Source organism: Streptomyces sp. L500 (assembly GCF_054551825.1).
Window position 1 is genome coordinate 1 of the sequence record NZ_JBTOLC010000030.1, and the last position, 56074, is coordinate 56074.

The window sequence follows — 56074 nt, forward strand, 5'->3', positions numbered from 1 at the left end:
GCCACAGAACCCCCACGCGTCGCGAAGGGCGGCGGCACCCCACCCCGGGGCGCCGCCGCCCTTCCCGTATACGCCCGCACGCTCCCTTGGCCCGCCCGCTGGGATGTGGCACCCTCACCAGCCATGGCGGATTCCCTGTCCCACAGCGATCCCACCCTCTACCGCACCCCTGCCGAAGCCGTCGCCGCGCCACCGGAGAAGCTCGCCTACGTCGTGGGTTTCGACCGCACGGCCCGGCAGCCCGACGCGCTGATGACCGTGGACACCGACCCCGGCTCGCCCTCCTACGGGCGCGTCGTGAACACGGCACGGTTACCCAACCTGGGAGACGAGCTCCACCACTTCGGCTGGAACGCGTGCTCCAGCGCGCTCGCCCACGCCTGCCACAGCGACCCCCAGCGACGCTTCCTGATCCTCCCCGGGCTGCGCTCCTCCCGGCTGCACGTCTTCGACACCCGCCCCGACCCGGCCCGCCCGCGCCTGGTGAAGGTGATCGAGCCCGACGAACTGGCCGCCAAGGCGGGGTACTCACGCCCCCACACCCTCCACTGCGGCCCCGGCGGGGTCTTCCTCTCCTGCCTGGGCGGCGCCTACGGGGCCGAGGGGCCCGGCGGCGTCGCCCTGCTCGACCACGAGACCTTCGACGTGCTGCGCCCCTGGGAGACCGACCGGGGGCCGCAGCACCTGGCGTACGACGTCTGGTGGCACCTGGGCCACGACATCGCGGTGACCAGCGAGTGGGGCACCCCGTCGATGGTCGAGAACGGGCTCGACGCGGAGCTCCTCCTCCGGCGCGGGTACGGCCACGCGCTGCACTTCTGGGAGCTCGGCACCGGTCGTCACCTCCAGCGGGTGGACCTGGGCGACGAGCACCAGATGGTGCTGGAGCTGCGGCCCGCGCACGACCCCGAGGCGACGTGGGGCTTCGCCGGGGTGGTCGTCAGCGTGGCGGACCTGTCCGCGTCCGTCTGGCTCTGGCACCGGGACGGTCCGGACTTCGCCGTCCGCAAGGTGATCACGATCCCGGCCGAGCCCGCCGCGCCCGAGGACCTGCCCCCGGCGCTCAAGCCGTTCGGGGCGGTGCCACCGCTGGTCACGGACATCAACCTGTCCGTCGACGACCGGTGGCTGTACGTGTCCGCGTGGGGGACCGGCGAGCTCCTCCAGTTCGACGTGAGCGACCCGTTCCACCCCCGGCGGACCGCCTCCGTCCGGCTGGGCGGCATCGCGGGCCGCGAGCCCCACCCCGCAGCCCCGGGCGTTCCGCTCACCGGCGGGCCGCAGATGCTGGAGCTCAGCCGCGACGGGCGGCGCGTCTACGTCACGAACTCGCTGTACGGCGCGTGGGACGACCAGTTCCACCCCCAGGGCATCCGGCCCTGGATGGCGAAGCTCGACGCGGACACCGGCCACGGCGGCCTGGCGGCCGACCCGCGCTTCTTCCCGCACGGCGACGACTTCCATGGCCTGCGCGTCCACCAGACGCGGCTGCAGGGCGGCGACGCCTCGTCCGACTCGTACTGCTTCCGCTGACCCGGCCGCACGGCCGGCCCCCGGACGCCCCGCAGGTCACTCCGCATGCTGTGGGGCGTCCGGCAGCCACTCCCCGGACGCCCCCGGGGCATCGGCCGCGTCGTCGACGGTGGTGGTGCGGCGGGCCCAGGGGTAGTAGACGGCCGAGGTGACGGCCAGGCCGACGATCCAGGAGACATCCGCGCCGCCGAGCAGGGAAGTCAGCGGTCCGGTGTACAGCTTCGTCGCCAGGAACGGCACCTGGGAGAGGATCCCGAGGGCGTAACAGCTCAGCGCCGGAACGTTCCAGCGGCCGTAGCGGCCGTCCGGGTCGTACAGCGCCGGGACGTCGACGCGCTCGCGCGAGACGAGGTAGTAGTCCACCAGGTTGATGGCGCTCCACGGCGTGAACACCGTGAGCAGCAGCAGGATGAAGTTCTTGAAGTTGTCGAGGAAGTCCGCGCTGGCCGCCATCGCGATGACCGTGGCCACCGCCGAGAACCCCGTGATGTACGCGACGCGCGCGACCGGTGTGATCCGCGAGCGGCCGTCGAAGGCCGTCACCGTCGTGAGGACCGACATGAAACCGCCGTACGCGTTGAGGCAGTTGGCCGTGACCTTGCCGACCAGCACCACCAGGTACATGACGTACCCCAGGGCCGCCGGCCCGGCCAGCTCGCCGACGAAGCCGACCTGGTCGGACAGGAACCGGTCCCCGGCGACGGCCGCGATCAGGGCACCCAGCGACATGGCCCACACGGAGCCGGTGACGGTGCCCGCGAAGGTCGCCCGGAACGTCGCGCGTTCGCCGGCCGACCGGGGCAGGTAGCGGGAGTAGTCGGCCACGTACGGGCCGAACGTCAGCTGCCAGCCGGCGCCGAGCGAGACGGCGAGCAGGAACGTCGCGGCGTCGAACGGCTTGACGCCGACGTGCGCGGGAACGTCGTAGCGGGTGAACACGGCGACCACGAGATAGCCCAGCCCCACGATGCCCGTCACGGTCGCCACCCGGCCCGCGAGGTGGATGAGGCGGTATCCGGCGACCGCGACCACGGCGGTCAGCGCCCCGAACAACGGAATCCCGAGCGTGGCGTCGGGCAGGTGGAGGATCCTGCGGACGGCCTGACCGGCCAGCACACTGCCCGTGGCGGCGAACCCCAGGTACATGAGGATCACCAGCACGAGCGGGACCACGGCGCCCAGCACGCCGAACTGCGCCCGGCTGGAGATCATCTGAGGCACCCCCAGCCGCGGCCCCTGGGCGGAGTGGAGGGCCATGACGACGCCGCCGAGCACATTGCCGATCAGCAGGGCCGGGATCGCCCACAGCGCGTCGGCGCCGAAGACCACCGCCAGCGCGCCGTCGACGACCGCCGTGATCTGCATGCTCGCGCCGAACCACAGGGTGAACAGGCCGGCCGGCGAACCGTGCCGCTCCTCCTCGGGTATCGGGTCGATCGTCCGGCGCTCCATGGCGAGCGGGGACGGGGACGGGGAGGGGGACGGCAAGGGGGACGGGGGCGGTCGCTCCGGCGTCGTCGTCATGGGTGCCACACTCCTGGCTCGCGCGATGTCGCCCAGAATCTGGCACGGCGGGAAATCCCACGTCAACGCTGGGGAGCCCGGAGAGGGTTACGGTGTTCGCGGGCCGTCCTCAGACTTCCGCGCGGTGGGTGATGGGCGCCTCGGAGCGGTCGCCCAGGAACTCGTACCAGCGGCGCTGCAAGCAGACGTAGCGCGTGTCGGCCTCGACGAGTTTGAGGAACGCCTCCACCGTCTCGGTGAGGCGCTGCTGGTGCCCGGGGTCGGCCAGCGACCCGTCCTCCGCGAAGCTGTCGTACGAGCGGGCGAGGCTGAACATGTCCGGGTAGACGCGGGTGCCGAGGTGCTCCAGGGGCACCCGCAGCGCCCACAGTCCACGGTTGCCGCCGACGAGCGACGGGGAGGCGGAGACCAGCAGCGCGTGCTTGGTCTTGAACGCCTGCGGCTGCACACGGGAGACCCAGTCGATGGCGTTCTTGAGGATGCCGGGCACGGAGGCGTTGTACTCGGGGGAGGAGATGACGAGGGCGTCGGCGCCCTCCATCCGTTCGTGCAGCGCGAGCGCGCCGGCCGGGATGCCGTCGGCCTCCTCCGCGTCCCCGTCGTACAGCGGCATGTCGAATTCGCGCATGGTGGCGAGGTCGGCGTCGGCCCCGGCCTCGGTGATTAGCCGGGCCACCAGGGAGGCGAGGCGGGCGTTGGTCGATCCGGCCCGCAGCGCGGCGCCGAAGACGAGGACGCGCAGGGGGCCGGGGCGGACGTCCGTGGCCATGAATCCGTCCTTCCGGCGGGTGCGGCACGCGCCCGGCTGGGCGCCGTCCGGACCAGTCTGCTCCCGGGGCGGGCGGCACGCTACGGGGCTGGGCCTTCCGGGCGAGGCACCGATTTGGTGGAAGGGCAGGGGGGCCGTGTAATGTTCTCCGTGTCGCCAGGGAGACCGCGAGGGAAACCGGGCGGATAACAGAACAAGGGGCTATAGCTCAGTTGGTAGAGCGCCTGCATGGCATGCAGGAGGTCAGGAGTTCAATTCTCCTTAGCTCCACAGTGGACCGAGAGGCCGCCCGTTACGGGCGGCCTCTCGGTCGTTTCACGCAGTGGGCGCGTCAGCGCTTCCGGCGCTTCGCGATCGTCGTCATCACCACGGGGAGCAGCAGCTCCAGGGCCTTGGCGACGGTGGCGGGCGGCAGCCCCGTCCGCTTCGCGACGGCCTCGGCCACCGGTCGTGTGATCTTGCTGAGGACGCCGGACATCAGTCCGCCGCCCAGGCCGCCCGCCAGTCCGCCGCCGAGCCCGCCGAGGCCGAGCGCCCCGCCGGGCGGCCCGCCCCCGGTCAGTTCGGCGGGGAGCTCGTCGACCGTGGCCGCCACGACCTGTTTGGCGCCCTCGGTGTCGGTGCCGAGTTCCTGGGCCAGTTCCTCGATCCGGTCGTCCCCCAGCTCGTCGAGCACGTCGGCTCGCAGCGAGTCATCTGCCATGCCGTCGACACTACGCCGACGCGTCGGCCTCGGTACCCAACGCGCTACCCGCCATGCCGGTGACGCCCGAGCGGGTCGGCGACCGCCGGTCAGGCGCCCGTCGTCGCCCGCCTGCCGCGCCCGAGCGTCAGCAGCACATGCGTGGCGACGCCGAGGACCAGCCCCCAGAAGGCCGAGCCGATGCCGAGGAGGGTGACGCCGGAGGCGGTGGCCAGGAAGGTGACCAGCGCGGCCTCCCGGTCCCGCTCCTCCTTGACCGCGCCCGCCAGGCCGCCCGCCAGCGCCCCGAAGAGGGCGACCCCGGCGATCGCGGCGACGAGCTCCTTCGGCAGGCCGGCGAAGAACGCCACGAGGGTCGTGCCGAAGGACCCGACGAGGAGGTAGAACGCGCCGCACGCGACCCCGGCGACATAGCGGCGGCGCGGGTCGCGATGGGCCTCGGGGCCGGTGCAGATGGCGGCGGTGATGGCCGCGAGGTTGACGGCGTGCGACCCGAAGGGTGCGAGCAGCGTGGAGACGATGCCGGTGGAGCCGATCAGCAGCCGGTCCTTCGGCGCGTAGCCCGACGCGGTGAGCACCGCCATGCCGGGGGCGTTCTGCGAGGCCAGCGTCGCCAGGGTCAGGGGCACCGCGATCCCGATGAGGGAGGCGACGGAGAACGCGGGCGTGGTGAACACCGGCCGGGCGAGCTCGATATGGTCGAGCCGGATGTGGACGCGCGAGGTGGCCGTGGCGCACAGCGCCCCCGCGGCGAGCGCCAGCAGCACCGCGTACCGGGGGAGCCACCGCTTGCCCAGCAGATAGGCGAGCAGCACGGCACCGGCGATCCAGGGCGCGGTGCGCAGGGAGGTGAACACGCCGGTGCCGAAGGAGAAGAGGATGCCCGCGAGCATGGCCGAGACCACCGCCGTGGGCACCTGCCGCATCAGCCGCCCGAACACCCCGGTCAGCCCGACCAGGCTGATGACCAGGCCCGTGACGACGAACGCGCCGACCGCCTCCGCGTACGAGTACGCGCCGAGGCTGGTGACGAGCAGGGCCGCGCCCGGGGTCGAGAAGGCCGTGATGACCGGCATCCGCGTGACGAGGCTGAGGGCTGTGCAGGTCAGGCCGCTGCCTATGGATATGGCCCAGATCCAGGACCCGGTGTGGGCGGTGTCGAGGCGTCCCGCCGACGCGGCGGCGAGCACGATGACGAGGGGCCCGGAGTAGGAGACGACGACGGCCACGAACCCCGCGAGGACGGCGGACAGCGAGATGTCGCGCGCAAGCCGCGGACGGTCCTCCGCCGGTCTCCCGGCCGGTGGTGACGCGGCGGCCGGTGACGCGGCGGCTGGTGACGTGTCGGCAGCGGCGTCGAGGGTGCCGGTGTCACGGGATTCGGTGCTCACGAGATTCCTCCGTCGCGCGGTTCCACTGACTGCTCGGCCGGCCACGGGCCCGGTGGGGGCCTCGGGGCCGGCCGGAGTCCATGGCCCGGACGGCGCTCCGGCGACCGGAGCGTCCCCCACCTCGCACGCGGCGACCGTCGCACGGCAGCGTAGCGCCACGGACGGCTCCGCCCCGGGTGGTGATCGTTGCATCACGGAAGCCCCGGCCCGGGGGCTCACCCCAGGCGCCGGGCCAGCCACGCCAGGGCCGCCGCCCCCTGGGCGGCCTGGAAGGCCCGGAGGGTCGGCAGACCGGGCGGGTCGGGCAGGAGCGACTGGCGGACGAAGTACCCGGCCACCGCGGCGAGCACCGAGGTCACGCCCTCCGGGTCGGCGGCCCGGCCCAAGGGGTGCGCGGTGAAGACGGATTCCGGTTCGGGGCCGCCCTGGGACGCGACGCTCGGCAGCATCACCAGCAGGTCGTACCAGGGGGCGGCCCGCAGGGCGTGGGGCCAGTCGACGAACACCACCCTGTCGTCGGTGAGCAGGATGTTGTCGGCGCGCAGGTCGCCGTGGGCGAGGCTGTCGCCGGTGGCGGGCTCCGCCCAGCCGGACTCCAGGCCGGCCAGCAGCGCGAGCCGGTCGGCCGCCCACGGGTCGAGGCGCGCGGTGTCGCCCGCGGCGAGCAGGGTCCGCCAGCCGGTGAACGCCTCCGCCTCGCTCTCGGCCACGGCGGGCACCTCGAACGGGGCCGGGGTCATGGCGCGGCTCAGCCCGTCGACGGCGGTGAGGACCCGGTCCAGTTCGGCGGGGAGCCAGGGGACGCGGGGCTGCCGGCCCGCGACGTCCTCGAGGAGCAGGGCGACCCAGGTCCCGTCGTCGTAGGTGCCGAGCAGCCGGGGCGCGGGGGCGCCGGGCGGCATGGCGGCGCTGTTGCGGGCCTCGGCGCGGTGCAGCCGGGGGCTGTGGGCGTTCGTCTCGGCGCTGACGGCCTTGACGAAGGCGCGCCGGCCGTCGGCGAGCCGGACCCGGGCGGCTACGCCCGGTGAGAAACCGCCGCTCTGGCTGTGCGCCTCGACGACGCGCCCGCCCAGCGCGTCCTCCAGGGCGCGGCGCACGGCGGGCGGCACGTCGGCCCAGGGCCGGCGGACACCGGTGGCCGGGGGTGCGATCGTCTCCATCTCCGTATGGTTCGCCACGGGACGGTCCCGGGCCAACGGGTTTTCCCCACAAGCGGGTTTTCCTCCACAAGGGTCGAGTTCCTTGATCGACATGACATGTAGGAAATTTCCTACCTATAGTCGTCTCCATGAACACCACTCCCATCGGTACCGGGACGTCGGAGGGTCGCGTCTTCGCGGCCCTGGCCAGCCCGGTGCGCCGTGAGGTGCTGAGGCTGCTGCGGGAGCGCGGGCCACAGCCCGTCGCGGAGCTGGCGGGCCACTTCGACATGGCCAGGCCCAGCTTCTCCGAGCACCTGCGGGTGCTGCGCGAGTGCGGGCTGGTGAGCGAGAACAAGGTGGGCCGTCAGCGCTTCTACGAGCTGGAGGCCGCGCCCCTCTTCGAGGTGCGGGAGTGGCTGCACCCCTATGAGCGCTTCTGGCGCGACAAGCTGTCCGCCCTGCGGACGGTGCTCGACGAAATGGAGGACGAGGAATCATGAACGAGCGAGGAGCCATCATGAACGAGCAAGGCGTGAACGAGAACGAGCACGGCGTGAACGAGCGCGACGACCTGACCGCGGTACGGGTGGACGAGTTCCTGCCGCACCCGCCCGCCAAGGTGTGGCGGGCCCTGACCGAGCCCGAGCTGCTCGCCCAGTGGCTGATGCCCGGCGACTTCCGCCTGGAGGTCGGCCACCGGTACACCATGCGGGCCGTCGCCATCCCCGCCACGGGCTTCTCCGGCACGATCGCGGCCGAGGTCCTGGCCTTCGAGGACGGGAAGACGCTGCGGATCGGCTGGCGGGACGCCCACCCGGAGAACGGCGCCGACGTCGACTGGACGATCACCTGGACGCTTGAGCCGGAGGGCCGGGGCACCCGTCTCTTCCTGGACCACGAGGGCTTCGACCCGGACAACCCGCTCCAGCAGAAGGCACGCGCCATCATGAGCGGCGGCTGGCGCAGCCACGTCTTGCGCTCCCTGCTGTCCTGCCTCGACGGCATGGGGGACGCCTAGTCCGCCATAGCCCGTATTCGAAAAGGCCCGAGGCCGGTTCCCGTGCGAAACGGGAACCGGCCTCGGACGGTTCTTGGGGGAAGGCGCGGCGGGCGCGGTCAGCGCGCCGCGACGGCCCGCTGGCGCGCGTAGCCCACGGCGGCCAGGGCCACCGCCAGGCCACCGGTGAAGTACAGCTGCACCCGGGTGTCGGCGTCGAGGGCCATGAGGCCCAGCGCCCCGGCCACCCCGGCCAGCGTCACCCACGTCAGATACGGGAAGCCCCACATCCGCACCGTCAGACGCTCGGGCGCCTCGCGCTCCAGCCGGCGGCGCAGCCGCAGCTGCGAGACGGCGATGAAGCCCCACACCACCAGGACGACCCCGCCGACCATGTTGAGCAGCCAGGCGAAGACCGTGGTGGGGTACCAGTACGACAGCAGGACGGCGACGAAGCCGAACGCGGACGACGCGAGCACCGCGCGGCGCGGCACGCCGCCGGAGACCTTGCCCAGGGCCTTGGGGCCCTGGCCGCGCGCGACCAGCGAGTACGCCATGCGCGAGGCGCCGTAGATGTTGGCGTTCATGGCCGACAGCAGGGCGATCAGCACGACCACGTTCATGATCTGGCCGCCGCCCGGGACGCCCAGCCGGTCGAGCACGGCGGCGTACGGGCCGTTCTCGGTGACGGACTTGTCGTTCCACGGGATGAGCGTGACGATGACGAGCATCAAGCCGACGTAGACGATGCCGATGCGCCACATCGTCGTCCGCACGGCCTTGGCCACGCCGCGCACCGGGTCCTCCGACTCGGCGGCCGCGATGGTCACCGTCTCCAGGCCGCCGTACGCGGCGAGCGAGGCCAGCAGGCCGATGAGCAGCCCGTCCATGCCCGTGGGCAGAAACCCGCCGTCGCCGGTGAGGTGGGCGGCGCCGGGGGAGTCCGTGCCGGGCAGGACGCCCAGGACGGCGAGGGTGCCGAGGATCAGGAAGAGCCCGATCGCGCCGATCTTCAGGGTGGCGAACCAGAACTCGAACTCGCCGAAGTGCGCGACCGCGCCCAGGTTCGTGCCGCAGAACAGCGCCATGAAGAGCAGGACCCACAGCCAGGACGGGGTGCCCGGCAGCCAGCCCTGCACGATGTGGGCCGCGCCGATCGCCTCGATCGCCACGCCCACCACCAGCAGGGTCCAGAACATCCAGCCCGCGGTGAAGCCGGCCCACGGGCCGATCGCGCGGTCGGCGTGGACGGAGAAGGAGCCGGAGGCCGGATTGGCGGCGGACATCTCGCCGAGCATCCGCATCACGAACATCACGAGCAGGCCGGACACGGCGTACGCGAGCACGATCGACGGGCCGGCGGCGGCGATGCCGGCGCCCGAGCCGACGAAGAGGCCCGCGCCGATGACGCCACCGAGGGCGATCATCGAAAGGTGCCGCTGCTTGAGCCCGTTCGACAGCGGGGAGTCCTGCTGAGGAGTGCTCTCCACCGGCGGGGGAGGAGATGTGAGTGTCCGGCTCATGGTCGTACCTGTCCATTATCCGAGATCGGGGAGTCTCGAGTATGGAGAAGCGGGCACGGCCCCGGCCGCGGCGTCCGATATCCGGACGGTCGCTTGACGCAGGGTGATCGTCGGACAGCGCGCGCATTAATGTGGGGCCATGATCAATGCTGATGACATCCGCCGTATCGCGCTTTCCCTGCCGGAAACCGCGGAGAAGGAGGCATGGAGCATGCCCACCTTCCGCGTCGCGGGAAAGATGTACATCACGATCCCCGATGACCAGACGTCCTTCGCCGTCCGCTGCCCGAAGCACGAGCGGGCCGAGCTGATCGCGGCCGAGCCGGAGAAGTTCTGGGTGCCGCCGCACGAGGCGAGCTCCTCATGGGTGCGCGTACGCCTCGCCGCCCTGGAGGACATGGACGAGCTGCGCGACATCCTCGTGGACTCCTGGAAGCAGGCGGCGCCCGAGCGGCTGCTGGAGGCCCTGCCCACCGCCCTGCGCTCCGGCGACGCCTGATGCGGCACACGCGGTCCATGCGGTACGCCAAGAGCGCCGACGGAGCCCGGATCGCCTATCGGACAACAGGAGCGGGCGAGCCCCTGCTCCTGCTGGCCGGGCAGGGCAACACCCACCACTGGTGGGACGGCGTCCTCGACGACTTCCACGCCGCCCACCACACCATCACCCTCGACTACCGGGGGACGGGCGAGAGCGACCGCCCCGACGAGCCCTACAGCATCGAGGGTTTCGCCCGGGACGCGCTCGCGGTCCTCGACGACCTCGGCGTCGAACGGGCCCACGTCTACGGCACGTCCATGGGCGGCCGCGTCGCCCAGTGGCTCGCCGCCCACCGGCCGGACCGGGTCCGGGCCCTCGTGCTCGGCTGTACGTCCCCCGGCGGCCCGAACGCGGTCGACCGCGGCGACGACGTGCGCCGGTCGCTGATGCGGCCCGCGCCCGAGGGCCGGCGGGCCCTGCTGGAGCTGATGTACACGCCGGGCTGGCTCGCGACCCACCCCGGCCCGCATCACACGCTCGGCGACCCCACCATGACGCCGAAGGAACGGCTCAGGCACCTGGTCGCCAGCGAGCGGCATGACGCGTGGGACGTGCTCCCGGGCATCCAGGCGCCCACGCTGGTGGTGCACGGCGACGACGACCTGCTCAACCCCACCGCGAACGCCACCCTGCTCGCGGAGCGCGTGCCCGGCGCCCGGCTGTGCCTGATCCCGGGGGCGCGCCACGCCTACTTCGAGGAGTTCCGGTCCGTCGCCGGCCCGCTCGTCCTGGACTTCCTCCGGGAACACGAGCGGGCCTAGCGGGACGGGAGGGCGGGGCCTAACGCTTGGGGGCGGCCTTGGGGGCGCTCTTCGCGCCGCCGCTCTTGTGCTCGGCCTTGGTGTTGGTCTTGGACTTGGCCTTGCCGTGTGCGGAGCCGTGGCCCTTCGAGTGGCCGCTCTTGGACCCGCCGCTCTTCGGGCCGGTGCCCTTGGGGCCCGTTCCCTTCGGGCTCGTTCCCTTCGGGGACGTCCCCTTGGAGGTCGTGCTCTGCGCCGCGTTGTCCTGTGCGGTCGGCGGCTTGATCCAGCCCTTCTGCACGAGCTGGTCGCAGTGCCACTTGGCGTGGTCGGGGCTCTCCTTGTGCTGCTTGACGGCCGTGTCCATGCAGTCCTTGTAGGGCCACGGCGGGCCGACGCGCAGCTGGGCGGGGGAACGCGACTCCCGGTCGACCTGGGCGGCGGCCGCCGGGGTGCTCATGACGCCGACCGTGGCCACCGCGGCCAGAGCGATGCTCATCCAGCGCACAGCGCTTCTCCTTTTCCTCGGGTTCGGGGTACGGCTCGCCTTCGCACAACGAGCCCGCGCCACCGAGGAAACGGGCGGTTCCGCCGCCCCGGGCCGTTACGCCGAGACGAGCGGGCGTGCGAGCCGGGGGGCGTGGTGGTGCCCGGCCCCGGTCCGGTGCTCGACCCGGTGCTCGAGCCCGGCCCGTACGGCGGGCCATTCCTCGTCGAGGATCGAGTAGAAGGCCGTGCCCCGGACCATGCCGTCGAGGCCCCGGGTGTGGGCGCGGTGGACGCCCTCGAGGACCGCGCCGAGACGCTCGATGGCCGCGCGGGAGCGGGCGTTGCGGGAGTCCGCGCGCAGGGACACCCGTCGCACGCCCCAGGTCTCGAACGCGTGGCGCAGCATCAGGAGCTTGGTCTCGGTGTTGGCGCCGGTGCCCTGGGCGTGCGCGGAGAGCCAGGTCCCGCCGATCTCCACCGCGTCGGGTATCGCGGTGAGGGGATCGCCGAGCGGGCCGCGCGGGGCCGGGGGCCACTGCACCGGGCCCTGCCAGTAGTCCAGCTCGCAGAACCGCGTCGAGCCCATGACCAGGCCGTCCGCGATCCGCACGGTGGCGAAGGGCAGCGCCCGGCCCGCGGCGCGGGCCGCGAGGGCCTCGGCCACGTAGTGGGCCGTGGCCTCCGGGCCGTGCGGCACGGGAGTGAAGGCGTAGCTGCTGCGGTCCTCGGCCGCCGCGGCGGCCAGGCCCTCGATGTGGTGCTCGCCGAGCGGTTCCAGCCGCACGGTGCGGCCGTGGAGGAAAACGGGTACGGGCACGGCGCTGGATCCTTCAGCGATGGGGGTGACGACAGAGAAAGGAGAGACGTCCTGCTGGCTTTCCGGCACGGTGGTACTCACGCTCACCGTGGGGCTTGCGGGACGGGTGTCGTCAGTATGAGGTCGGGATACCCCCGCGCGAAGGGCTGAAAGGTAAACAGAAGGAAACGGAACGGTAAATCCGCCGTGCCGGTCCACCTCCCGTCCGGTATATGGCCTTCCCTGCCCTCCCGTCAGCCCTTTCCGCCCTCGGTGAGCTGCTCCGTGGCCTCGTGGGCGGCCCGGTTGAGACGGCGCGTCACCTCGAGGAGGAAGGCGAGCCGCTCGTCGTCGTAGTCGTCCAGGACGGCCGTCACCGTCCGGCCGAATCCGGCGAAGACCTCCTGCATCTCGGCGTCGTGCCGGCCGGTGGCGACCACGACGACCTTGCGCCGGTCGGCCGTGCCGCGCCGGCGCTCGATGAAGCCGCGCCGCTCCAGGCGGTCGAGCACGGCGGTGACGGCGGAGGTGCTCAGGCCGGTGGCCGCCGCGATCCTCCCGGCCGTCGGCTCCTCCTCGTGGCGCACCAGGTCGAGGCACTTGAGGTCCGTGAAGTTCAGCCCGAACCGCTCGGCGATCGCGCCGTGCAGCATCAGCCCGCGACCCGCCTGGTCGCGCATGGCCTTCATCAGGGAGTCGATCAGCTCGGCCCTGTTCCCGCCGGACCTGTTCTCGGTTGACACGGCACACCTCGGCAGCTATATCTCGATGAGACGGATATTTCGATTCATGGGAATATCCGCTTCCTGGAATTATTCTAGGTGCCTGGAGGGAACCGTGCACACCCTGACCACGCCCGTCCTGATCGTCGGCGCCGGCCTCGGCGGCCTGTCCACCGCGCTCTTCCTCGGACTCCACGGCGTGCCCGCGCTGGTGGCCGAGCGTCACCCCGGTACGTCGCTGGAGCCGAAGGCCCGCGGTCAGATGCCCGCCGCCATGGAGGCGCTCCGCGCCGCCGGGCTGGAGCGGGCCTTCCTCGACGCGGCGCCCCCGGGGCGGCCCGAGATGACCATCGTCATCGCGGAGAGCGTGACCGGGCGGGTGTTCCACAGCATCACCGAGGCCATGCCGGACTTCGCGCGGTACTCGCCCGCTCCCACCGGCATGGTCAGCCAGGAGCGCGCCGAGCCGCTGCTGGCCGCGCGCGCCGCCGAGCTCGGCGCGGACATACGGTTCTCCACCCGCCTGGAGTCCTTCACCGACGGGCCGGACGGGGTCACCGCCGTCCTGCGCGACCTGGCCACCGGCGAGGCGTACGAGGTCGAGGCCGCCTATCTGGTGGGCGCGGACGGTCATCGCGGCGGGATCCGCGAGGCGGCAGGCATAGGCGCCCACGGGCGCGGCGCCATCGGCGAGAGCACCAGCCTCCTCTTCGAGGCCGACCTCGACCTGGCCCTCGACGGGGCGGCGGTGCAGATGCACTACCTCCGGAACCCCGCGCTGCCCGGCGGCTCGGGCGCGTTCGTCTCCACCGACACGCCCGGCAGGTTCGTCGCCGCCGTCGAGGCGCGGGCGCCCCAGGACGAGGAGAGCGCCCGCGAGATCGTCCGGCTGGTCACGGGCCTTCCGGAGCTGGAGGTGAAGCTGCTCGGCGCGACGACGTGGTCGACCGCCTGCCGGGTCGCGGACCGCTTCTCCTCCGGCAGGGTGCACCTCGTCGGGGACGCCGCCCACGTGATGCCGCCGACCGGAGGGCAGGGCGGCAACAGCGCCCTGATGGACGGCCACCATCTCGCCTGGAAGCTCGCCGCGGTCGTCCGCGGCCAGGCCGGGCCCGGGCTGCTGGACAGCCACGACGCCGAACGCAGGCCCTTCGCGGAGTGCCTGGTCGAGCAGCAGTACGCCAACATGGTGCACCGGATGGCACCGCACCTGGCCGACGACACCGTGGCCGAACGGATCGACCCGGCCCGCCTGCTGTTCGGCTACCGCTGCCCGGCGGGCGCGTTCGTCCCCGAGCCGACGGCCCCCTCGGACGACGCCCTCTTCGAGGACCCGGCCACCCCCAGCGGCCGCCCCGGCACCCGTGCGCCCCACGTCCCGCTGGCCGGCGGGTCCACGCGGGACCTGTACGGCCGCGGCTTCGTGCTGCTCACCGACGACGAGGGCCGGCGGTCCGCGGCGGAACGGGCCGCCGAGCGCCTCGGCGTCCCCGTGGCCGTCCCGGCCCTGGCGGGGGACTGGGCGGCGGCGCACGGCGTCACCCCGTCCGGGGCGGTGCTCGTCCGGCCCGACGGCCTGATCGCCTGGCGCGAAAGGGCGCAGGGCGATCCGGCGGAGGTCGAGCGAGCCTTGCGGGTGGTCCTGGACCGGTGACCGGGGGTGCCGTCAGCCGTCCTCGATGTCCGAGATGAGCTTGGTGCTCAGGTCGCTCTGCACCGCCAGCCGGGTGTGGCCGGCGTCCGGGCCGGTGCCCCAGGTGAGCGTGACCGTGGTGAACAGGTGCCCGGCGCCGGAGTCGTGATAGCGGACCGCCCAGTGGGTGGGCACGTCCTGGGCGCGCAGAACTCCGTCGGCATGATTGGCCTCCTCCCAGGCGGCCAGCCGCTGCCGGAAGTCCTCCGCGAGGTAGTGGGCGCGAAGCTCGTCGCTCAGGTCGTCGGTTCCGTCGTCGACGGCGTCGATGTAGGCGCCGTAGAAGTCGGCCACCCGGTCGACCGCCGAATCCGGGCTCCCCTCGCGGACCGGGCCGTCCGCGCTGCCCGCCTCGTCGTCCGGCATGAACTCCCCCTTGAGAACAGTGTTGTTCAGTCGTCAGGCTCACGCCCTTGATGACAAACTGCCCCTCTTTTCATGGAAACAGTCCTTTGAGGTGACATATCGCCGAACGTCATGGTCTGGCCCCCGCTCAGATCCCGGGCGCCGGCAGGTGGCGGGCGAAGAACGAGCGCACATGGTGACGTACCCACGGCACCGAGACGGCGGGGTCGACCGCGCCGACCAGCCGGACCCGGTCCTCGGCGGTCAGCAGCCCCGCCGACGCCAACTGGGGCACGAGGGCGGCGTAGTCGGTGAACACCCCGTGCGCGGCCCGGTCGAGGCGCCGCCGCTCCGTGCGCCCGCCCGGGTGGGCGAGCGCGGCCGACCAGGACCGTTCGAGCTGCCGCCGCTCGGGGAAGCCGTCGGTGCCCAGCAGGAGCAGCGGCCGGTCCACCCCGTGGCGGGCGACCGGATACAGCTCTCCCGCGCGCCCGGGGTCCTCGGCCGGACGGTCGAGATAGCCCTCCATGTCGACGGCCGCGCGGACGCGCCGGTCCTCGTACATGGCCTCGGCGACGGCGGTGCCGCCCGCCGAGTGGCCGTACGCGCCGACCCGGCGCGGGTCCAGCGCGCGGCCGAGGCCCTCGGGCAGCGGCCGTCCCGCCGCGTCCGGGTTCCGCCCGGCCGCCAGCGCCTCCAGCGCGTCCAGGACGAAACGGACGTCCGCGATCCGGGTGTCGATCACGGTGCGGAAGAGCGGCGGGTCCCGGCGCGGATCGCCCCGGAAGACGGTCTCGCGCCAGGGCTCGGGACGGCCGTCCCTCGTGCCCGGGAACTCGACCACGCCCGCGTCGCCGGGGTGATCGACCGTCACCACCGCGTAGCCGTGGCTCGCGAGCTCCTCGGCGAGCCCGGTGCCCATGGCGCGCGGATCGCCGCCACCCGGGCTGTACAGCAGCACCGGCCGCCGTCCGGGCCGCGCGGGCGCGCCGGCGTACGAATGGGTCGAGGTGGCCGCCCAGTCCACGCCGCTCGGGGGCAGGCCAGGGTGGATCGCGGCGGCGGTCTCCGGGAACTTCCCCGCCGCGATGGCGGACATCTGTGGGGCGACGGGCCGGCCGTGGACCGCGCGGGCCGGGTAGAAGACCGTGACCATCAGCTCCCGCACCGGAATCGAGGGCGCCAAGGGATCGGGGCGGGAACGGTCGACCAGATACAGCGTGGTGACCCCGGTCGGGTACGGGCCGGTCGGCCTCGGCAGGCGCAGGGTGACGCCGGTCGTGGCACGAGACCCCTGCCGCTGCCGTGCCCGAGCCGGTGTCGCACCGTCCGCGAGCAGCAGCGCGGCACCCGCCAGTACGGCCGATCTGACGACGCCTCGCCGGCTCGTCGCTCCTGTAGGGAACATGACCTTCCTCTCATCTCTCCGTCTACGCGGCCCTTATGCTGCGGCCCGGAGGGGAGCGAGGGCGAAGGTTGAGGCCCTGGCCGAAACGATGGCGCGCGGCCGCCCCGAGGTGCCGTCCGAGGAGAGCAGTGATCAGGATCCACTTCACGGCCGCCGACTTCGCCGGGGTCCGCTTCGCGCCCCGGGCGGCCCCGCTGCTGGAGCTGAACACGGCCCTGATGAAGCTGCTGACCCCCGGCGACGAACTGCTCTACGGCCGCTGGCGGAGGCGGTCGCTCCACTCCCTGCCGGCCGCCGCCGGGGCACTGGCGGACCTCGTCCCCGCCGGCCGGGCACCCGGCTTCCTCGACGTGTTCGACGACTCCCTCCCGGACGCGCTCGACGCCGCCCGGCAGTGGCACCCCCGTCGGATCCGCTCGGAGATCGAGCGGGTCTACGCCGGGCACCCCGCACCGCCCCCGCCCTGGCTCCGCGACCTCCACCGGGGCGAAGTCGGCGGCTGGCGCGTCCTGCGGCGGGCGCAGCACGCGGCGTTCGAGAGCGTGATGCGTCCCGTGTGGCCCGTGGTGCAGGACCTCCACCAGCGGGAGTTCACCCGTCACGCCCTGGCGGTGGCCGAGCACGGCCTCGGCGCCGCGCTCGCCGGCCTTGTGCCGGGCGCGCGGCTGCGGGGGAGCGTCTGGGAGCTGCCCGGGGCCGGGGAGCGGGACGTCGAGCCCGGCGGACGCGGCCTGGTGCTGCGGCCCACCTTCCACTGGACCGGGCACCCGCTCGTCTCCGACCTCCCCGGCCGCCCGGTCCACGTGACCTTCCCCGCCGGTCCCGGCCTGCCGCTCACCCCGGCGGGTCCGGCCGACCAGGGCGGCCCGGAGGAGGCGCTGGCGCGGGTGCTCGGGCGCACCCGTTGCGAGATGCTGCTCCTCCTCGCGGAGGAGCACACCACGAGCGGTCTCGCCCGGCGGCTGGGCGTCAGCGACGCCACGGCCTCCGCCCACGCCGCCGCCCTGCGCGGGGCCGGGCTCGTCACCACCGTCCGCGCCGGACGGGCCGTCCTCCACCGGCGCACCGCCATGGGGACCCTGCTGGCCGGGCGGTACGACCCGGTGCGCGGACGAAATATGACGCGGGACGAAAAATGGGGTCACAAGCCGTAGATCGACGGCATCGTGCTGGGGGTGGTCTTCGCCACGGCCCGCTCTCATCCGCCGGCCTGATGCCGCCGCCCGGGGGATGGCCCGTCAGGAGGACCGTGTCCGATACCCGGTGACGATGCGCCGGAGCCCGCCCCGGGCGATGCTGTGGAGGCACGCTGAGCGAGTCGGGCACGGGAGACCGTGTCCCTCAACGGGGGTTCGCGAAAAGTGTTTGATTACATCGGTCACTTCGCCGATCGCATGGAGAAGCTCAAGGAATCCGGGCAGTACCGCACGTTCGTCGAGATCGAACGGCTCGCCGGTCGCTTCCCGCAGGCCCTGCACCACGGGTCCCAAGGGGTCCGGGAGGTCACCGTCTGGTGCAGCAACGACCATCTGGGCATGGGCCAGCACCCCGACGTGCTGGCCGCGATGCGCAGGACGCTCGACACCTCCGGGGCCGCCGCCGGCGGATCGCGGAACATCTCCGGGACCACCCCGCACCACGTCGCCCTGGAACGGGAGGTCGCCGACCTCCACGGCAAGGAGAGCGGGCTGACGTTCATCACCGGCTACGCGGCCAACGACGCCGCCCTGTACGTCCTGGGGAAGACCCTCCCCGACTGCGTCTTCTTCTCCGACCGGCTCAACCACGCCTCGATGATCTCGGCGATGCGGGCCAGCGGCGCCGAGCGCCACGTCTTCGACCACAACGACCCCGCCGACCTCAACCGGCGGCTGAACGAGGTGCGCCCCGGGCGTCCGAAGGTCGTCGCCTTCGAATCGGTCTACTCCATGGACGGCGACGTCGCGCCCATGGCCGAGCTCTGCGCGGTCGCCCAGCGGCACGACGCGTTCGTGTACGTCGACGAGGCGCACACGGTCGGCATGTACGGGCCCGAGGGCGCCGGGCTGGCCGCCCAGCTCGGCATCGGCGACGAGGTCACGCTCCTGATGGGGACGTTCGCCAAGGGCTACGGCACCGCCGGCGGCTATGTGGCGGGCCCCGGGCCCGTCGTCGACGCCATCCGCAGCCTCGCGCCCGCCTTCATCTTCACCCTGTCCATGCCGCCGGCGGTCGCCGCCGGCGCCCTGACGAGCGTGCGGCACCTGCGGCGCAGCGACATCGAACGCGCGGGGCTCCACGAGCGGGCCCGGCTGCTGAAGGCCCTGCTCCGCGACGCCCGCATCCCGCTGGTGAGCGACCAGAGCCACATCGTGCCCGTGCTCGTCGGCGACCCGGAACGCTGCCGCGAGCTGGCCCGCACGCTGCTGGAACGGCACCGGATGTACGCCCAGCCGATCAACTTCCCGAGCGTGCCCCGGGGCACCGAGCGCCTGCGCATCAACCCCTCCCCGGTCCACCAGCCGCTGGAGGTCCACCGGTTCGCCGACGCGCTCCGCCGCTGCTGGGACGAGCTGGACCTGCCCCGCACGGCACCGGCGCGCGTACGCGCCCGGTCGGCGTGACCGGCTCCGGCCCGGCGACCGGCCTCGCCCCCCGCCTCCCGGCAGGGGGCGAGGCCGTGGTCACCCCATGGGCCCGCTGCGCGCTGCTGTACCTCTTCCTCTTCCTGATGGGGGCCGAGACCTTCCTGGTGTCCCCGCTGCTGCCCACGATCGCCACCGACCTGCGCGTGAGCACCGGCGCCGCCGCACAGGTCGTCACCGCCTACGTCCTGACCTACGCGGTCGCGGCCCCGCTGCTCGGCGGCTTCTCCGACCGGTTCCCGCGCCGCGTCTTCATCACCGTCGGAGGCGCGCTCTTCGTCGGCGGCAACCTGCTGTGCGCCACGGCGGACAGCCTCACCGCCCTGACCGCCGCCCGCGCCCTCACCGGACTCGGCGGGGCCACGGCCGCCCCCGCCATGTGGGCCTACCTCTCCGAATCCGCCGCCCCTCACCAGCGCGGCCGCGCCGTCGCCACCGGCGTCTCCGGCTACGCCCTGGGACAGGTCCTCGGCGTGCCGCTCGGCGGGCTCCTCTCGGACGCGGCGGGCTGGCCGTGGACGTTCGCGGCCGTCGGCGCGGGGCTGGCCCCGGTCGTGCTGCTCATAGGGTGGCGCCTGAAGGGCCCCCGGCCCACGGCCGCGTCCACCTCGCCCCTGGCGGGCTTCGCCGTGTGGCGGCAGCGCCGCCTGGCGCTGCCCCTGCTCTCCACCGGCTTCCTGCAGGCCGGCCGGCTCGGCGCGTACACGTTCGTCGGCGCGCTCTTCGCGGAACGGTACGGCTACGACACGGCGCGGCTCGGGCTCATCGGCCTGCTGGTGGGCGCGGGTTCACTGACCGGCTCGGTGCTCCTCGGGCAGGTGAGCGACCGGGCGCGGCGGCGCGGCATCGGCGAGAACGTGCTGTCGGCGGGCTGCGCGCTGGTGTTCGTGGGGGCGAGTGTCGTCGCGCTGGTCAGTACGGTCGCGGCGGTCAGTCTGGCCGCGGTGTTCGTGTGGATGGTGGCCGGGGGCGCCTTCTACACCAGCCAGCAGACGTACCTCGGCGGCGCCGATCCGGCGCGGCGCGCGAGCGTCATCTCCTGGAACGGCACGCTCGACCACCTGGGGGTGGCCCTGGGGACGGCCCTGCTGAGCCCGTGGGCGGTCGCGGGCCCCGGCTTCGTCGCCGTCACGGCCGTGCTGGGGCTGACGGCGGCCGCGCTCTCGGCGACGGCGGCACGCCGGGCGGCCGGATAGGTTCCCCGCAGGTTTCAGGAACACCTCCGCCGGTATTACGGTCGAAGGGAGCTCGGAGTGCCCCGTAGCTCCGAGTGCCCCCGTAGCTCCGAATGTCCCCGGGGTGCGTCACGCTCCCCGGTGCGTCGACCGGTGAGGAGTCCCCGCCGTGCGTGCCGTCGAGACCCTCGAACTGGAAGGGCTGGGCAACCGCAGCTATCTGGCGGCCGGTGCCGCCGTCGCCGTGGCGGTCGATCCGCCACGCGACATCGACCGGGTCATCGCGGCCGCCGCCCGGCGCGGCACGCGGATCGGCCTCGTGGCGGAGACCCATGTGCACAACGACTACATATCCGGCGGGCTGGAGCTCGCCCGCGTCACCGGCGCCCGGTACCTGGTGCCCGAGGGCGCGGCGGTCTCCTTCGCCCGCACCCCGGTCGCCGACGGCGACACGTTCCCGGTGGACGACGGCCTGGCGCTCCGGGCCCTGGCCACCCCCGGCCACACCCCCCACCACACCTCCTACGTCCTTGAGGAGCACGGCCGGCCCGTCGCCGTCTTCACCGGCGGCTCGCTCCTCATCGGCACCGTCGGCCGCCCGGACCTGGTCGAGCCCCGGCTGACCGAGCGCCTCGCCCGCGCCCAGCACGCCTCCGCCCACCGGCTGGCCGACGAGCTCGACGACGACGTGCCCGTCCTGCCCACCCACGGCTTCGGCAGCTTCTGCTCCTCCGCCCCGGCCGGCGGCGACGCCACGACGATCGGCGCCGAACGCGGCACCAACGAGGCCCTGACGAAGGACGTGGACACCTTCGTCGCCGGACTGCTCGCGGGCCTGGACGACATCCCCGCCTACTACACCCACATGGGCCCGGCCAACGCCGCCGGGCCCGCGCCCGTCGACCTCACCCCGCCCCGCCGTGCCGACGCGAGCGAGATCGCCGCGCGGCTGGCGGCGGGGGAGTGGGTGGTGGACCTCCGCCACCGCGTCGCCTTCGCCGAGGGGCACGTCGCCGGTTCGTTCAACTTCGAGGGCGACGGCCGGCTCGCCACGTACCTCGCGTGGCTGATCCCCTGGGGCAAGCCCCTCACCCTGCTCGCCGCCGGCCCGGAGGAGCTCGCCGCCGCGCAGCGGGAGCTGGTGCGCGTGGGCATCGACCGCCCGGCCGCGGCCGCCACCGGCACCCCCGCCGGCTGGGTCCGCCCGGGAGAGGCGCTACGCTCCTTCCGCCGCGCCTCCTTCGCCGACCTCGCGGCCGCCCGCGCGGCCGGCGAGCGGATGGTGGTGCTGGACGTGCGCCGGGACTCCGAGCGCGCGGCGGGCTTCGTCAGCGGTTCGACGCACATCCCCGTCCACCGGCTGCGCGACCGCGTCGGCGAGGTGCCACCGGGAGAGGTGTGGGCGCACTGCGCGGGCGGGGCGCGCGCGGCGATCGCCGCGTCCCTGCTGGACGCCGCGGGACGGAACGTCGTCGCCGTGGACGACGTCTTCGACGCCGCCACCGCCGCGGGGCTCACCGTCCCCGGGCGCGGCGCCGTCTGACCGTTCCCGCCCGTTCCCGCCCGTTTTCGTTTGTAGGAAGTGATCGAAGGATGCTCCCGCAGTTTCGCCACGGCTTCGGCTGTCCCGGCCCCATACGTACCCGGCCACAGGAACGCGTCCGCCACCACCTCGCCGCGGCGGCGGCCCGGGCCAGGGAAGGAGGGACCGGGAGCGGAGCGCCGACCGTCGGCGGAAGCCTCGGCGACGGCGTCATAGCGTGAGCGCCCTCATACTCGCCCTCGCCGCCGGAGCGGCGGTCGGGCTGGCCCTGGGCGCGCTCGGCGGAGGCGGCAGCGTCCTGGCCGTACCCGCGCTGATCTATCTGCTCGGCTTCACCCCGGCGGCGGCCACCACCGCCAGCCTGCTCATTGTCGCCGCGACCTCGGCGACCGCCCTGTACGCGCACGCCCGCGCCGGCAACGTCCGCTGGAGAACCGGCGCGCTGTTCGCGGCCTCGGGCCTCCTCCCCGCCGCGGCGGCCGGAGCCGTGGCGGCCCACCTGCCCCAGCGGGCACTGACGGCGGCCTTCGCGGCGATAGCCACCCTCGCCGCGGTGATGATGCTGCTCGGGACCCGCGAGAGACGGACCGACGACACCCGGACCGACGACACACGGGCCGAGGACGCACAGGCCGATGACACGAGGGCCGACGCACCGGAGCCGCCGCGCCGAGCCCCCGCCAGGGCCGCCGGGACCGGGGCCGGCCTGGGCGCGCTCACCGGACTGCTCGGCGTGGGCGGCGGCTTCCTCGTCGTCCCGACGCTCGTCGCGGTGCTGGCCTTCGAGATGCAGGCCGCCGTCGGCACCAGCCTGCTCGTCATCACGACCAACTCCCTGGCCTCCCTGCTCACGCGAGGCGCCACCGCCTCCGGCCTCGACTGGTCGGTCATCGCCCCGTTCGCGGCGACCGCGATCCTGGGCGCCTGGGACGGCAAACGACTGGCCGCCAAGGTGTCCGGCACCGCGCTGCGCCGGACGTTCGCGGTGGCCCTGCTGGCCGTGGCGGCCTTCATGCTCGTCGACGCCCTGACGTGAACCGTTCCGAGCCGTACCGACCCGCAACGCTTCCCCCGCCCCGGCGTTACCAGAGCGGCGCGCACCGACGAGGAACGGCGGGGAGATGGTCCACGACATCCAAGAACCCCTGCGGGGCTGGAGCAGACTGAGCACCGGGGTGGTCCACCGGGGCAGCCACCTGGCCCTCCATCACGACCACGTCCTCCAACCGGACGGCACGGAAGGGACGTACGACCGCCTCACCATCGCCGACGGCGCCAGAACCGTCGCGGTCGACGCCCGGCGCCGCGTCGCGCTGGTGGAGGACGCCTTCTACCCGCCGGGGCGGCGCCTCCTCCACGTACCCGGCGGAGCGATCGCCGAAGGCGAGTGCCCACGCGAAGCGGCACGGCGCGAGTGCGAGGAGGAGACCGGCCACCGCCCCGCCACCCTCAGCCCACTCGCCGTCTACCACCCCCTGCCGTCCCGCACGTCCGCCGTGACGCACCTGTACCTCGGCACGGACCTCCACCCGTCGGCCGATCACCACCGGGACCCCACCGAAGCCGCCATGACGGTCCGGTGGATCCCCCTCGACGACGCGGTGGCCGCCGTACGGTCCGGGGAGATCACCGAGGCGGGGAGCGTCATCGGCCTGCTCCTGGCGGACCGTGAGGTCACGGGCGCCGAGAAGTGACTCCGCCGGCGGGCGGGCGCACTTCGAGGACGGTGGCCGTGGCGGTGATGGGCCGGCGCTCGTGCATCGTGAAGCGTTGACCGGGCTGGAGGTGGCCCCAGAGGGAGGGGGTGAGGGGTGCGAGGCGGATCGTGGCGCGTTCGCCGGGTTCCAGCGTGTCCCTGCCTTCGAGCCAGAGCGAGGCGATGGCGAACGCTGTGTCGCCGGTGGCCGTGCGGTGTCCGATGTCCCACACCGGCCGCAGGGCCCCGGCGCCGGGGATGGGCGTCCGGCGTGGGGAGTCCTCCGGCAGGGACAGTTCCGCGCGGATGACGCCGTGGCGGGTCTCGTACGCGCGCCAGTGGCACCAGGCGGTGCTTCGCCGCATCCGTAGTCGACCGGCGGCGTCCGCGAGGGTCTCCCAGAAGGCGAGGGGCAGAGCGGGACCGTCCCGGTGTTCCTCCAGCAGGTTGAGGGCGAACTCCCAGTCGTCCTGGGCGAGACAGTCCCAGACGTCCCGCACCGTGAGGTCGTCGTCGGTGGCGGTGCTCTCGGGCACCAGCAGGGAGGCGGCTTCCAGCAGCCCGGGAACGTCCATCCGCCGATTGTCGTCCACCGATCAGGCGTGCCGCCCCGCGAACGGCATGGGTGTGGCCGCCGCGTGGCGGCGGTAGCCGCCGGGCGGAAGGCCGTACGCGCGCTTGAACGCCTTGGCGAAGGCGAACTCGGAGCCGTAGCCGGTGCGGGTGGCGACGACGCTCAGGGGATGGTCGGCCTCGCGCAGCAGCCGGGCCGCCGTCGTCATCCGCCAGCGCGTCAGATAGGCCAGCGGAGGCTCCCCGACGAGGGTGTGGAACCGGCGGGCGAAGGTGGCCCGGGACGTTCCGGCGCGGGCGGCCAGCGACTCGACGCTCCACCGGGCGGCCGGGTCCTCGTGGATGGCCGTGAGCGCCGGGGCGATCACCGGGTCCCGGAGGGCGGCGGACCAACCCGCCACCGCCGTCGCCGGCTGTTCCTCCAGCCACGCCCGCAGCACGTACAGCAGGAGGGCGTCGATCAGCGCCGGCACGATGCCGGCCGCACCGGCCCGTTCCTCCTCCAGCTCGGCGCGCAGGAGCCCGACGGCGGCGGAGAGTTCGGGGTGCCGTCCGTGCCGGGTCTCCAGGTGGACGACCTCGGGCAGTTGACGGACCAGTGGGTGCGGCCGCCCCTGGTCCAGGTGGTAGGCGCCGCAGAGCAGCGTGGTGCGGGCGCCGTCCCCGCCCAGGGAGAGCGCGCCGATCGGCGAACCGGGGCGGAAGCGCGCCGGGCCGGCGTCGACGGCGGGTGTGCCGGGGTCGTCGGCGAGCGCGTGGCTGTGGTTGTTCTGGAGGAACACCACGTCGCCGGTGTGCAGGCGGACCGGCTCGTGACGGGGCGCGGGTGCGGGTTCGGGCGAGGGCGCGGCGTCCTTCGGGGGGAGGAGCCAGCAGCTCCCGCGCAGGACGACGTGGAATCCCGCCCCGGCCACCGGCGGCAGGCGCAGCCCCCAGGGGGCCCGCCCCTCGGTGCGGACCGAGGCCGGGCGTCCCGTGCGCATCGATCCGAGTACTTCGGTGAGGATGTCCATGCGCGTCCTGTGGTGCGTCGTCGTGTCTCGTCGTGCGTCGTCGTGCGGGGTGATCGTCTCAGACGGCGGTCTCGTCCCGGACGGTGAGGACGATCTTTCCCTGCGTGCGGCCCGTGCCGAGCAACTCGTGCGCCTCGGCCACGCCCTCGAGCGGGAAGGTCGCGGCGATGTGCGGACGGACGCGCCCCGCGTCGACGAGCGCGGCGATCCCGGCCAGGCCCTCGGCGTCCGGCTCGACGGACACCCCGGCGAAGCGCCGCCCGGCGGCCCGGACGCGCGCGGCGAGCTCCTGGTCGCGGTGCTGCATGATGCTGACGAGGATGCCGCCGGGGCGCAGGACGCGAAGCGAACGGTCGCCCTCGGCCGAGGAGTCGAGGACCACGTCGAGGTCCCCCAGCACCTCGGTGAAGTCGGTGGTGCGGTAGTCGATGACCTCGTCGGCGCCGAGGCCGCGTACGAAGTCGTGCTTGGCCTCGCTCGCCAGCGCGATGACGTGGGCGCCGCGCGCCTTCGCTATCTGCACCGCGAGGTGGCCGACGCCGCCGGCGGCGCGGTGGATCAGCACCCGGTCGCCGGCCTTCACCTCGGCCGCACCCACCAGGGACTGCCAGGCCGTGAGCCCGGCGAGCGGCAGCGCCGCCGTGCGCGTGTGGTCGAGCGAGGCGGGCCGCCGGGCGAGGTGGCTCGCCGGCACGGCCACGTACTCGGCGTAGCCGCCGGCGGCCCGCGGGAACAGCGGCATCCCGTAGACCTCGTCGCCGACCGCGAACCCCGCGCCCTCGGCGGCCTCCTCGACCACGCCGGAGACGTCCCAGCCGATGCCGAAGGGCGGCTCGCCGAGCAGCGGGAGGAAGCCGGCCCGGACTGCGGCGTCCACGGGGTTCAGGGCGCTGGCGTGGACCCGGACGAGCACCTCGCCGGCCTGCGGGCGCGGTCGCTCGGTCTCCACCACCTCCAGGACCTCGGGGCCTCCGAAAGCGTTCTGGGTGACGGCGCGCATGGGGTTTCTCCTTGATCGGATCGGCTTGATGACCCAACCGTAGAGAGATCAACAGAGACGGAGAATGGCTTTCTGTCTCCCTTTCATATCCGATCGTCTCAACTCCGGTCGTCTCAATCTGCAAGGGCGACGCCGGACGTGGTGTGCGGGTTCGCGGCCGGGCCCTCGGTGCTCAGCAGGACGATCACCGACGCCGGCCCGAGCCCCAGCGCCGCCCGTCGCCCGTCCGCGCCGGCGCCCGTGAGCGCCGCGCGGACGCCCGCGAGGGAGGCGGCACCGCAGGGGCCGGAGGAAACGCCGAAGGAGGCCAGATCGGCGGCCGCACGGGCGCTTTCGGCGTCCGTGACGGTGACCGCCGCGTCCAGCCCGTCCCGGAGCACCGGCCAGGCGAGGTGGGAGACGGTGCCGCAGTTCAGGCCGGCCATCGTGGTCCCGCCGGTGGCAACCGTGACCGGCCGCCCCGCCGCGAGGCTCGCGGCGAGCCCGGCCGCGTTCTCCGGCTCCACCGCCAGCAGCGCCGGGGCCCGCCCGTCCCGGCGGCTCCGGTAGTGGGTGACGACGGCCTGGGCCAGCGAGCCCACGCCCACGGGCACGGCCACGAGACCGGGAGCCCCCGCACGGGCGAGCGCGAGCCGGTCGTCGATCTCGGCGCAGAGCGTGGCGTACCCCTCGACGATCCACGCCGGGATCCGCTCGTAGCCGGGCCAGGCCGTGTCCTGGACCAGGACCGCGTCCGTCGCCTCGGCCGCCTCGGCCGCCCGGCGCACCGCCTCGTCGTAGGGCCCCGGGACGCGGGTGACCTCCGCCCCTTCGGCCGCGATGGCGGCCACGGCCTCCGGGTGGACGCCGTGCCCGACGAAGACGTGGGCGCGCTGCCCGAACAGCCGGGACATCCGGGCCACGGCCCGCCCGTGATTGCCGTCCGTGGCGGTCACCAGCGTCACCGGGGCCGCCGCACCCGGCCCGTCGGCCGCCTGCCCGTCGGCCGTCCGCCCGTCGAGGACCCGGCGCACCGCCCAGGACGCGCCCAGCGCCTTGAACGCCGGCAGTCCCAGCCGGGACGACTCGTCCTTGACGAACACCCGGCCGACCCCCAACTCGGCGGCTAGAGGGGGAAGTTCGGTCAGCGGAGTCGGGGCGTAGCCGGGCAGGGAGGCGTGGAAGTCCCGCGCGTCGGCGGGCGCGGGCGCGCACGTCCAGGACCGGGCGGCCGGACGGGCGAACCACGACGGAGTACGGGAAGAAGCGAAGTCCTCGGGCATGCCACCAGCGTGCGGCCTCACCCTTCGCACGGTCCAGCGCACGTTTCCCACCTATATTCATCAGGAAAACCGAACGTTCCGGCCGCTTCCCGCGCGGGCCGGGCGACCTCCATCGAAGGGCCGCGCCACCGATGTTCGACCTCCATCGACTGCGCCTGCTGCGCGAACTCAAGCACCGCGGCACCCTCGCGGCCGTGGCCGCCGCCCTCTCCTACAGCCCCTCCTCCGTCTCGCAGCAACTCTCCCAACTGGAGTCGGAGGTGGGCGTCCGGCTACTCGAACCCGTGGGGCGGCGGGTACGGCTCACCCCGCAGGCGGAGATCCTCGTCGCCCACACCGAGGCGGTCATGGAGCGTCTGGAGCGGGCCGAGGCGGACATCGCCACGTCCCTCACGGACCTCACCGGTACCCTGCGCGTGGCCGCGTTCCAGACGGCCGCGCTCACTCTGGTGCCCGTCATGCTGGGCCTCCTCCGCGAGGCCCACCCCCGGCTGCGGGTCCACGTCACGCAGATGGAGCCGGAACGAGCCCTCCTGGCGCTCCAGGCCCGCGACTTCGACCTCGTCGTCGCCGAGGAGTACCCCGGCCACCCCACGCCCCGGCCCGCCGGGCTCGAACAGGAGCACCTGCTCGACGACCCCCTGCGCCTGGCCCTCCCCACGCCACCGGCCGCCGCCGGCGGCGGCCCCACGGCGGCGCTGCGCGCCCTCGCCGGACGGCCCTGGGTGATGGAGCCCGAGGGCAGCGCCGCCCGCCACTGGGCCACCACCCTGTGCCGCGCCGCGGGCTTCGAACCCGACGTCCGGTTCGAGAGCACCGACCTGCTGCTCCACCTCCGGCTCGTCGAGGAGGGCCACGCCGCGGCCTTCCTGCCCGACCTGGTGTGGAACGGCCGCCCCCCGACCGTCGGCCTTCGTGAGCTCCCCCGTGGCCGGGGCACGCGCACGATCCTCACCGCGGTGCGCCGGGGCGGCGGCCGCCACCCGGCCGTCGAGGCCTGCCGGGACGCCCTCCGGCAGGCCGCCGGAGGGTGAGACGAAGCGCTTGCCCGGCCCGGTGACGCCACGGGCGGCGGACTCGCAAGTGGGCATCGGGGCGTGCGGCACCGGCGTGCGGGACGCGGCGTGGTGACACGCGTCCCGCCCGGGGCGCCTCCTGTCGTACGACGTGACACCGGCGCCCCCACGCGCCCTCGCCGCCCGGAGCGGGCCGGTACGCCCCCTGGGGAGAGATGGGAAGAGACGGGGAGAAGCAGGGACGGGTCCGCCGTCGGGATCGAGGTGACCGGTGCGCACGATCAGCGAGGAACCCGGCGGCCCGGACCGCCGGCTCGGCTCCGACCCCGTCGCCGTCGTCGGCCTGTCCGGACGGTTCCCCAAGGCCCGCGACATCAGGGAGTTCTGGGACAACATCGTGGCGGGCCGCGACTGCTCGGACATCGTGCCCGGCAGCTGGTGGCGCCCGGACCGGTACTACGACCCCGACCCCTTCACCGAGGACAAGACGTACTGCCGCCGCGGCGGCTTCCTCACCCCCGAGCTCTTCGACCCGCTCGAATTCGCGATGCCGCCCAACACGGTGGAATCCACCGGACTGGTGCAACTCCTGAGCCTGGTGGTGGCCAAGGAGACGCTCAGCGATGCGCGACGCGGCAGAGAGGACTGGTGCGCCCCCTCCCGTACCGGGGTGATCCTGGGCGTGTGCGGCACCAACTCCACCCTCATCCCGCTCGCCGCCCGCCTCCTGGTCCCCGAAATCCTGGAGACCATGCTCGCCATGGGCATCCCGGAGAAGCAGGCGAAGGAGATCGTCCGGATCCGGCTCGCGGCCCTGCCGCCCTGGACCGAGGACTCCTTCCCCGGCATCCTCGCCAACGTCGTCTCCGGACGCGTCGCCAACCGCCTCGACCTCGGCGCCGCCAACCACACCGTCGACGCCGCCTGCGCCAGCTCCCTGGCCGCCGTCCGCTGCGCCGTCGACGAGCTGATCTCGCGCCGCGCCGATGTGATGCTCACCGGCGGCTGCGACGCCGACAACTCGATCGTCTCCTTCATGTGCTTCAGCAAGACCCCCGCCCTCTCTCCCACCGGCACCGTCCGCCCCTTCGACACCGAGGCCGATGGAACCCTGGTCGGCGAGGGCATCGGCATGCTGGCCCTGCGCCGCCTCGCCGACGCCGAGCGCGACGGCGACCGGATCTACGCCGTCCTCAAGGGCCTGGGCAGCTCCAGCGACGGCAACGCGCAGAGCATCTACGCCCCCTGCGGCGCCGGGCAGAGCGCCGCGCTGCGCCGCGCCTACGCCGACGCCGGCTGCCCACCCGCCACCGTGGGGCTGATCGAGGCGCACGGCACCGGCACCCCCACCGGCGACGAGGTCGAACTCACCGCGCTCAACGACCTCCTGGCCACCCCCGACGACCGGCACTTCGTGGCCGTCGGCAGCGTCAAGTCGCAGATCGGGCACACCAAGGCCGCCGCCGGCGCGGCCGGGCTCATCAAGGCCGCGCTCGCCCTCCACCACAAGGTGCTGCCCCCCACCATCAACGTCACCAGCCCCCACGCGCAGGCCGTCCGCCCGGACGGCGCCCTCTATGTGAACACCACGGCCCGCCCCTGGGTACGCGACCCCTCGGGCACACCTCGGCGGGCGGGGGTCTCGGCGTTCGGCTTCGGCGGCGTCAACTACCACGCCGTCCTCGAAGAACACCAAGGGCCCCCGGTGGAGCGGGAGTACGCGCTGCACGAGACCCCCTCCGCGTACCTCTGGCACGCGCCCGACAGGGCGGAACTGCTGCGACGGCTGGAGCGCGGCGACCCGCCCGACCCCGGGCCGGTCCCCGCGCCCCACGTCCGCCTCGGCCTCGTCGCCACGGGACGGCCGGAGTACGAGGAACTGCTCGCCCTCGCCGTCGCCCGATTGCGCGACCACCCCGGCGACGACACCTGGAACCACCCGCGCGGCATCCACTACCGCACCCGGGCCCTGCCCCCCGGCACCAAAACGGGAGCGCTGTTCGCGGGACAGGGGAGCCAGTACCCCGGCATGGGCCTGCACGCCGCCCTCGCCCTGCCCCCGGTCCGCGCCGCCTTCGACGCCGCCAACGCCCGCTTCCCCGCCGCCGACAGCCTGGCCCGCGCGGTCTTCCCCCCACCGGGGACCGGTGACGCCACCCGCCACGCCGAACGGCTCCGCCGCACCTCCCACGCCCAGCCGGCCATCGGCGCCCTCTCCACGGGCCAGTACCGCTACCTGCGCGAGCTGGGCTTCGCCCCGCACGCGCTGCTCGGCCACAGCTTCGGGGAGCTGACCGCCCTGTGGGCCGCCGGCGTCCTGGACGACGCCGGCTTCACGGCCCTGGCCCACGCCCGCGGCCAGGCCATGGCGCGACCGCCCGGCCCCGGCCACGACCCCGGCGCCATGGCCGCCGCCCGCATGAGCCGCGACGCGCTCGCCGAACTCCTCGCCGACCACCCGGAACTGACGGTGTGCAACCACAACGCGCCCGCCGAGCGGGCCGTCGGCGGCCCGACCGCCGCCGTCCGGCACTTCACCGACGCGTGCGCCGCGCGCGGCCTGCCCGTACGGCTCCTGCCGGTCGCGGCCGCCTTCCACACCCCGCACATCGCCCACGCCGCCCGGGAGTTCGCGGCCGCCTGCGCCGAGGCCGCCTTCGCCTCGCCCGCACTGCCCGTCCACGCCAATACGGCCGGGGCGTCCTACGGCGACGACGCGGACGCCAACCGCCGCACCCTGGTCGAGCAACTGCTGCGCCCCGTCGACTTCGCCGCCCGCCTGGAGGAGATGTACGCCGCCGGCATCCGGGTCTTCGTCGAGTTCGGCCCCCGGCGGATCCTCACCGGATTCGTCGAACGGACCCTCGGGCCCGGCCGCGCGGAGGTCGTCGCCTGCGACGCCGGGCCCGGGACGGACGCCTGCGCGGCGCTCAAGCAGGCGGCCGTACGCCTGGCCGTCCTGGGCCTGCCCCTCACCGGCATCGACCGCTACACGGCCCCGCCCCGCCCGGAGCGCCGGACGCCCTCCAAGGTGGCCCGCCGCCTGGACGGCCCGTTCTTCGCCATGGAGAAGCGGCGCGGCGCCTACGAGGAACTCCTCGCCCGGCACACCGCCGCCGGATCGCGGGCCGAGCCCGAGAGCGCGCCCGCCCCGGCCACGTCGCCGGCCCGGACCGAGGCGGCCGACCCGCTGACCCGCGCCGCCGCCGACCACCTGGCCGCGCACGCCCGCTACGTGGACAGCGAGGTCCGCACCACCGAACAGCTCGGCGCGCTCCTCGCCCGGGGCGCGGCGGCCGGCCGGATGGACGCGTCGCTGCTCGCGGCCATCCAGGCGGTCGCCGACCACAGCATGGCCCTCGGCGAGACCCACGCCCGCGCGGCCGAAGCGGTCTCCGGCCTCCTGCGACCGCCGTCGGGGCCGCCCGAACAGGACGACCCGCCCCGGCCCGTACCGACGGCGGTCGACGCGGTGACGGTCGATGCCGTGACTCCCAATGCCGTGACTCCCAATGCCGTGACTCCCGAGGCCGTGGCGCCCGATGCTGTGACGGCGCAACCCCGCCCGGACACCGAACCGCCGGTCGAGGGCCCGCACGCCGAGAGGAGGTCGGCGCTCGCCGAGCTGTGGGCGGCACAGAAGGGGGAGGTCGCGGCGACCGGCACGACGGACATCGGCTCGCTCGACCCCGACGAGGTCGAGGGAGTCTTCCGCGCCGTGATCGCCGAGAAGACCGGCTACGACGTCGACATGATCGAACCCGACATGGACATCCAGGCGGACCTCGGCATCGACTCCCTCAAACAGGTCGAGATCGGCGCCGAGATGTGGCGCCGCTATCCGGTGATCGCCCGCAGCGAGATGTACCGCTTCAGCGAGGCCCGGACGGTCCGTGAACTGACGGCCATCGCCCAGGAGGTGATCGCCGAGCCCAGGCCCCAGCTCGTCTCACCGGTGGTGGGCACCGCGCTGGGCAGCGCCTGGGTGACTCCCGTGGCCCTGCCCCCGGTCGACGTCCGCGAGGACGCCTACCCGGAGAGCCCCCACGCCCTGCTGATCGACGACGCGGGCGGGCTCGGCCGCCTCCTCGCCGACGCCCTCACCACCCGCGGCTGGCGGGTCAGCCGACTGGCCCTCCCCGGCGCCGCCACGGAGACACCCAGCCTGACGGACTGGGCGGAGGACACGCTCGCCGCCCGCCTCGCCGAACTCCTCGCGGACGGCACGCGTCTCGACCTGTGCGTCCTGCCCGTCAGCCGAGAGCCCGACGATAGCGACGACAGCGGGGAGACGAACGCCGCCGACCGGATCATCACCCGTCTCCGGCACGCGATCCTGGTGGCCAAACACACCCGCCCCGCCCTGGAGGCGGCCGCCCGGACCGGCACCCGCGCCGGCCTCGTCGCCGTCACCCGGCTCGACGGGGCGCTCGGCTACGCCGGTTCGGGCGGCGACACCGCCGCCGCCCTCGCGGGCGGGCTCGGCGGACTCGTCAAGACCCTCGCCCTGGAGGCGACGACCCTGTTCTGCCGCGCCCTGGACCTCGCCCCCGGTCTGTCCGACGAGGACGCCGGAGCGGCCTTCGCCACCGAACTCGCCGACCTCGCCGGCGACGTCCGCGAGGTCGGCGTGGACACGACCGGCCGCCGCACCCCCCGGGTCTCCGGCACCCCGTGGCCCCGGTCCCCGGTGGCCGCCACCGAGGTCGAACTCACCAAGGACGACGTCCTGTTGGTCACCGGCGGCGCCGGGGGCGTCACCGCCTGGTGCGTCGAGGAACTCGTGCGCGCCCACCACTGCGGGTGCGTCCTCCTCGGCCGCACACCCCTGACGGACGAGCCCGCCTGGGCCGCCGCGCTCGGCGCCCCGGAAGAGCTGCGGGCCGCCCTGGAGGCCCGGGCGCGCGACGCGGGAGAGGACCCCGGCGAGGAACCGGCGCGCACCCGCGTCGAGGAGGAACTCGCCCTGCTCGTCCGGCAGCGCGGCATCCGCGCGTTCCTGGCCACCCTGCGCTCGTACGGCGCCGAGGCCGTGTACGCGGCGGCGGACGTCCGCGACCCGGACGCGGTGGCCGCGGCCCTGGCCCCGTACGCCGACCGGATCACCGGCGTCCTCCACGGCGCGGGCGTCCTGCGGGACCGGCCGCTGGCCGAGGCGGACCAGGAAGGCATCGCCGCGGTCGTGGACACCAAACCGGCCGGCCTGCGGAACGTGCTCGCGCCCCTCGACGCCGCGCGGCTGCGGCACCTGGTGCTCTTCACCTCGGTCGCCGGTATCTGGGGCAACCTGCGGCAGGCGGACTACGCCCTGGCCAACGAGGCGCTCAACCGCTTCGGCTGCGCCTGGCAGGCCGCCCACCCCCACTGCCGCGTCGTCCCGATCGCCTTCGGGCCCTGGACCGAGGGGATGGCCGCGGACCTCCACCAGATCTTCACCGAGGTGGGGGTGCCCGTGCTCTCCAGGGAGGAAGGATGCGCGCGGTTCCTGGAGCTCATGGCACCTGGCCGGGGCGGCGGGGTGGCGCTCGTCGGCCCGACCGAGGCGCTCTTCCTCCGGTGCGACCCGCTCCCCGACGGGGGTCTCACCGCGTACCGTGTGCTGACGGGGCTCGGTGACGAGCCCGTCCTGCGGGCACACCGCGTCGTCGGGGTGCCCATCCTGCCCATGACGGCCGCCGTGGGCTGGGCCCTGGGCACCGTCGAGCGCGCCCACGGGGGAGCCAGGCCGGTCGTCGAGTGCCGCGACATCAGGATCGCCCAGGCGGTCACCTTCCCGCCCGGCCACCCCGAGCGGTTCCGTGTCCGGCTGGAACGCGACGCGCGGCAGGCGGTCGTACCGTTCGTCCGCGTGAGCGTCGACGACGCCGGGGAACAGGGGAAACCGCGCTTCGAAGGGCGCTTCCGGCTCGCGGACCGGCCGGGCGAGGCCCCCGTGACGAGCCTGCCGCCCCACACGTTCACCGACGCCCCGCACCCCGGCTACCGCGACGGCCGGCTCTTCCACGGCGCGGCCCTCAACGGCCTGCGCGACGTCCTGGAGGAGTCGCCCGGCCATCTGGTGATCACCGCGAGGATGCCCGACCCGGCGTTCGCCCACGGCGCGTTCGCCGGGCGGCTGTACAGCCCGGCCCTCGCCGACCTGCTGATGCAGGGTGCCCTCCTGACGCTGCTGGCGCTGGCCGACGGCGAGGAGATCCCGGTACCCGTCTCCGCCGAACGCCTGGAGCTGTTCGGCCCGCTCCCCGATGACGAGCCCTTCGTCATCACCGTCGACGTCGACGAGCCCACGACACCGACAGCGGCATCCTTCTTCTCCCAGTGCGTGCTGACCGCCTGCGCGCCCGACGGACGGCTCCTCCAGCGGTGGAGCGGCGTCCGCTTCGTGTGGATCGAGCCGGCCGCCCTGGCCGGCGGCCTCGCCGCCGGGAGCGACCGGACCCGGCGTTGACCAAGGAGGAATCCTCATGGACGAGCTCGGATTCGAGGGGATTCCGCTGCCGCAACCGGCTGTCGCGCCGGCCGCCTCTCCGGCTCCCGGCCCGGGCGCCCCGGAGGCCGTCGCCGCGCGGGCCGTCGCCCCGGAGACCGTGCCGGCGCTCACCACGCGGCTCGCCGGGCGCCTCCAGCGCACCCACGCCGGCGTCCTGGCGGCCCATCAGGCCGTCATCGCCTGGCAGCTCGCCCGCGCGGCAGGCGGCCCGACGGCTCTCTTCCCAACGCCCGCCCCACCCCGGCCCGGCGACGCCGTGGCGACGATCCTGCATGCCGCCGCCCGCGCGTTCCGGGCCGAGGGCGCCGGCCCGTACCAGGGCGGCGCGGCGCTCACCTGGCTGGACGAAGCGCCCGAACTCCCGGGCGGCGCGCCGCGCGTCGAGCGCGACGGCGAGGAGTGGCGGATCGGCGACGGCGAGCGGCCCTTCGCCGTCCTGGCACCGCACGGCCCACGGCACTCCCGGCCCGAGCCCCCGCCCCCGCGCTTCCCGCCCGACCCCCGCCCCCTGGCCCGTACCACCGTGACCCGGCTGACCGCCGCCGACCTCGACGCGCTCGCCGCCGGCGACATCGCCCGCGTCCTCGGGGCCGCCTTCGACCAGAGCGACCTGCCGGCCGCCGTCCTCCCCGCGCCCTGGCCCACCCGGCTGCTGGACACCGTCACCTTCGCCGACCCGCGCGGCGGCCGGAACGGACAGGGCCTGCTGCTCGCCACGACCCGCCTGCCCGGCCACGCCGAGGAGGCATGGCCGCACTGCCTCGCGGCGGCACTGGAACTCCTCCGCGTCCACGCCTTCCACCAGGGCCTCCACCTGTGCCTGCCCGGCGCCCGCGCCACCCTCCCGGTCCGGCGGCCCGTCCTGGTGGACGTCCGCGACACCCCGGCCCCGCCGCCCGGCACGGAACTTCGGCTGGAGGCCGAAGTCACCGCGACCGGCATGCTGCCCAGGCCGTACGCGACCGCCGACTGCCGGGTCACCGTCGCCGACCGCCCCCTGGCACGGCTGCGGGATGTGGGCGTCGTGCTCAAGGAGGGGCCGGGGCAGGACGCCCTGGACCCCGCCCGACCCGGCCTCCGCACCGGCGTCACCGGCAAGCGCGTCGTCGCCGGCGAGCTGCACACCGCGATCTTCGCCGAGGGCGACCTGGGCACGGTCCCGCTGCCCGGGAGCACCACCCGGGTCACCGGCCGGGTCCGGCCCCGGCTGCCCCGGGGGGACTTCCGCATGCTGGACCGCGTCGTCGACGGACACGGGGAGTGGGACGCGTACCGCCCCGGCAGCTGGGGGCTCGCCGAGTACGACGTCCCGGCCGACCCCTGGTACGTACGGGAGAACGGCGGCACGATGCCGCAACTCGCCCTCATGGAGACCGCGCTCCAGGCGGCGGGTCTGTTCAGCGGCATGCTCGGCGTCGCGGGCGCGTACCCCGACGGGCACCTCTCCTGCCGCAACCTCGACGGCAGGGCACGGCTGCTCCGGCACGTCGACACGCCCGGCACCACCGTGGAGCAGCACGTCACCCTGCGGTCGCACTCACCCCTGCCCGGCGGCGTCATGCACCGCTACGACTTCCGGCTCCGCGCGGGCGGCGAGCCCTTCTACGAGGGAGAGGCCGTCCACGGCTTCTTCACCCCCGAACTCCTCGCCGAGCAGCAGGGCCTGGACGGCGGCACCTACCGGCCCCCCTGGCTGGAACGCCACCCGCCCGCCCCCGCCGACGTCCGCCGGCCGGACCCCCGCCGTGACCCCCGGCCGGGGCGCGGCCGCCTCGCGCTGCTGGAGGACGTCACGCTCGTACCCGGCGGCGGCGACCACGGCGCCGGATACGTCCTGTGCGACAAACCCGTGCGGCGCGACGACTGGTTCTTCCACCACCACTTCTTCCAGGACCCCGTGATGCCGGGCTCCGCAGGGGTGCAGATGCTCTACCAGGCGGTGCACGCCTACGCCCTCCACACCGGCCTGCTCGACCACCTCGTCCGTCCCCGCCTCCACATCGCCGTCGGCGAGGAGCTCCACTGGTCGTACCGGGGGCAGATCCTGCGCGAACACCGGCGGGTGCGCGGCGAGGCGCACATCCGCGCGGTACGCCGCGAGGACCACCGGGTCCTGCTGTTCGCCGACGGCAGTGTCTGGCGCGACGACCTGCGCATCTACCAGGTGGACAACATCGCGGCCGACATCCGCGGGGAGGCCGCGTGACCACGCGGGGGAGGGAAGCGGCGATGACGGACGCTCGGGTGCGGTACGACGCCGAGGGCGTCCACGCGGTCCTGGCCGACCTGGAGCGCCCCTGCTACATCGTCGGCGACGGTGGCCGCGTGGGCGCCACCAACGTGCCGCCCCTGCCCGGTGACGGCTTCACCGTCCTGGCCGCCGTCGCCCCGCAGCACCCCGACCGGCTGGGCTCGGCCGGGTTCCGTCGGCACCACGGCGTCCGCTACGCCTATATGACCGGCGCGATGGCCGGTGGCATCGCCTGCGAAGAACTGGTCATCGCCGCCGCCCGCGCCGGGCACCTCGCCTCCTTCGGCGCCGCCGGGCTCCCCGAGGCCCGGATCGACGGGGCCCTGGCACGGCTGGGGAGCGCCCTCGGCTCCGCCGGTGTGCCGTACGCGTGCAATCTCATCCACAGCCCCATGGCCCCCGCTCAGGAACGCGCCTGCGTCGACGCCTGTCTGCGCCACCGCGTGCGCTGCGTGGAGGCCTCCGCCTTCGTCCAGCTCACCCCCGACCTCGTGCGCTACCGACTGGCCGGCCTCCACCGCGACCCGGGCCCCTCGGGGGTGCGGGCCGAGCACCGGGTCGTCGCCAAGGTCTCCCGCCCGGAGACCGCCGAACTGTTCCTCCGCCCGGCCCCCGGCGAGCTGACGGCCGCCCTGGCGGCCGACGGGCGCGTCACCGCCGAACAGGCCGAACTCGCCCGCACGGTCCCGCTCGCCGACGACATCACCGTCGAGGCCGACTCCGGTGGGCACACCGACCGCCGCCCCCTCGCCGTCCTGCTGCCCGCCGTCGTCCGCCTGCGCGACCGCGTCGCCCGCGAGCATCCCGCCACCGCGCGGGTGCGCGTCGGCGCGGCGGGCGGCATCGGCACCCCGGAGGCCGTGGTGGCGGCCCTCGCGCTGGGCGCCGCGTACGTCGTCACCGGATCGGTCAACCAGGCCGCCACCGAAGCGGCCACCTCTCCGGCGGTCAAACGGCTCCTGGCGGGCGCGGGCCTCGCCGACTGCGCCATGGCACCGGCCGCCGACCTGTTCGAACAGGGGGTGACCGTCCAGGTCCTCGCCCGGGGCACCATGTTCCCCGGCCACGCCGGCCGGCTGTACCGGCTCTACCGCGACCACGACAGTCTGGCCGCCCTGCCGCCCACGGAACGCCGCTACCTGGAACAACGCGTGCTGCGCCGCCCCCTCGACGACGTCTGGCGGGACACGGCGGACTACCTGGCGACCCACCACCCGGCATGGCGCGAGCGCGCCGAGCGGGATCCCAAATTCCGGATGGCGATGGTCTTCCGCTGGTACCTGGCCATGGCCTCCCGCTGGGCCGTCACCGGAGAGGCCGGGCGCAAGGGGGACTGGCAGATCTGGTGCGGTCCCGCCATGGGCGCCTTCAACGCCTGGACCGCCGGCAGCGCCCTGGCCGACCCCGCCCGGCGCCAGGTCACCGCCATCGCCCACCACCTCCTCCACGGCGCCGCCTTCCACGCCCGCGTCACCCAACTGCGGCTGGCGGGCGTGCGGTTGCCCGCCGCCTGCGCGGAGTACCGGCTCGACGACTTCCCCGTCACGGGCTGACGAAGAAGCCGTTGAGCCGGGGGGCCAGCCACGGCCTGCGGCCGCCGGGACGCATCGCGCCACGGACGACCGCCTTCCAGAGGGGAATACGGCGGAAGGCGATCAGCAGGAAGGTCGTCGGGTCGGTCGTGATCCGGCAGTCGTAGGCGCGCGGCGGCGCGTCCCGCGTCACCGTCGCGGTCCCGTCGTCGACGACGACCGCCAGCCGTGGGCCGCCCTCGACGGCGAGGTCGAAGGCGACGCGGACGCCCCGCGTCCGGGCCGCGTCGACGGCGAACGGCATCATCGTCGGCATCGACTGCCCGAGCACCAGCCGCGCGTCGTCCGGCGCGATCGCCCAGGGGAGCCGGGCGCCGCGAGCGATGTCGAGGCCGTGCAGCAGGGTCTCGCTCAGCATCATGCCGGTGGCCGCCGCCAGGGTGATGGTGACGCCCGGCCCGTACCAGGGCGTCGTGACGGGCGCGTCCGGCGCGAGCCCCTCGGTGACGCGCAGGAACGTATCGCCCCGTTCCAGGACCAGCGCGCCGAGACGCGTGCGCGCCTCCTCGCCGATCAGGCCGAGCGCCTTGGCGTTGACCGAGGCGACCCGCTCGGCGAAGGTGCGCTCACCCGCCGGCAGCACGCTCTCCCAGTCCTGGAACTCATGCGTGAACGCCGAGCCGTACGCCACGTAGACGGCGCACACGTGCGCTCCCACATCGCCCACCGTCCACGGCGGCACCCCCGAGGGCGCCCCCGGGTCGGCGACGTCACCGAGCAGCCCCGCCAGCCGCCGCACCGCGCCCCGCAACGCCGCACGGGCCCTCTCGTGCTCGGCCCCGTGCCCGGTCCCGGCATCGAACCGGCCGGCAGTACCCATGGGCCACCCCCTCGGCGAAGGACGGCCCGCAGAGTACCGCGCGGCTCGTGCTCATGACAGACGGCGCCGGTAGACCGAGTGCTGGACGTGCTCCTTGGCCGGGCCGGTCGTCCGCCAGCGCACCCGCCATTCGTCGGGGGAGACGACTGTGAAGGCGCCGTCGTAGAGGTCGGCGACGCACGGGTGGCGCGTGTGCCAGCGTCCCGTGCGGAGGTCCAGGTCGTGGAAGGGGCGGCCGTCGGCGAAGGTCACCTCGGCGGTGCCGGCCGGGCCGGGCAGGAGCGCGAGCGTACGGCCCGCGCGGTTGACCGTGCCGTTCCAGTCCAGCTCGCCGTCCTCGACGTGGAGCAGGCGGGCGTCGTCGCCGTCCGCCCGGAACTCGGCCGTGCCGCGGAACGTCCCGGCCGACCCGGTGGCCAGGTCGGTGAGCGTGCGCTCGACCGTCCAGCGCCCGGTCAGGAACGCCAGGACGTCGGGCACCGGGAACACGGCGGACGGCGAGGGCTGCCCCGACGGCCCGGACGGCTCGGTCGGCCCGGACGGGGGAGCGGTGGCGGCGGCGGAACTCATGCCTTCAGTATCGCCGCCCCGGCGGCCGGACCCGGGACGCGCCGTTCGCCCTTGGCACAACCGGTCCGCTCCTGGCGTACTCCTGTTCCCCCGGCGGCTTCCGTGCGCAGACTCAGCCCATGAGACTTCTGGTGATCGGTGGATCGGTGTTCCTGGGAAGGGCCTTCGTCGAGGAGGGGCTGCGGCGCGGCTGGGAGGTGACGGTCTTCAACAGGGGCAGGACGCAGGCCGACCCGGACGGCGTCCGGGTGATCCGGGGCGACCGCGAGCGCCCCGAGGATCTCGCCCACCTCGCCGCGGCGGGCCCCTGGGACGCGGTCGTGGACGTCTGCGGGTACGTCCCCCGCGTCGTGAAAGCCTCGGTCGAGGCGCTGGCCGCTTCGGCGGCCACGTATCTGTACGTGTCCTCCATCAACGCCCGCCCCGGCTGGCCCGCCGAGCCCGTGGACGAGAGCTCGCCCCGGCACGAGTGCGCCCCGGACGCGGGCCCCGACGACGGCGATTACGGCAAGCTCAAGGTCGGCTGCGAGCGGGCCGTGGAGGAGGGCTTCCCCGGGCGCGCGCTGATCCTCGAACCCGGCCTGATCATCGGGCCGCACGACCTCGCGCGCCGCCTCACCTGGTGGCTGCGCCGGGCCGCGCAGGGCGGCAGGATGATCGCCCCGGGCGCGCCCGGCCGCGAGATGCAGCTCGTCGACGCCCGGGACATAGCGGCGTTCGGCCTGGACCGGATCGTGGCCGAGGACGCCGGGACGTACCTGGTCAGCGGCACGCCCGCGAACACGACCTGGGGCGAGTTCCTGGACACGTGCGTGGCCGAGACCGGCGGCCGGGCGGAACTGGTCTGGGTGGGCGACGAGATCCTGCTGGAGCACGAGGTCGCCGTCTGGACCGAACTCCCGCTGTGGGCCCCGGAGGGCGGGGAGACGGCCGCGGTCTGGCGGCCCAGCTCGGCCAAGGCCATAGCGGCGGGGCTGCGCTGCCGTCCCGTCGCGGAGTCCATCCGCGACACCGCCGTCTGGCTGTTCGGCCCCGGCGGCCTCGACGAGGCGTTCGGCCCCACCCGCACGGGCCGTGAGGCCCGGCCTCTCACGCCCGAACGCGAGCAGGTCCTGCTGGCGGCCGCGGATCGGTAACCTCCCGTAGGCCGGAGCCGCGCTCTTCCGGCGCGGCTCCGGCGGGCTGTACGTTCCGTGCATGCCCGCCCGATCCCGTACCGTCGCGCCGCCCGGGTGGAGCCGCTGGCTCGTGCCGCCCGCCGCGCTCTCCATCCACCTCGCCATCGGTCAGGTCTACGCCTGGAGCGTCTTCAAACCACCGCTGGAGGCCTCGCTGGGGCTCTCCGGCACCGCCTCGGCACTGCCGTTCCAGGTGGCGATCGTCATGCTCGGCCTGTCCGCCGCGTTCGGCGGCACGCTGGTGGAACGCAAGGGGCCGCGCTGGGCCATGGCCGTGTCGGCCCTCTGCTTCTGCTCCGGGTTCCTGGTGGCCGCGTGCGGGGCGGGCACGCGGCAGTACTGGCTCGTGGTGGCGGGCTACGGCCTCATCGGCGGCACCGGCCTCGGCATCGGCTACATCTCGCCCGTCTCCACCCTCATCAAGTGGTTCCCCGATCGGCCGGGGCTCGCGTCCGGCATCGCCATCATGGGCTTCGGCGGCGGCGCGCTCATCGCCTCGCCCTGGTCCACCGCGCTGCTGTCCGCCTTCGGCAAGGACGCGACGGGCATCGCGAGGACGTTCCTCGTCATGGGCCTCGCCTACGGCGTCTTCATGACCCTCGGCGTCCTGCTCATCCGGGTACCACCGGACGCGGACACGGACGGGCACGGGGACGGGCGCGGGGCGGGCGCGAGCGACGCACCGGCCCGCCCGGCGGCCGCCACGGCCCAGGTGTCGGCCCGTACCGCCCTGCGCACCCCGCAGTTCTGGTGTCTGTGGGTGGTCCTGTGCGCCAACGTCACCGCGGGCATCGGCATCCTGGAGAAGGCCGCGCCGATGATCATGGACTTCTTCGCCGAGTCCTCCTCGCCCGTCACGGCCACCGCCGCCGCCGGATTCGTCGGTCTGCTCTCGCTCGCCAACATGCTGGGCCGGATCCTGTGGTCCTCCGTCTCCGACACCGTCGGCAGGAAGCACGTCTACCGGCTCTACCTCGGCGCCGGCGCGCTGATGTACCTGCTGATCGCGCTGACCGGCGGCTCCTCCAAGCCCGTGCTCATCGTCTGCGCGGCCGTCATCCTCTCCTTCTACGGCGGCGGCTTCGCCACCGTGCCCGCCTACCTCAAGGACCTCTTCGGCACCCACCAGGTCGGCGCGATCCACGGCCGGCTGCTCACCGCCTGGTCCACGGCCGGCATCCTCGGCCCCCTCATCGTCAACGCCATCGCCGACGCGGGGAAGTCCGCCGGCCACACCGGGCCCGGCCTGTACACCACGTCCTTCTTCGTCATGATCGGCGTGCTGGCCCTGGGCTTCGCCGCGAACGAGTTCATCCGCCCGGTCCACCCCCGCCACCACGAACCGGCGGGCGCGCAAAGGAGCGCCGCCGTCGCACCGGACGAGGGAGTCGCGCTGTGACCACCGGACGCAAGGCACTGTTCGTGTTCAGCTGGCTGTGGGTGGGAGCGCCCTTCGCCTACGGCGTCTACGAACTCACCCTCAAGCTGCGGCAGCTGTTCACCGGCTGAACGCCGCTCACGGCGTGTTCCCGCGCCCCGCCCGCCGGGTCAGGTCCGTCAGCCAGACCACCCCCAGCAGCGCGACGACGATCAGGCCGCCGTCGGAGAACAGCGTGTAGAGATGCCGCTGTTCAGAGGTGGGACGCGGCATGTAGCCGCTGTCGAACAAGGCACGCTGCCGCGCGTCCGCCGTGAGCGCGTAGACCAGCCGGACCGCGATGCCGTTGACCGAGTCCCACAGCGCGTGCAGCACCGCCACCCCCACGTACGTGCCCAGCACCCGGCCCGTGAGCCGGAACCGGCCGTCGCCTCCCCGGTCGGAGAGCAGGGCCGCGCCCAGGACGGCCGTCCACAGGCCATGGCCGAACGGGGCCAGGACACGTCCGGATACCGGCGCAGGACGAACATCAGCGCCAGGGCCTTGACGGCCTCCTCGATCAGGCCCACGCCGAGGAACAGCGTCAGGGAGGGGTGGAGCAGGTAGTACTCCAGGACGGACGCCCCGAGGACGCCCAGGATCCCGCCGACGACGAAACAGCCGAGGAGCAGGTCCACGCCCAGGACCCGGCCGTGCTTCTCGTAGGCCCACAGCGTGAAGCAGCAGGGGACGAGGAAACTGCCCAGCAGGATCAGCGTCGGCAACAGGTTCGAGTTCTGCGTCGTGTACGTGACCACGACGGCGAGCACCCACAGCACCACCCCGCCGAGCAGGCACCGCCACCACAGGCCCGCCCTCGGGCCGGCGGAAGGGGCCCGGGACGGCGGCTCCGGGGCGGGTGCCGGCCGGGGCCTGCTCGGTCGGCCGGGGGCGTCACTCATGGGCGCTGGATCCCTCGCGACAGTGGAACTCTCGGGCGTCCGCTCGCTTCCCTCGGTGGCCGCACGACACCGGCGGCAAACGCCGGGAGCGGGCATTCACGCGTTCGGCGGCGCCACGCCGTCCAGCCGCCCCTTGAACCGCGCGAGCAGCTCGCCGACGGCGGCGTCCGCGGCGGCGGACACCGGGAACAGGTTCAGGAAGCCGTGGATCAGCCCGGCGTAGGTATGGACGAACACCTCCACACCGGCGTCCCGGAGGGCCCGCGCGTAGGCCAGGCCCTCGTCGCGCAGCGGGTCGTACTCGGCGGTGGCGATGATCGCCGGAGCCAGTCCGGCGAGGTTCCGGGCCCGCAGCGGCGACACCCGCGCGGAACCGCGCACGGCGGGGTCGTCGCCCGCGTAGAGGTGCTGGATGTCGGTGATGTTCGCGCTGGTGAGCAGATACCCGGAGCCGTTCTCGGTGCGCGAGGGGTACTCGCCGTCGAAGTCGGTCGCCGGGTAGACGAGCAGCTGGGCCGCCAGCGGGCGGCCCTCGTCCCGGAAGGTCTGGGCGATCACGGCGGCGAGGTTGCCGCCCGCGCTGTCCCCGGCCACGGCGACGCGGTCGCGCCGCGCCCCGTACTCCTTGATGTGGTCGGCGACGTGACGCGCCACGGCCAGACAGTCCTCGTAGGGGGCGGGGAAGGGGTGTTCGGGCGCCCGGCGGTAGTGGACGGCGACGACGACCGAGCCGGTGTCCCGGCACAGCCGGCGGGTCACGTGGTCGTGGCTGTCGAGGTCGCCGGTGATCCAGCCGCCGCCGTGGAAGTAGACCACCGTGGGGACCGGGCCCTCGTCCGCGGGCCAGTAGATCCGCACGGGGACGTCCCCGGCGGGCCCGGGCACCACGCCGTTCTGCACGGAACCGACGTCGACGGGCTCGGCCGGCGCCGTCGCGGCGGACAGCCGCCGCTCGGCCTCCCGCAGCACCTCGGGATCGGTCGTCCGGACGGGGGCGGCGGCGACGGCGTTCGCCCGGTCGAGGAGACCGGCGAGATCCGGGTCGAGGGGCATGGACGGTGCCCTTTCCTTCGGACGGGTGAAATGGACGGGCCCGTCCGGAGGAAATGTCCGGGGACGCGGCGCATGCCGCCATGATGAACGGCGATCACCCCACGGGCCACTCGTGCGGTCCCGATGGCCCATCACCCGGCGCCGTCGTGCGGCATTTCGGGGAAATGAAAAAAGGCGACCCCCGGTCGAGTGGTCGCCTTTACGGGCGGGCGCGCGGCCGTCGCCGTCGCCCGGTTCCTTACGCGGGGCCGTCGAGAGCCGGCTTGGCGGCCTTGGCGCGGCGCTTCTTGGCCTGCTGCGGGAGGGGCTGGGCCTCGCGGGAAGCGTCCAGGAACGGCTTCATGGCCTCCAGGAGCTTCTCCAGGGACTCCTTGCCGAGGTCCACCTCACGCCGCTCGTGGGTCACGCACGGACGGGTCGCCAGCTTGTGGCTGCCGTCCTCGTTCAGCTCGTCGGTCTCGTATTCCTCGGTGCCCAGGACCGGGGCCAGGATCTCGACGGTGTAGACGTCCTCCGTCACCTCGGGATTGAGGTCGTCGTGGAAAATACGCCGCCAGTACGTTGTGATTTCCTGCCCGCCGACCGGAACGGAGACCGGCTCGACGCCGGGCGCTTCCTTTTCGGATTCTTCAACCTGCTCGAACTTGACTGCCATTGGGCACTCCTTTTTCGTGGTGTCAGGCCCAAACGATATAAGAAACAGGCGTGTTGGGCCAATCGGCAAGGCGGGCGGAACCTTTGGGGTGAAGAGGGAATTTCGCCGCTTCCGGGAGGGCCGCCGGACGACGGGTCGTCTCTTCTCGTACGGTCCAGGTCGTATGACGGTCCGACGGTAACTGTCGAATGGTCAATGCCCGGTTTCCGTCGCCGTCCGTCGGCGTGCGGACGGCTTTCGCCGCAGGCGCGCGCCGACGGCGATCACGGCGCACGCCAGGGCCATCGGGGCGGTCGTCAGCAGCGTCACCGTGTTGACGCCGAGGCCCGCGCGCTCGCCGAGGAGGAAGCCGGTGAGCAGGGAGAGCACCATGTTGTTCCCGCCGTGCGCCAGGGACACCACCCAGACGCTGCCGCTGCGGTCGTAGAGCCAGCCGAGCAGGAACTCCTGGAACAGGAACGACACCGTCCAGACAGCGAGCCCCAGCGGTAGCCCGGAGAACTCGATGTAGCCGGTGAACGCCAGCGGATAGTGCCACACCGCCCAGATCAGCCCGGTCGCCATCGTGGCCCGCACCGGACGCCCCGGGCACAGCCGCTGCCGGAGGAAGGACGTCCAGCCGAATTCCTCCCCCCAATACACGGGCGTCAGGAGCGGGACGGCCACCATGAGCAGCGGAACGAACGCCCCGGCGGGCAGCCCGCCGGAGAGGTCCGTGAGGGAGGAGAGGCCGGGCGTGCGCCACCCCAGCGCCCCCGCCAGCCCCACGGCCGCGGCGGCGAACACCAGCGGCCCCAGCCATGCGGCGAGGTAGTACGGCCACGCGTCCCGGAACCGCAACCTCAGCCCGGCCCCCGCGAAGCCCTCCCGGGTCACCCAGCGGCGCACCACCACCGCGGCGAGCGCGGGCATGAAGCCGAAGGGCAGTTGGACGAGCGGATCGGCCAGCGACAGCCCCCACCACGAGTGGGCCGCGTACAGATAGAGCCAGCTCCCCGAGAAACAGACGACCAGAAAGGCCACCACGCCGTTCCTGCCGCGCGCCTCACCACCCCGCGCCACCTCGGGCGTGGCGCTCACCGCGATCCGCGATGCCATGAATGAACCCCCGTCTCACGAAGCCGATCTCGAAGTCCCGGCAAGCCTCGTGCGCGGGACCGGCCGGCACATCCCGGTGACGGGGGAGCTCGCGTATCGCTCGCGCGGGGGAGGCGGGCCGCCGGAATCCGCTGCGATACTCCCGGGCGTGCGTCTTCCGATACATCCGTTCCGTGCGCTGATACGTCCGTTCCGTCCGCCGACGAGCGGCGACACCCTCCGAGCCTGGCTCCACGGACTGCTCGGCGCCGCCGGTGGTCTCCTGCCGCTCGCCGCCGCGTCGCTCGTGGTCGCGGCGGCCCCGCGCGACTGGCCGGCGCCGGCCCGGACCGCCGTGCTCCTGACCGTGTGGGCCGCCCTCACCGTCGCCGCCGGCTGCCCGCGCCCGGCGCGGAGCGCCTCCGTCTGCCTGGCCGACCGGCTGCTGGGCACGGACCTGCCCGCCCCCGTCGCGGCGGCGCGCCCACGCGGCGCCGACCGGCTCCGGACGGGGACGTGGCTCCTCCTGCACACGCTGGCGGGCGTCGCGCTGACGGCCGCCACCGCCTTCGCGCTGGCTACGGCCGTCGCCCTGCCCGCCGTGTGGCTGAACGGCGGCGACCGCATCACGGTCCTCCGCCCCCTGGACGTGCCCGGGGGAGCGGCCGGGCTGTGGACGCTCCCGGTGGCCGCCGCGCTCCTCGTCCTGGCGGGCCACGCCTGCGCCGCGGTCGCCGCCCTCCTCCGGCGCGCCGCCCCCGTGCTCCTCGGCCACGGCCCCGCCGAACGGCTCGCCGCGCTCGAGTCGCAGATGCGGCGGATGGCGCGACGCAACCGGCTCGCCCAGGAGTTGCACGACTCGATCGGCCACACCCTGACGGCGTCCACCATCCAGGCGGCGGTGGCCAGGAGCCTCATGGACACCGACCCGGCCGCCGCCCGCCGTGCCCTCACCGGCCTGGAGGAAGCCTCCCGTGCCGCCATGGACGACCTCGACCACGCCCTGGGCATCCTCCGCGAGGAGCACACGGCCACGGCCCCGCCGCTCACCCTGGCCGACCTCCACACGCTGGCCGACCGGGTCCGCCGCACGGGGACCGACGTCCGCGCGGACGTCACCGGCGACCCGGAGGGCGTCCCCGCGACCGTGTCCCGGGAGGCCTACCGGATCGTCCAGGAAGGGCTCACCAACGCCCTGAAGCACGGCGGCGGTTCCCCGGTCCGGCTGCGCGTGACGGTCACAACCGCCCTCCTGGAGCTGGAGATCGCCAACCCGCTCCCCGGCCGCGCCCGGCCGTCACGCGCCGCACGACGCGGCAGGGGCCTCACCGGCATCCTGGAACGCGTGGACCTCCTGAACGGCGAGGCCGTGACGGGACCGGCCCCCGACGGCACCGGCTGGCTGCTCGCCGTGCGCGTCCCGCTGAGGCAGGCGCCGTGACCACGACCGTCACCGTCCTCGTCGCGGACGACGAGGAGATCACCCGTACCGGCCTGCGCACCCTGCTCTCCGCGCTGCCCGGCCTCGACGTCGTCGGCGAGGCCGCCGACGGCCACCAGGCCCTGGCCCTCGCCGAGGAACTGCGCCCCGACGTCGTCCTGATGGACGTCCGGATGCCCGGCATCGACGGCATCGAGGCCACCCGGCGCCTCCAGAGCACCCTCGCCGGGCCGCCGAAGGTCGTGGTGATCACGACCTTCGGGAACGACGCGTACGTCTACGACGCCCTGCGCGCCGGCGCTGCGGGCTTCGTCCTCAAGCGCGCCCCGTCCGAACAGATCGGTCACGCCGTGCGCCTGGTCGCCACGACCGACTCCCTCCTCTTCCCCGACAATGTCCGCCGGCTCGTCGCCGGCCGCCCCGGGCCGCCGCCGCGGCCGCCGCGCGGCACGCCCGCCCTCACCGGCCGCGAGCGGGAGATCCTCCGCCTCATGGCCAGGGGTCTGTCCAACACCGATATCGCCGGCCGGCTGACCGTCGGCCTGGAGACGGTCAAGACCCACGTCAGCAACCTGCTGGCCAAGCTCGGCGCCCGCAACCGCACCCAGGCCGTGATCCTGGCCTACGAATACGGGTACGTCGTCGCGGGCGCCGGCGACGGGCCGACCGGCGACGGACCGGTCAGCGCGGCGGACGGACGGACAGCGCGTGCCGGAACTCGTTCCTGGGGTCCCAGTGCGCCTTGACGCGCTGGAGCCGCGCGTAGTGGCCCTTGTAGTAGAGGGTGTGCCACGGCGTCCCGGACGTGTTGATCGCGGGATCGGCGAGCTCGGCGTCGGGATAGTTGATGAAGCACCCGTCGCTGTTGGTGCCGGGCGCGGGCACGCCGCCGCTGTCGGCGTACACGGCCCGGTAGAGCTCGCGCAGCCAGGTGAGCTCCGGCCCGCCGTCGTGCTCCGGGTCCTTCCAGCCCGTCAGATAGACCGCCTTGAGGACGGAGTCCCGCTGCGCGACGGCCGTCGCGTCCACCGGGACGGTATTGGCCTTCCCTCCGTAGGAGACCAGCCACAGCGATCCGCCGAGCTCACCGCCAGCCTTACCGGTGAGGTGCTCGTGGAGCACAGCGATCTGACGGTCCGTGAGCCGTTTCCGCAGATAGCCGGCCTTGGCCTTGAAGAACGACGGCGCGGACTCCGTCACGTTCGCGTTGGCCTGGAGCCAGGGCTGGGTCTCCCGCGTCACCGCGGGCCGGGCCCCCACCCCCCGGCCCACCGCGGCCACGTAGTCGTCCAGGAGCCGCCGCGCTCCGGCTCCGGTGGAGTCCAGCTGGCCGACCATGTCGACCGTGCCGAACTTGCGGGTGTTCAGCATCAGCACGCTGAACAACCCCGCGTAGGGCGAGCCGGGCGCGCTGTTGTTCTCGTACCAGGTGCCGTGGTCGCGCACCAGCCGGGTGAAGGAGGCCTCGTCCAGGTCCTTCCACGACCAGGAGGCGGTGAAGGTGAGGACGGACGCGGGCGGGCGGGGCAGCAGGTGGGCGGGGTCCGACCCGGTGGCCGCCGGGTCCCGGAACCAGTAGCGGGTGACGACGCCGAAGTTGCCGCCCCCGCCACCGGTGTGCGCCCACCACAGCTCGCGCAGCGGGCCGGTCGAGTCCCGGGTGGCGACGACGCTCGACGCCTTCCCGGACGCGTCCACGACCACCACCTCGACGCCGTACAGATGGTCGACGGACAGCCCGTGCCGGCGCGACAGGGCACCGTACCCGCCGCCGAGCACGTGCCCGCCGACGCCCACCTCGGCGGTGGCCCCCGCCGGGATGGTCACACCCCACTCGGTGAACAACCGCCGGTACACCTGGCCGAGCAGGGCCCCCGGCTCGACCGCGAACGCGCGCCGCGACGCGTCGTAGTGCACGGCGGTCATGGGGGAGAGGTCGATGAGAGCCTTGACTGACGGGTCGTCGACGAAGCTCTCGAAGCAGTGCCCGCCACTGCGCACGGCGATGCGCCTGCCTTCGCGCACGGCCCGCTGGACGGCCTCGACGACCTGTTCGGTGGTGTCGGCCACCCGGACGTAGTCGGGTCTGCCGACGAAGCGGGCGTTGGTGCCGCGCCGGGTGAGCGACGGGTAGCGCGTGTCGTCGGGGCCGATGGAGGCGGGACCGAGGGTGGCGGGGCCGGACCGGGCCGGCGCGGCGGCGGCCGCCCGCCCGGTGGACGTCGCGGCCGCCTCCGGTGCGGACAGCCCCACGGCCGTCGACCCCAACGCCGCCGTACTCGCGAGCACTCCGCGTCGTGTCATGTCCGTCAAGGCATGCTCCTGTCGCTATGGGATGCGAGGAAACGGTGCACGCCCCACGGTGGTGGATCCGACGGGGGGATGACATCGTCCGCGATGACCAGTCACGTCTCCGTCCCAGGGAGTAGGCGCGGGCCGGCGAAGTCGGGGGCGGGGCGGGGCCGTTACGGCCGCGTGAGGGGGACGGACGCGCCCACCTCGTGCAGGTGGATAACGATGTCGTAGCCCCGGCCCAGCGCGAGCGGCCACGCCGTCCGATAGGGGTACCGGCCGGGGATCATGAACGTCGGGCGGGCCGTGTCCAGCCAGCCCGTCAGCGCCGGGTCGCGGCGCGCCTCGCGCAGGTCGACGTAGAAGTCGCGGTGGCGCACCTGGTCGAGGACGTACTCGTTGCTGCCGGGCGCGGCGGCGAAGGGGAATGTCCCCACACCCGTCGCCGTGCGGGCCCGGTAGGCGCCGGCGTACGCGGACGTGCCGACGGCGAGGTACTCCTCGCCGACGAGTTCGCGCAGGTCCGCGCCCATGGTGACGGGGTAGACGTGGGGGAGGGCCGTCTCGTGGGTGATGTGCCCGTCGTGTGCCGACAGGAGGATCCGGCCGCCGGTGTTCCGCTGCCACCAGACGGCGTTCTCGGCCATGGTCCGGTCGCGGTACCGGTTGGCGGCGAGGGCCTGGGCCGGGTCGTCGCCGTCGAAGGCGTTGGAGGTGGCCATCTGCGAGATGACCCGGGCGTCCTGGAGCACCCGGGGATCCCGCTCGGCGGCCCTCTCCAGCAGCCGGTACGCGGCGTCTGCGTCCTCGGCCATCTTCTTCCGCTCGGCGAGCGGGAGGGCGCCGTACGCGGCCAGCCGCTCGGCGACCCCGCCGCGCAGCGCGCGGAGCGCCGCGTACCGCTCGCGCAGCTCGGGGACGAGCGCGGGCGTGTTCCGCTCGGCCCAGGCGAAGAGGCGGTCGTACTGCTCCGGGTCGACGTCGGAGAAGTCGACGCCGACGATCCGGACCTGGTGGGCGCCGGTGCGGTTGTGCTCGCGCACCCAGCCGAACAGCCGCAGGTACTCCTCGGTGTCGTCCAGGCCGTACGCGTCCTGGAACTCCTCGCCCATGATCTGCCGCAGGTCGCCCTCGCCGGTGCGGACGTAGGCGTCGATGCGGGCGGCGGCCGACCAGTTGATCTCCATGGCGAAGGCGGAGAACCCCTCGCGCGTCACCAGGTGCCGCAGCAGCCTGTCCTTGAGGGCGAAGACGTCACCCGAACCGTGCGAGACCTCGCCGATCCCGACGATGGAGGCGCCTCGCGTCGCCTTCCCGAACGCCTCCAGGTCCGCGCCGGACCCGCCCGGCCGGGCCCCGCGCAGCCGGTGGGCGTACCGGTCGAGCCCGGCCACCACCTCGCGGTCCGGCGCGGCGGTCGCGGCGGCGGTGGGGGACGGTGCGGCCTGCGGCCGCCCGGCGGCGCCGGCGGCGGTGGCCGGGCCCAGTAACGCGGCGACGGCGAGGGCCAGGGACGCGGAACGACGTATGGTCATGTGTCTCATACACGCTGTTATACAGGTTGACTTATGGGGCAGTTGAGGCAGTCGATACCGCCAGCCGCCGGAGAAGGGGTGGGGCCAGCCCCACCCACCACACGGGGACGCGCCGGATGGTCCCCTGACCGCCCAGTGACCAGGCTGAAGAGCATGAAACGCACCCAACGACGCCCGGCCACCGCCTTCCTGACCCTCTTCCTCTGCCTCGGCGCGTCCGCGGCCACCACCCCGGCCCTCGCGGCCACCTCACAGGACGACGACCGCGTCGTCCGGGCCGTCGAGAGCGTCGCCCACCCGCTGCGGTCCACCGAGCCGTCCGGCCCCTCGGACGACCTGCGGCCCCTGGACCGCATGGTGGGCGACGCGCGCGTCGTGGGAATGGGCGAGGCCACGCACGGCTCCCATGAGTTCTTCGCCCTCAAACAGCGCGTCTTCCGCCACCTGGTGCGGGACCGGGGCTTCCGCACCTACGCCCTGGAGGCCCCCTGGAGCACCGGACTGAGGCTCAACGACTACGTCCTGCGCGGAAAGGGCGACCCCGAGCGCGTGCTGCGCGAGGACTTCCAGGACGCCTACCTCTCCTGGAACACCCGCGAATACCTCTCCCTCGTCCAGTGGATGCGCTCCTGGAACGTCGCCCACCCCGGCGACCCCGTCCGGTTCATGGGCAACGACATCGCCTACGCCGGCCCGGAGCTCTACGACCGGGTCCTCGACTACGTCCGCACCGCCCACCCCGCCCTGCTGCCCGAGCTCACCGGCCTCTACCGCGACCTGCGCCCCACGACGGCCGCCGGCCCGTACATGCGCGGCTACCTCGAGCGGCCGCTCGCCGAACGGCAGGACAAGGCCGCCCGCGCCCGGCGGGCCCTGGACCTGCTGCGCGAGCAGCGGCCGGGCCCGGGCCGCGCGGCGGGCGAGGCGTACCGGTGGGCCGTGCAGAACGCGCTGACGCTCCGGCAGACCGCCGAGCAGTACGCCTTCGACTTCGGCAAGCAGGAGGGTGTCGCGGCGGCCATGCGCTTCCGTGACGAGGTCATGGCCGACAACACCGCCTGGTGGCAGCGGAACACCGGCGACAAGGTCCTGCTCTCCGCCCACAACGGGCACGTCGGCTACGCGAGCGCCGATCCCGTGAACTACCCGAAGTCACAGGGCGCCTTCCTCCACGACCTGCTCGGGGCGGGCTATGTCGCCGTCGGGCTCTCCTTCGACCAGGGCTCGTTCAACGCGACCGGGCCGGACGACCTGCCGCTGGGCAAGAACGTCAAGAAGTTCACCGTGGGGCCCGCCGCCCCCGGCAGCAACGAGCACACCCTCGACCGCGTGCGCGAGCGCGACTACTTCCTGGACCTGCGCACCGCACCGGCCCCCGCCCGCGACTGGCTCGGCCGGGCCCGGCCCACCTACAGCATCGGCACGGCCCATCCCCTGCCGAGCCACCCGGTGGCCCTGGGCCGCAGCTACGACGCCCTGGTCCACCTCCACCGGGTGCGCGCCTCCGACCGCCTTCCGGGTGAGGACGGCTGAATCCCCGGCATGACCCGGACGGCCGGATTCGCACCCCGGCGCGTTCCGTGCCGCACGGGCCCGGGGAAGGGATGACGCGGAGCGGAAGCCGATCGGAAGGGCCGGGGAATGGGGACAGACGCCGACAGGGCGGACCACTGGGGCAAGAGCAGCTTCGACGACATCTACGACCGGCCCGACCCCCGCGCGTACTTCACCCGGCTGGCGCCCCTGGGGTACCAGATCCCCCACCACGCCCAGCCCGTCTTCCGGGCCCTCCTCGCCGACCGGGCCCGCGCCCACCCCGGCGGACCGGTCACCATGGTGGACCTGTGCTGCTCGTACGGCATCAACGCCGCACTGGTCAACCACGACCTCACGCTGCGGGAGCTCTACGAGCACTACACGAGCCCGCGGGCGGCGGAGCTGTCCCTGGACGAACTCATCGCCGCCGACAAGGAGTTCTACGCCGCCCGCCGCCGCGCCGACGCCGTCCCCGTCGTCGGCGTCGACGCCTCGCCCCGGGCCGTCGGCTACGCGGCGGCCGTCGGGCTGCTGGACACCGCCTTCGCCGCGAACCTGGAGACCGTACCGGCGGGCGCCGCCCTGACCGAGGCGCTCGCCCCGGCGGGCCTGATCACCGTCACGGGCGGGCTGAGCTACATCGGGCCGCGCACCTTCGACACCGTCCTCGCCCCGTCGGGCGGACGGGCCTGGGTGGCGGCGTTCGTGGTGCGGCCCGTCGACTTCCGGCCCGTCGCGGCGGTGCTGGGGCGGTACGGGCTGGTCACACGGTCGTCCGGGGCCACGCACCGGCAGCGCCGCTTCACCGACCCGGACGAGCGGCGGCGCACCCTGGAAAGCCTGGCGGCGGCCGGGCTGGACCCCGCCGGGCGCGAGGCGGAGGGGTACTACCACGCCGTCCTCCACGAGGCCCGCCCCCCACAGGACTGGGACCCACCGCTCAGTGGATGAACACGGCCGCCACGCCGAAGAGGGCGAGCAGGCCGCAGATGGTGAAGTTGACGAGCTTGTGGTTGAGGAAGACGGCGACGAACTCGCGGATCGTCGCGCTCGGCCAGAAGTACGCGGCCGTCGGGGAGCCGACGACCTGGCCGTTGACGCCGGTCTTGCGGGCCATGAGCGCGGCCCGGAAGGCGTGGAAGTTATTGGTGACGATCACACAGCGGTAGCCGGGCTTCGCCTCCGACATGATCGCCTTGCTGTAGCGGAGGTTCTCCTCGGTGGTGCGGGACTTGTCCTCGCGCCGGACGTGCTCGGCGGGGAAGCCGCGTTCGGTGAGGTAGTCGGCCATGGCATGGGATTCCGGGAGCTTTTCGTCCGGGCCCTGGCCGCCCGAGGTGATCAGGACCGGCGGCTTGCCGCGCGCCGCCTGCCGCTCGTACACCTCGCGCCCGCGCTCCAGCCGGCTGGCGAGCAGGGGCGGCACCTTCGTCCCGCCGACGAGCCCGGAGCCGAGCACCACCACGAAGTCGACGTTCCGGCGCGGCCGCATCCAGCCGTACAGGAAGGCGTATCCGATGAAACAGAAGAAGAGGAACGACACATAGGCGGCGATCATCACGGTGGTGCCCGTGACGATCGTCAGGTTCCGGGAACGGGTGGCGGCGGACGCGATCGTCAGGCCGATGAGGCCGAAGATGCCGAGACCGGCGAGGAAGGAGAGCAGGTTGGCCGGGCGCCGTCCCTCCTTGCGGATCATCTTCACGCCGTTGGCCAGCAGCAGCGCCGGCAGGACGAACGCGCCGAGGAACGGGATCAGAAGGAGCCCGGCCGCGATCCACTCCAGGGCGTCCATACCGTGCTCGCCGCCCGCCGCGGCCGCGCGCAGCAGACTGAACAACAGGCCGAACAACAGGCATATACAGGTGAGCCCGAAATGGACCGCGTTGCTGAAGCGCCGTCGGTCGCGCAATACGCCGATGCCGAAGAGGAGGAGGAACAGGGCTGCGGGGGCAAAGGCGATCACGACGGCATCGTACGCGGTGTGACGATGTGTCTGAACATGCCAGCGCGCCCTCGGACGGGCGAATGGGCCGGGCGGGCGCGGTGCCGCCACTAAGTGTTTGCGCATGATCACTACTCGCGCCCGGCGGCGTGCCGCCGCCGCTGTCCTGGGCCTGGCCGCCGTCATGGCCCCGCCCGTCGCCGCGCCGGCGGTCTCCGCCCCCTCCACGGCCTCCCACCGCGTACCGCCGGAGCCCCCGGCGGCCGACGCGGTGCGCGCCGAGCTGGACGGGCTCAAGGTGGAAGCACCGCATTCGATGTCGGGCTACTCGAGGGCGAGGTTTCCGCACTGGATCAAGCAGTACGGGGAGTGCGACACCCGCGAGGTGGTCCTGTCGCGGGACGGCTCGAACGTCACTCAGGACTCGATGTGCCGGGCCACATCGGGCAGCTGGTACAGCTCGTACGACGACAAGATCCTCGACTCGGCGTCCAAGGTGGACATCGACCACATGGTGCCGCTGGCCAACGCCTGGCGCAGCGGCGCGGACACCTGGACCACCGACAGGCGGAAGGTGTTCGCCAACGATCTGGACAATCCCCAGCTGTACGCCGTCTCCGCCTCCTCCAACCGCTCCAAGGGCGACCAGTCGCCCGACCAGTGGTCGCCGCCCAACCAGGACTTCTGGTGCGTCTACTCCCGGTCCTGGGGGCACATCAAGAGCGTGTACGGGCTGAGCGTCACCCAGCCCGAGAAGGACAAGCTCGTCGCGATGCTCGACACCTGCGACTGAACCCGCGACTGACGCGGCGCGCTCCGGCTCCTCCCCGTCGTGTTGTCGGCGTGCGTCATCTGTGCAAATGTGGACGAAGGGGTGAGGGGGCGATCACGTGGGGAGCGCGTGCCATGACTTTCTCCCTCAACGATTCCCAAGGGCTCCATGGGCGCGGCGAGGACCTCAGCCGACTGGCGCACGCGGGCTGGCAGACGCTGCTGGGCGCCGGCATCGCCTCGGTGGCCCTGGGAGCGATCGTGCTGGCCTGGCCCGAGGCGTCACTGCTGGTCGTCGGGGTCCTCTTCGGCCTCTACCTGCTGGTGATCG

At 73.9% G+C, this 56074-nt stretch carries 49 protein-coding genes and 1 tRNA gene (1 of these 50 cut by a window edge); 26 read left to right on the top strand and 24 right to left on the bottom strand.

The features are described 5' to 3' along the window. The first annotated feature begins 123 nt into the window (after nt 1-123). A complete protein-coding gene (locus tag ACX9I7_RS23575) occupies nt 124-1533 on the top strand; it encodes a selenium-binding protein SBP56-related protein (protein WP_459388414.1) in 1410 nt (469 codons plus the stop codon). Between the two features lie 36 nt (nt 1534-1569). Here the strand turns inward: ACX9I7_RS23575 and ACX9I7_RS23580 are convergent, their stop codons facing one another. Both ACX9I7_RS23580 and ACX9I7_RS23585 read right to left on the bottom strand, forming a co-directional pair. Next, complete coding sequence (locus ACX9I7_RS23580; RefSeq protein ID WP_459388415.1) at nt 1570-3057, bottom strand: purine-cytosine permease family protein; 1488 nt, start codon at nt 3055-3057, stop codon at nt 1570-1572. Between the two features lie 109 nt (nt 3058-3166). Next, a complete protein-coding gene (locus ACX9I7_RS23585; RefSeq protein WP_387569978.1) occupies nt 3167-3826 on the bottom strand; it encodes an NADPH-dependent FMN reductase in 660 nt (219 codons plus the stop codon). A 197-nt stretch (nt 3827-4023) separates the two neighbouring features. On the opposite strand from ACX9I7_RS23585, the gene ACX9I7_RS23590 reads away from it, so the two are divergent. Further along, nucleotides 4024-4096: transfer RNA gene (locus ACX9I7_RS23590), tRNA-Ala, on the top strand. Nucleotides 4097-4157: 61 nt separating this feature from the next. Here ACX9I7_RS23590 and ACX9I7_RS23595 read toward each other — a convergent pair. The 3 genes from ACX9I7_RS23595 to ACX9I7_RS23605 all read right to left on the bottom strand — a co-directional run bounded on the left by ACX9I7_RS23595 (nt 4158) and on the right by ACX9I7_RS23605 (nt 7080). Next, a complete protein-coding gene (locus tag ACX9I7_RS23595) occupies nt 4158-4529 on the bottom strand; it encodes a DUF937 domain-containing protein (protein ID WP_126912607.1) in 372 nt (123 codons plus the stop codon). An 89-nt stretch (nt 4530-4618) separates the two neighbouring features. Further along, the gene (locus ACX9I7_RS23600) at nt 4619-5920 is read right to left on the bottom strand and encodes a benzoate/H(+) symporter BenE family transporter (protein ID WP_387569981.1); all 1302 of its coding nucleotides are present in this window, start codon (nt 5918-5920) and stop codon (nt 4619-4621) included. Nucleotides 5921-6135: 215 nt separating this feature from the next. Then, nucleotides 6136-7080 (bottom strand): phosphotransferase, encoded by a 945-nt coding sequence (locus tag ACX9I7_RS23605; RefSeq protein WP_459388416.1) that lies wholly within the window; start codon nt 7078-7080, stop codon nt 6136-6138. 128 nt (nt 7081-7208) lie between these two features. On the opposite strand from ACX9I7_RS23605, the gene ACX9I7_RS23610 reads away from it, so the two are divergent. Continuing rightward, a complete protein-coding gene (locus ACX9I7_RS23610) occupies nt 7209-7562 on the top strand; it encodes an ArsR/SmtB family transcription factor (protein ID WP_358632234.1) in 354 nt (117 codons plus the stop codon). 17 nt (nt 7563-7579) lie between these two features. Then, the gene (locus tag ACX9I7_RS23615) at nt 7580-8080 is read left to right on the top strand and encodes an SRPBCC family protein (RefSeq protein WP_387569984.1); all 501 of its coding nucleotides are present in this window, start codon (nt 7580-7582) and stop codon (nt 8078-8080) included. A gap of 98 nt (nt 8081-8178) precedes the next feature. Here the strand turns inward: ACX9I7_RS23615 and ACX9I7_RS23620 are convergent, their stop codons facing one another. Then, on the bottom strand, nt 8179-9582 hold the full coding sequence (locus ACX9I7_RS23620; protein WP_459388417.1) for an amino acid permease: 1404 nt from the start codon (nt 9580-9582) through the stop codon (nt 8179-8181). Nucleotides 9583-9721: 139 nt separating this feature from the next. Here ACX9I7_RS23620 and ACX9I7_RS23625 point away from each other — a divergent pair, with 139 nt between their 5' ends. Then, entirely contained in the window at nt 9722-10081 is a 360-nt protein-coding gene (locus ACX9I7_RS23625; protein WP_459388418.1) for an MmcQ/YjbR family DNA-binding protein, read from the top strand. 17 nt (nt 10082-10098) lie between these two features. Beyond that, entirely contained in the window at nt 10099-10884 is a 786-nt protein-coding gene (locus ACX9I7_RS23630) for an alpha/beta fold hydrolase (RefSeq protein ID WP_387569991.1), read from the top strand. Between the two features lie 19 nt (nt 10885-10903). Here ACX9I7_RS23630 and ACX9I7_RS23635 read toward each other — a convergent pair whose 3' ends face one another. From ACX9I7_RS23635 to ACX9I7_RS23645, 3 genes are all read right to left on the bottom strand, one after another. Next, nucleotides 10904-11371, bottom strand: coding sequence for a hypothetical protein (locus ACX9I7_RS23635; RefSeq protein ID WP_459388419.1), 468 nt, complete (start codon nt 11369-11371; stop codon nt 10904-10906). A gap of 96 nt (nt 11372-11467) precedes the next feature. Then, the gene (locus ACX9I7_RS23640; protein WP_459388420.1) at nt 11468-12169 is read right to left on the bottom strand and encodes a GNAT family N-acetyltransferase; all 702 of its coding nucleotides are present in this window, start codon (nt 12167-12169) and stop codon (nt 11468-11470) included. 233 nt (nt 12170-12402) lie between these two features. Beyond that, nucleotides 12403-12891 carry a MarR family winged helix-turn-helix transcriptional regulator gene (locus ACX9I7_RS23645; protein ID WP_358632248.1) on the bottom strand — a complete coding sequence of 163 codons (489 nt, stop codon included), beginning with the start codon at nt 12889-12891 and terminating at the stop codon, nt 12403-12405. 94 nt (nt 12892-12985) lie between these two features. Here ACX9I7_RS23645 and ACX9I7_RS23650 point away from each other — a divergent pair, with 94 nt between their 5' ends. After that, nucleotides 12986-14524, top strand: a complete 1539-nt coding sequence (locus ACX9I7_RS23650; protein WP_459388421.1) for an FAD-dependent monooxygenase — start codon at nt 12986-12988, stop codon at nt 14522-14524. Between the two features lie 12 nt (nt 14525-14536). Here ACX9I7_RS23650 and ACX9I7_RS23655 read toward each other — a convergent pair whose 3' ends face one another. Together ACX9I7_RS23655 and ACX9I7_RS23660 are read right to left on the bottom strand one after the other, a co-directional pair. Beyond that, the gene (locus tag ACX9I7_RS23655; protein ID WP_459388422.1) at nt 14537-14929 is read right to left on the bottom strand and encodes a hypothetical protein; all 393 of its coding nucleotides are present in this window, start codon (nt 14927-14929) and stop codon (nt 14537-14539) included. A 127-nt stretch (nt 14930-15056) separates the two neighbouring features. Then, on the bottom strand, nt 15057-16316 hold the full coding sequence (locus tag ACX9I7_RS23660) for an alpha/beta hydrolase family protein (protein ID WP_459388423.1): 1260 nt from the start codon (nt 16314-16316) through the stop codon (nt 15057-15059). A gap of 128 nt (nt 16317-16444) precedes the next feature. Between ACX9I7_RS23660 and ACX9I7_RS23665 the strand changes: the two genes are divergently transcribed. From ACX9I7_RS23665 to ACX9I7_RS23690, 6 genes are all read left to right on the top strand, one after another. Continuing rightward, nucleotides 16445-17470 carry a winged helix-turn-helix domain-containing protein gene (locus tag ACX9I7_RS23665; protein WP_459388424.1) on the top strand — a complete coding sequence of 342 codons (1026 nt, stop codon included), beginning with the start codon at nt 16445-16447 and terminating at the stop codon, nt 17468-17470. Nucleotides 17471-17677: 207 nt separating this feature from the next. Then, nucleotides 17678-18919 carry a 5-aminolevulinate synthase gene (gene hemA, locus ACX9I7_RS23670; RefSeq protein ID WP_358632263.1) on the top strand — a complete coding sequence of 414 codons (1242 nt, stop codon included), beginning with the start codon at nt 17678-17680 and terminating at the stop codon, nt 18917-18919. Beyond that, nucleotides 18916-20136 (top strand): MFS transporter, encoded by a 1221-nt coding sequence (locus ACX9I7_RS23675; protein WP_459388425.1) that lies wholly within the window; start codon nt 18916-18918, stop codon nt 20134-20136. Before hemA ends, ACX9I7_RS23675 begins: the two co-directional genes overlap by 4 nt. Before the next feature lie 148 nt (nt 20137-20284). Continuing rightward, nucleotides 20285-21658, top strand: coding sequence for a rhodanese-like domain-containing protein (locus tag ACX9I7_RS23680; protein ID WP_387570016.1), 1374 nt, complete (start codon nt 20285-20287; stop codon nt 21656-21658). Nucleotides 21659-21875: 217 nt separating this feature from the next. Further along, nucleotides 21876-22694, top strand: a complete 819-nt coding sequence (locus ACX9I7_RS23685) for a sulfite exporter TauE/SafE family protein (protein WP_459388426.1) — start codon at nt 21876-21878, stop codon at nt 22692-22694. 85 nt (nt 22695-22779) lie between these two features. Continuing rightward, on the top strand, nt 22780-23352 hold the full coding sequence (locus ACX9I7_RS23690; RefSeq protein WP_459388427.1) for an NUDIX domain-containing protein: 573 nt from the start codon (nt 22780-22782) through the stop codon (nt 23350-23352). Here the strand turns inward: ACX9I7_RS23690 and ACX9I7_RS23695 are convergent. The 4 genes from ACX9I7_RS23695 to ACX9I7_RS23710 all read right to left on the bottom strand — a co-directional run bounded on the left by ACX9I7_RS23695 (nt 23333) and on the right by ACX9I7_RS23710 (nt 27202). Then, the gene (locus tag ACX9I7_RS23695) at nt 23333-23929 is read right to left on the bottom strand and encodes a hypothetical protein (RefSeq protein WP_459388428.1); all 597 of its coding nucleotides are present in this window, start codon (nt 23927-23929) and stop codon (nt 23333-23335) included. The two genes, ACX9I7_RS23690 and ACX9I7_RS23695, sit on opposite strands and share 20 nt — an antisense overlap. A 21-nt stretch (nt 23930-23950) precedes the next feature. Then, nucleotides 23951-24940, bottom strand: coding sequence for an AraC family transcriptional regulator (locus ACX9I7_RS23700; protein ID WP_459388429.1), 990 nt, complete (start codon nt 24938-24940; stop codon nt 23951-23953). Between the two features lie 58 nt (nt 24941-24998). Then, entirely contained in the window at nt 24999-25940 is a 942-nt protein-coding gene (locus ACX9I7_RS23705) for an NADP-dependent oxidoreductase (RefSeq protein ID WP_459388430.1), read from the bottom strand. Between the two features lie 113 nt (nt 25941-26053). Then, on the bottom strand, nt 26054-27202 hold the full coding sequence (locus ACX9I7_RS23710) for a diaminopropionate ammonia-lyase (protein WP_459388431.1): 1149 nt from the start codon (nt 27200-27202) through the stop codon (nt 26054-26056). Nucleotides 27203-27333: 131 nt separating this feature from the next. On the opposite strand from ACX9I7_RS23710, the gene ACX9I7_RS23715 reads away from it, so the two are divergent. From ACX9I7_RS23715 to ACX9I7_RS23730, 4 genes are all read left to right on the top strand, one after another. Further along, complete coding sequence (locus ACX9I7_RS23715) at nt 27334-28236, top strand: LysR substrate-binding domain-containing protein (RefSeq protein ID WP_387570036.1); 903 nt, start codon at nt 27334-27336, stop codon at nt 28234-28236. Nucleotides 28237-28489: 253 nt separating this feature from the next. After that, nucleotides 28490-34666, top strand: coding sequence for a beta-ketoacyl synthase N-terminal-like domain-containing protein (locus ACX9I7_RS23720; protein WP_459388432.1), 6177 nt, complete (start codon nt 28490-28492; stop codon nt 34664-34666). Nucleotides 34667-34682: 16 nt separating this feature from the next. Continuing rightward, on the top strand, nt 34683-36914 hold the full coding sequence (locus ACX9I7_RS23725; protein WP_459388433.1) for a 3-hydroxyacyl-ACP dehydratase: 2232 nt from the start codon (nt 34683-34685) through the stop codon (nt 36912-36914). 23 nt (nt 36915-36937) lie between these two features. Next, a complete protein-coding gene (locus tag ACX9I7_RS23730; RefSeq protein ID WP_459388434.1) occupies nt 36938-38512 on the top strand; it encodes a PfaD family polyunsaturated fatty acid/polyketide biosynthesis protein in 1575 nt (524 codons plus the stop codon). Here the strand turns inward: ACX9I7_RS23730 and ACX9I7_RS23735 are convergent. Both ACX9I7_RS23735 and ACX9I7_RS23740 read right to left on the bottom strand, forming a co-directional pair. Beyond that, nucleotides 38502-39371, bottom strand: coding sequence for a maleylpyruvate isomerase N-terminal domain-containing protein (locus tag ACX9I7_RS23735; RefSeq protein ID WP_387570046.1), 870 nt, complete (start codon nt 39369-39371; stop codon nt 38502-38504). The two genes, ACX9I7_RS23730 and ACX9I7_RS23735, sit on opposite strands and share 11 nt — an antisense overlap. A 51-nt stretch (nt 39372-39422) precedes the next feature. Then, nucleotides 39423-39941, bottom strand: coding sequence for a DUF6314 family protein (locus ACX9I7_RS23740; RefSeq protein ID WP_459388435.1), 519 nt, complete (start codon nt 39939-39941; stop codon nt 39423-39425). A 119-nt stretch (nt 39942-40060) separates the two neighbouring features. On the opposite strand from ACX9I7_RS23740, the gene ACX9I7_RS23745 reads away from it, so the two are divergent. The 3 genes from ACX9I7_RS23745 (at nt 40061) to ACX9I7_RS23755 (ending at nt 42628) form a co-directional block, all read left to right on the top strand. After that, entirely contained in the window at nt 40061-41077 is a 1017-nt protein-coding gene (locus ACX9I7_RS23745; RefSeq protein ID WP_459388436.1) for an NAD-dependent epimerase/dehydratase family protein, read from the top strand. Nucleotides 41078-41138: 61 nt separating this feature from the next. Continuing rightward, on the top strand, nt 41139-42518 hold the full coding sequence (locus ACX9I7_RS23750) for an OFA family MFS transporter (protein WP_459388437.1): 1380 nt from the start codon (nt 41139-41141) through the stop codon (nt 42516-42518). After that, a complete protein-coding gene (locus tag ACX9I7_RS23755; RefSeq protein WP_419096297.1) occupies nt 42515-42628 on the top strand; it encodes an MFS transporter small subunit in 114 nt (37 codons plus the stop codon). The genes ACX9I7_RS23750 and ACX9I7_RS23755 overlap by 4 nt, the downstream gene beginning before the upstream one ends. Before the next feature lie 7 nt (nt 42629-42635). Here ACX9I7_RS23755 and ACX9I7_RS23760 read toward each other — a convergent pair whose 3' ends face one another. From ACX9I7_RS23760 to ACX9I7_RS23775, 4 genes are all read right to left on the bottom strand, one after another. Then, entirely contained in the window at nt 42636-43343 is a 708-nt protein-coding gene (locus tag ACX9I7_RS23760; RefSeq protein WP_459388438.1) for a PrsW family glutamic-type intramembrane protease, read from the bottom strand. 191 nt (nt 43344-43534) lie between these two features. Further along, nucleotides 43535-44491, bottom strand: coding sequence for an alpha/beta hydrolase (locus ACX9I7_RS23765; protein ID WP_459388439.1), 957 nt, complete (start codon nt 44489-44491; stop codon nt 43535-43537). A gap of 238 nt (nt 44492-44729) precedes the next feature. After that, nucleotides 44730-45146 (bottom strand): hypothetical protein, encoded by a 417-nt coding sequence (locus tag ACX9I7_RS23770; RefSeq protein ID WP_358632321.1) that lies wholly within the window; start codon nt 45144-45146, stop codon nt 44730-44732. 192 nt (nt 45147-45338) lie between these two features. Continuing rightward, nucleotides 45339-46244, bottom strand: a complete 906-nt coding sequence (locus tag ACX9I7_RS23775) for a CPBP family intramembrane glutamic endopeptidase (RefSeq protein ID WP_459388440.1) — start codon at nt 46242-46244, stop codon at nt 45339-45341. A gap of 148 nt (nt 46245-46392) precedes the next feature. Between ACX9I7_RS23775 and ACX9I7_RS23780 the strand changes: the two genes are divergently transcribed. Beyond that, nucleotides 46393-47664, top strand: coding sequence for a sensor histidine kinase (locus ACX9I7_RS23780; protein WP_459388441.1), 1272 nt, complete (start codon nt 46393-46395; stop codon nt 47662-47664). Beyond that, nucleotides 47661-48410 carry a response regulator transcription factor gene (locus ACX9I7_RS23785; RefSeq protein ID WP_459388442.1) on the top strand — a complete coding sequence of 250 codons (750 nt, stop codon included), beginning with the start codon at nt 47661-47663 and terminating at the stop codon, nt 48408-48410. Before ACX9I7_RS23780 ends, ACX9I7_RS23785 begins: the two co-directional genes overlap by 4 nt. Here ACX9I7_RS23785 and ACX9I7_RS23790 read toward each other — a convergent pair. Continuing rightward, on the bottom strand, nt 48346-49968 hold the full coding sequence (locus ACX9I7_RS23790; protein WP_459388443.1) for an FAD-binding oxidoreductase: 1623 nt from the start codon (nt 49966-49968) through the stop codon (nt 48346-48348). The two genes, ACX9I7_RS23785 and ACX9I7_RS23790, sit on opposite strands and share 65 nt — an antisense overlap. Nucleotides 49969-50129: 161 nt before the next feature. Continuing rightward, complete coding sequence (locus ACX9I7_RS23795) at nt 50130-51491, bottom strand: erythromycin esterase family protein (protein ID WP_459388444.1); 1362 nt, start codon at nt 51489-51491, stop codon at nt 50130-50132. Nucleotides 51492-51644: 153 nt separating this feature from the next. Here ACX9I7_RS23795 and ACX9I7_RS23800 point away from each other — a divergent pair, with 153 nt between their 5' ends. Beyond that, entirely contained in the window at nt 51645-53024 is a 1380-nt protein-coding gene (locus ACX9I7_RS23800) for an erythromycin esterase family protein (RefSeq protein WP_459388445.1), read from the top strand. Between the two features lie 108 nt (nt 53025-53132). Next, a complete protein-coding gene (locus ACX9I7_RS23805) occupies nt 53133-53978 on the top strand; it encodes a hypothetical protein (RefSeq protein ID WP_387570074.1) in 846 nt (281 codons plus the stop codon). On the opposite strand, the gene ACX9I7_RS23810 is transcribed toward ACX9I7_RS23805, so the two are convergent. Next, nucleotides 53968-54993, bottom strand: coding sequence for a YdcF family protein (locus ACX9I7_RS23810; RefSeq protein ID WP_387570077.1), 1026 nt, complete (start codon nt 54991-54993; stop codon nt 53968-53970). The genes ACX9I7_RS23805 and ACX9I7_RS23810 overlap by 11 nt on opposite strands. 103 nt (nt 54994-55096) lie before the next feature. Here ACX9I7_RS23810 and ACX9I7_RS23815 point away from each other — a divergent pair, with 103 nt between their 5' ends. Next, nucleotides 55097-55765, top strand: a complete 669-nt coding sequence (locus tag ACX9I7_RS23815; RefSeq protein WP_459388446.1) for a GmrSD restriction endonuclease domain-containing protein — start codon at nt 55097-55099, stop codon at nt 55763-55765. Nucleotides 55766-55878: 113 nt separating this feature from the next. Next, nucleotides 55879-56074: the 5' portion of an HdeD family acid-resistance protein gene (locus tag ACX9I7_RS23820; protein ID WP_387570080.1), read on the top strand. The gene runs 401 nt beyond the window's last position; only the first 196 of its 597 coding nucleotides appear in the window; its start codon is at nt 55879-55881; its stop codon lies off the right edge, out of view.

What these genes read in the sequence shown, in the direction of transcription:
- ACX9I7_RS23795 (WP_459388444.1), bottom strand. Translation starts at nt 51,491, where the DNA reads ATGACCATACGTCGTTCCGCGTCCCTGGCCCTCGCCGTCGCCGCGTTA.
- ACX9I7_RS23615 (WP_387569984.1), top strand. Translation starts at nt 7,580, where the DNA reads ATGAACGAGCAAGGCGTGAACGAGAACGAGCACGGCGTGAACGAGCGC.
- ACX9I7_RS23725 (WP_459388433.1), top strand. Translation starts at nt 34,683, where the DNA reads ATGGACGAGCTCGGATTCGAGGGGATTCCGCTGCCGCAACCGGCTGTC.
- ACX9I7_RS23775 (WP_459388440.1), bottom strand. Translation starts at nt 46,244, where the DNA reads ATGGCATCGCGGATCGCGGTGAGCGCCACGCCCGAGGTGGCGCGGGGT.
- ACX9I7_RS23730 (WP_459388434.1), top strand. Translation starts at nt 36,938, where the DNA reads ATGACGGACGCTCGGGTGCGGTACGACGCCGAGGGCGTCCACGCGGTC.
- ACX9I7_RS23765 (WP_459388439.1), bottom strand. Translation starts at nt 44,491, where the DNA reads ATGCCCCTCGACCCGGATCTCGCCGGTCTCCTCGACCGGGCGAACGCC.
- ACX9I7_RS23740 (WP_459388435.1), bottom strand. Translation starts at nt 39,941, where the DNA reads ATGAGTTCCGCCGCCGCCACCGCTCCCCCGTCCGGGCCGACCGAGCCG.
- ACX9I7_RS23620 (WP_459388417.1), bottom strand. Translation starts at nt 9,582, where the DNA reads ATGAGCCGGACACTCACATCTCCTCCCCCGCCGGTGGAGAGCACTCCT.
- ACX9I7_RS23710 (WP_459388431.1), bottom strand. Translation starts at nt 27,202, where the DNA reads ATGCCCGAGGACTTCGCTTCTTCCCGTACTCCGTCGTGGTTCGCCCGT.
- ACX9I7_RS23625 (WP_459388418.1), top strand. Translation starts at nt 9,722, where the DNA reads ATGATCAATGCTGATGACATCCGCCGTATCGCGCTTTCCCTGCCGGAA.
- ACX9I7_RS23745 (WP_459388436.1), top strand. Translation starts at nt 40,061, where the DNA reads ATGAGACTTCTGGTGATCGGTGGATCGGTGTTCCTGGGAAGGGCCTTC.
- ACX9I7_RS23610 (WP_358632234.1), top strand. Translation starts at nt 7,209, where the DNA reads ATGAACACCACTCCCATCGGTACCGGGACGTCGGAGGGTCGCGTCTTC.
- ACX9I7_RS23580 (WP_459388415.1), bottom strand. Translation starts at nt 3,057, where the DNA reads ATGACGACGACGCCGGAGCGACCGCCCCCGTCCCCCTTGCCGTCCCCC.
- ACX9I7_RS23770 (WP_358632321.1), bottom strand. Translation starts at nt 45,146, where the DNA reads ATGGCAGTCAAGTTCGAGCAGGTTGAAGAATCCGAAAAGGAAGCGCCC.
- ACX9I7_RS23585 (WP_387569978.1), bottom strand. Translation starts at nt 3,826, where the DNA reads ATGGCCACGGACGTCCGCCCCGGCCCCCTGCGCGTCCTCGTCTTCGGC.
- ACX9I7_RS23595 (WP_126912607.1), bottom strand. Translation starts at nt 4,529, where the DNA reads ATGGCAGATGACTCGCTGCGAGCCGACGTGCTCGACGAGCTGGGGGAC.
- ACX9I7_RS23735 (WP_387570046.1), bottom strand. Translation starts at nt 39,371, where the DNA reads ATGGGTACTGCCGGCCGGTTCGATGCCGGGACCGGGCACGGGGCCGAG.
- ACX9I7_RS23790 (WP_459388443.1), bottom strand. Translation starts at nt 49,968, where the DNA reads ATGACACGACGCGGAGTGCTCGCGAGTACGGCGGCGTTGGGGTCGACG.
- ACX9I7_RS23695 (WP_459388428.1), bottom strand. Translation starts at nt 23,929, where the DNA reads ATGGACGTTCCCGGGCTGCTGGAAGCCGCCTCCCTGCTGGTGCCCGAG.
- ACX9I7_RS23630 (WP_387569991.1), top strand. Translation starts at nt 10,099, where the DNA reads ATGCGGTACGCCAAGAGCGCCGACGGAGCCCGGATCGCCTATCGGACA.
- ACX9I7_RS23660 (WP_459388423.1), bottom strand. Translation starts at nt 16,316, where the DNA reads ATGTTCCCTACAGGAGCGACGAGCCGGCGAGGCGTCGTCAGATCGGCC.
- ACX9I7_RS23700 (WP_459388429.1), bottom strand. Translation starts at nt 24,940, where the DNA reads ATGGACATCCTCACCGAAGTACTCGGATCGATGCGCACGGGACGCCCG.
- ACX9I7_RS23800 (WP_459388445.1), top strand. Translation starts at nt 51,645, where the DNA reads ATGAAACGCACCCAACGACGCCCGGCCACCGCCTTCCTGACCCTCTTC.
- ACX9I7_RS23715 (WP_387570036.1), top strand. Translation starts at nt 27,334, where the DNA reads ATGTTCGACCTCCATCGACTGCGCCTGCTGCGCGAACTCAAGCACCGC.
- ACX9I7_RS23750 (WP_459388437.1), top strand. Translation starts at nt 41,139, where the DNA reads ATGCCCGCCCGATCCCGTACCGTCGCGCCGCCCGGGTGGAGCCGCTGG.
- ACX9I7_RS23805 (WP_387570074.1), top strand. Translation starts at nt 53,133, where the DNA reads ATGGGGACAGACGCCGACAGGGCGGACCACTGGGGCAAGAGCAGCTTC.
- ACX9I7_RS23575 (WP_459388414.1), top strand. Translation starts at nt 124, where the DNA reads ATGGCGGATTCCCTGTCCCACAGCGATCCCACCCTCTACCGCACCCCT.
- ACX9I7_RS23690 (WP_459388427.1), top strand. Translation starts at nt 22,780, where the DNA reads ATGGTCCACGACATCCAAGAACCCCTGCGGGGCTGGAGCAGACTGAGC.
- ACX9I7_RS23655 (WP_459388422.1), bottom strand. Translation starts at nt 14,929, where the DNA reads ATGCCGGACGACGAGGCGGGCAGCGCGGACGGCCCGGTCCGCGAGGGG.
- ACX9I7_RS23815 (WP_459388446.1), top strand. Translation starts at nt 55,097, where the DNA reads ATGATCACTACTCGCGCCCGGCGGCGTGCCGCCGCCGCTGTCCTGGGC.
- ACX9I7_RS23705 (WP_459388430.1), bottom strand. Translation starts at nt 25,940, where the DNA reads ATGCGCGCCGTCACCCAGAACGCTTTCGGAGGCCCCGAGGTCCTGGAG.
- ACX9I7_RS23605 (WP_459388416.1), bottom strand. Translation starts at nt 7,080, where the DNA reads ATGGAGACGATCGCACCCCCGGCCACCGGTGTCCGCCGGCCCTGGGCC.